The sequence below is a fragment of the Gammaproteobacteria bacterium genome (genome assembly GCA_013214945.1).
Lineage (GTDB): Bacteria > Pseudomonadota > Gammaproteobacteria > Enterobacterales > Psychrobiaceae > Psychrobium.
Genome location: JABSRT010000019.1, coordinates 57672 through 108954 on the forward strand (window position 1 = coordinate 57672; position 51283 = coordinate 108954).

46 protein-coding genes and 1 pseudogene (1 of these 47 running past the window's edge) are annotated in these 51283 nt (G+C 42.9%); 24 read left to right on the plus strand and 23 right to left on the minus strand.

Annotation, left to right across the window (positions count from 1 at the left end; all coding sequences use genetic code 11):
- The 11 genes from HRU23_14675 to HRU23_14725 form a co-directional block, all read left to right on the plus strand.
- Positions 1–456 carry the end of a MoxR family ATPase gene (locus HRU23_14675; protein NRA55385.1) on the plus strand. Its footprint begins 501 nt before the window's first position, so 456 of the gene's 957 nt are visible here — the last part of the coding sequence; its start codon lies off the left edge, out of view; its stop codon occupies positions 454–456.
- Between the two features lies 1 nt (position 457).
- The gene (locus tag HRU23_14680) at positions 458–1393 is read left to right on the plus strand and encodes a DUF58 domain-containing protein (GenBank protein ID NRA55386.1); all 936 of its coding nucleotides are present in this window, start codon (positions 458–460) and stop codon (positions 1391–1393) included.
- Positions 1390–1878, plus strand: a complete 489-nt coding sequence (locus HRU23_14685) for a DUF4381 domain-containing protein (GenBank protein ID NRA55387.1) — start codon at positions 1390–1392, stop codon at positions 1876–1878. The genes HRU23_14680 and HRU23_14685 overlap by 4 nt, the downstream gene beginning before the upstream one ends.
- Positions 1871–2938 (plus strand): VWA domain-containing protein, encoded by a 1068-nt coding sequence (locus HRU23_14690; protein NRA55388.1) that lies wholly within the window; start codon positions 1871–1873, stop codon positions 2936–2938. Before HRU23_14685 ends, HRU23_14690 begins: the two co-directional genes overlap by 8 nt.
- On the plus strand, positions 2935–4923 hold the full coding sequence (locus tag HRU23_14695) for a VWA domain-containing protein (protein ID NRA55389.1): 1989 nt from the start codon (positions 2935–2937) through the stop codon (positions 4921–4923). Before HRU23_14690 ends, HRU23_14695 begins: the two co-directional genes overlap by 4 nt.
- Positions 4917–6599 carry a protein BatD gene (locus HRU23_14700; GenBank protein ID NRA55390.1) on the plus strand — a complete coding sequence of 561 codons (1683 nt, stop codon included), beginning with the start codon at positions 4917–4919 and terminating at the stop codon, positions 6597–6599. The genes HRU23_14695 and HRU23_14700 overlap by 7 nt, the downstream gene beginning before the upstream one ends.
- A gap of 26 nt (positions 6600–6625) precedes the next feature.
- The gene (locus HRU23_14705) at positions 6626–7165 is read left to right on the plus strand and encodes a sigma-70 family RNA polymerase sigma factor (GenBank protein ID NRA55391.1); all 540 of its coding nucleotides are present in this window, start codon (positions 6626–6628) and stop codon (positions 7163–7165) included.
- The gene (locus tag HRU23_14710) at positions 7152–7910 is read left to right on the plus strand and encodes a DUF3379 family protein (GenBank protein NRA55392.1); all 759 of its coding nucleotides are present in this window, start codon (positions 7152–7154) and stop codon (positions 7908–7910) included. The genes HRU23_14705 and HRU23_14710 overlap by 14 nt, the downstream gene beginning before the upstream one ends.
- Before the next feature lie 185 nt (positions 7911–8095).
- Positions 8096–8479, plus strand: a complete 384-nt coding sequence (locus HRU23_14715; GenBank protein ID NRA55393.1) for a transporter substrate-binding domain-containing protein — start codon at positions 8096–8098, stop codon at positions 8477–8479.
- Between the two features lie 399 nt (positions 8480–8878).
- The gene (locus HRU23_14720) at positions 8879–10099 is read left to right on the plus strand and encodes a hypothetical protein (protein ID NRA55394.1); all 1221 of its coding nucleotides are present in this window, start codon (positions 8879–8881) and stop codon (positions 10097–10099) included.
- Positions 10099–10533 (plus strand): hypothetical protein, encoded by a 435-nt coding sequence (locus HRU23_14725; GenBank protein ID NRA55395.1) that lies wholly within the window; start codon positions 10099–10101, stop codon positions 10531–10533. Before HRU23_14720 ends, HRU23_14725 begins: the two co-directional genes overlap by 1 nt.
- On the opposite strand, the gene HRU23_14730 is transcribed toward HRU23_14725, so the two are convergent.
- The 7 genes from HRU23_14730 to prmB all read right to left on the minus strand — a co-directional run bounded on the left by HRU23_14730 (position 10514) and on the right by prmB (position 18142).
- Positions 10514–12616 (minus strand): EAL domain-containing protein, encoded by a 2103-nt coding sequence (locus HRU23_14730; GenBank protein ID NRA55396.1) that lies wholly within the window; start codon positions 12614–12616, stop codon positions 10514–10516. The two genes, HRU23_14725 and HRU23_14730, sit on opposite strands and share 20 nt — an antisense overlap.
- A gap of 201 nt (positions 12617–12817) precedes the next feature.
- Positions 12818–13087: a YfcL family protein gene (locus HRU23_14735; protein NRA55397.1), complete on the minus strand. Its 270-nt coding sequence runs from the start codon at positions 13085–13087 to the stop codon at positions 12818–12820.
- Positions 13087–14235, minus strand: coding sequence for an ATP-NAD kinase family protein (locus HRU23_14740; GenBank protein ID NRA55398.1), 1149 nt, complete (start codon positions 14233–14235; stop codon positions 13087–13089). Before HRU23_14740 ends, HRU23_14735 begins: the two co-directional genes overlap by 1 nt.
- Positions 14232–14789: an elongation factor P hydroxylase gene (locus HRU23_14745; protein NRA55399.1), complete on the minus strand. Its 558-nt coding sequence runs from the start codon at positions 14787–14789 to the stop codon at positions 14232–14234. Before HRU23_14745 ends, HRU23_14740 begins: the two co-directional genes overlap by 4 nt.
- Positions 14790–15971 (minus strand): MFS transporter, encoded by a 1182-nt coding sequence (locus tag HRU23_14750; protein ID NRA55400.1) that lies wholly within the window; start codon positions 15969–15971, stop codon positions 14790–14792.
- A gap of 16 nt (positions 15972–15987) precedes the next feature.
- The gene (aroC, locus tag HRU23_14755; protein NRA55401.1) at positions 15988–17088 is read right to left on the minus strand and encodes a chorismate synthase; all 1101 of its coding nucleotides are present in this window, start codon (positions 17086–17088) and stop codon (positions 15988–15990) included.
- Positions 17089–17143: 55 nt separating this feature from the next.
- Complete coding sequence (prmB, locus tag HRU23_14760; GenBank protein NRA55402.1) at positions 17144–18142, minus strand: 50S ribosomal protein L3 N(5)-glutamine methyltransferase; 999 nt, start codon at positions 18140–18142, stop codon at positions 17144–17146.
- A 258-nt stretch (positions 18143–18400) separates the two neighbouring features.
- Here prmB and smrB point away from each other — a divergent pair, with 258 nt between their 5' ends.
- On the plus strand, positions 18401–18925 hold the full coding sequence (gene smrB / locus HRU23_14765) for an endonuclease SmrB (protein NRA55403.1): 525 nt from the start codon (positions 18401–18403) through the stop codon (positions 18923–18925).
- Between the two features lie 80 nt (positions 18926–19005).
- Here the strand turns inward: smrB and sixA are convergent, their stop codons facing one another.
- On the minus strand, positions 19006–19500 hold the full coding sequence (sixA, locus tag HRU23_14770) for a phosphohistidine phosphatase SixA (GenBank protein NRA55404.1): 495 nt from the start codon (positions 19498–19500) through the stop codon (positions 19006–19008).
- A gap of 259 nt (positions 19501–19759) precedes the next feature.
- On the opposite strand from sixA, the gene HRU23_14775 reads away from it, so the two are divergent.
- Positions 19760–22534 (plus strand): insulinase family protein, encoded by a 2775-nt coding sequence (locus HRU23_14775; protein NRA55405.1) that lies wholly within the window; start codon positions 19760–19762, stop codon positions 22532–22534.
- Positions 22535–22607: 73 nt separating this feature from the next.
- Here HRU23_14775 and HRU23_14780 read toward each other — a convergent pair whose 3' ends face one another.
- The 4 genes from HRU23_14780 to HRU23_14795 form a co-directional block, all read right to left on the minus strand.
- The gene (locus HRU23_14780; GenBank protein ID NRA55406.1) at positions 22608–23186 is read right to left on the minus strand and encodes a thymidine kinase; all 579 of its coding nucleotides are present in this window, start codon (positions 23184–23186) and stop codon (positions 22608–22610) included.
- Between the two features lie 211 nt (positions 23187–23397).
- Complete coding sequence (locus HRU23_14785; GenBank protein NRA55407.1) at positions 23398–24318, minus strand: VanZ family protein; 921 nt, start codon at positions 24316–24318, stop codon at positions 23398–23400.
- Positions 24319–24361: 43 nt separating this feature from the next.
- A complete protein-coding gene (locus HRU23_14790) occupies positions 24362–25288 on the minus strand; it encodes an electron transfer flavoprotein subunit alpha/FixB family protein (protein ID NRA55408.1) in 927 nt (308 codons plus the stop codon).
- Entirely contained in the window at positions 25288–26037 is a 750-nt protein-coding gene (locus HRU23_14795) for an electron transfer flavoprotein subunit beta/FixA family protein (GenBank protein ID NRA55409.1), read from the minus strand. Before HRU23_14795 ends, HRU23_14790 begins: the two co-directional genes overlap by 1 nt.
- 385 nt (positions 26038–26422) lie before the next feature.
- Here HRU23_14795 and HRU23_14800 point away from each other — a divergent pair, with 385 nt between their 5' ends.
- Both HRU23_14800 and HRU23_14805 read left to right on the plus strand, forming a co-directional pair.
- Entirely contained in the window at positions 26423–26902 is a 480-nt protein-coding gene (locus tag HRU23_14800) for a CreA family protein (GenBank protein NRA55410.1), read from the plus strand.
- A 331-nt stretch (positions 26903–27233) separates the two neighbouring features.
- Entirely contained in the window at positions 27234–28274 is a 1041-nt protein-coding gene (locus HRU23_14805) for a Preprotein translocase subunit SecY (protein NRA55411.1), read from the plus strand.
- 416 nt (positions 28275–28690) lie between these two features.
- Here the strand turns inward: HRU23_14805 and ugpC are convergent, their stop codons facing one another.
- The 5 genes from ugpC to HRU23_14830 form a co-directional block, all read right to left on the minus strand.
- Positions 28691–29782 (minus strand): sn-glycerol-3-phosphate ABC transporter ATP-binding protein UgpC, encoded by a 1092-nt coding sequence (ugpC, locus tag HRU23_14810; GenBank protein NRA55412.1) that lies wholly within the window; start codon positions 29780–29782, stop codon positions 28691–28693.
- An 89-nt stretch (positions 29783–29871) separates the two neighbouring features.
- Positions 29872–31605, minus strand: coding sequence for an alpha-glucosidase (locus HRU23_14815; protein ID NRA55413.1), 1734 nt, complete (start codon positions 31603–31605; stop codon positions 29872–29874).
- Positions 31606–31610: 5 nt separating this feature from the next.
- The gene (locus HRU23_14820; protein NRA55414.1) at positions 31611–32747 is read right to left on the minus strand and encodes a carbohydrate ABC transporter permease; all 1137 of its coding nucleotides are present in this window, start codon (positions 32745–32747) and stop codon (positions 31611–31613) included.
- 1 nt (position 32748) lies between these two features.
- On the minus strand, positions 32749–33738 hold the full coding sequence (locus HRU23_14825) for a sugar ABC transporter permease (protein ID NRA55415.1): 990 nt from the start codon (positions 33736–33738) through the stop codon (positions 32749–32751).
- Between the two features lie 135 nt (positions 33739–33873).
- A complete protein-coding gene (locus HRU23_14830) occupies positions 33874–35229 on the minus strand; it encodes a carbohydrate ABC transporter substrate-binding protein (GenBank protein ID NRA55416.1) in 1356 nt (451 codons plus the stop codon).
- 285 nt (positions 35230–35514) lie between these two features.
- Here HRU23_14830 and HRU23_14835 point away from each other — a divergent pair, with 285 nt between their 5' ends.
- Both HRU23_14835 and HRU23_14840 read left to right on the plus strand, forming a co-directional pair.
- Positions 35515–36558, plus strand: a complete 1044-nt coding sequence (locus HRU23_14835) for a LacI family DNA-binding transcriptional regulator (GenBank protein NRA55417.1) — start codon at positions 35515–35517, stop codon at positions 36556–36558.
- Between the two features lie 335 nt (positions 36559–36893).
- Positions 36894–38264, plus strand: coding sequence for a beta-glucosidase (locus tag HRU23_14840; GenBank protein NRA55418.1), 1371 nt, complete (start codon positions 36894–36896; stop codon positions 38262–38264).
- 431 nt (positions 38265–38695) lie between these two features.
- On the opposite strand, the gene HRU23_14845 is transcribed toward HRU23_14840, so the two are convergent.
- Positions 38696–39670 carry a carbohydrate porin gene (locus tag HRU23_14845; GenBank protein NRA55419.1) on the minus strand — a complete coding sequence of 325 codons (975 nt, stop codon included), beginning with the start codon at positions 39668–39670 and terminating at the stop codon, positions 38696–38698.
- A gap of 1019 nt (positions 39671–40689) precedes the next feature.
- The gene (locus HRU23_14850) at positions 40690–41580 is read right to left on the minus strand and encodes a LysR family transcriptional regulator (GenBank protein ID NRA55420.1); all 891 of its coding nucleotides are present in this window, start codon (positions 41578–41580) and stop codon (positions 40690–40692) included.
- Between the two features lie 126 nt (positions 41581–41706).
- Between HRU23_14850 and HRU23_14855 the strand changes: the two genes are divergently transcribed.
- On the plus strand, positions 41707–42633 hold the full coding sequence (locus tag HRU23_14855; GenBank protein ID NRA55421.1) for an MBL fold metallo-hydrolase: 927 nt from the start codon (positions 41707–41709) through the stop codon (positions 42631–42633).
- On the plus strand, positions 42627–43283 hold the full coding sequence (locus HRU23_14860; GenBank protein NRA55422.1) for a DsbA family protein: 657 nt from the start codon (positions 42627–42629) through the stop codon (positions 43281–43283). Before HRU23_14855 ends, HRU23_14860 begins: the two co-directional genes overlap by 7 nt.
- Before the next feature lie 126 nt (positions 43284–43409).
- Here the strand turns inward: HRU23_14860 and HRU23_14865 are convergent, their stop codons facing one another.
- Entirely contained in the window at positions 43410–44345 is a 936-nt protein-coding gene (locus HRU23_14865) for a LysR family transcriptional regulator (protein ID NRA55423.1), read from the minus strand.
- A gap of 114 nt (positions 44346–44459) precedes the next feature.
- Here HRU23_14865 and HRU23_14870 point away from each other — a divergent pair, with 114 nt between their 5' ends.
- Both HRU23_14870 and HRU23_14875 read left to right on the plus strand, forming a co-directional pair.
- Positions 44460–45485, plus strand: a complete 1026-nt coding sequence (locus HRU23_14870) for a zinc-binding alcohol dehydrogenase family protein (GenBank protein ID NRA55424.1) — start codon at positions 44460–44462, stop codon at positions 45483–45485.
- Between the two features lie 53 nt (positions 45486–45538).
- Complete coding sequence (locus HRU23_14875; protein ID NRA55425.1) at positions 45539–45829, plus strand: antibiotic biosynthesis monooxygenase; 291 nt, start codon at positions 45539–45541, stop codon at positions 45827–45829.
- A gap of 207 nt (positions 45830–46036) precedes the next feature.
- Here HRU23_14875 and HRU23_14880 read toward each other — a convergent pair whose 3' ends face one another.
- Together HRU23_14880 and HRU23_14885 are read right to left on the minus strand one after the other, a co-directional pair.
- A complete protein-coding gene (locus HRU23_14880) occupies positions 46037–46921 on the minus strand; it encodes an amidinotransferase (GenBank protein NRA55426.1) in 885 nt (294 codons plus the stop codon).
- Between the two features lie 143 nt (positions 46922–47064).
- Positions 47065–48135 (minus strand): ornithine cyclodeaminase, encoded by a 1071-nt coding sequence (locus HRU23_14885; GenBank protein ID NRA55427.1) that lies wholly within the window; start codon positions 48133–48135, stop codon positions 47065–47067.
- A 231-nt stretch (positions 48136–48366) separates the two neighbouring features.
- On the opposite strand from HRU23_14885, the gene HRU23_14890 reads away from it, so the two are divergent.
- The 3 genes from HRU23_14890 (at position 48367) to HRU23_14900 (ending at position 50285) form a co-directional block, all read left to right on the plus strand.
- Positions 48367–48822, plus strand: coding sequence for an Lrp/AsnC family transcriptional regulator (locus HRU23_14890; GenBank protein NRA55428.1), 456 nt, complete (start codon positions 48367–48369; stop codon positions 48820–48822).
- Between the two features lie 313 nt (positions 48823–49135).
- Entirely contained in the window at positions 49136–49768 is a 633-nt protein-coding gene (locus tag HRU23_14895) for a hypothetical protein (GenBank protein ID NRA55429.1), read from the plus strand.
- Between the two features lie 118 nt (positions 49769–49886).
- Entirely contained in the window at positions 49887–50285 is a 399-nt protein-coding gene (locus HRU23_14900; GenBank protein NRA55430.1) for a DUF4238 domain-containing protein, read from the plus strand.
- Here HRU23_14900 and HRU23_14905 read toward each other — a convergent pair.
- Positions 50282–50896 (minus strand): annotated as a pseudogene (locus HRU23_14905) (IS66 family transposase). The gene HRU23_14900 and the pseudogene HRU23_14905 sit on opposite strands and share 4 nt — an antisense overlap.
- Positions 50897–51283: the final 387 nt, after the last annotated feature.

A 51283-nucleotide genomic window follows, 5' to 3' on the forward strand; every position in this document is an offset into this window, starting at 1 on the left:
ATTGCGATTGATTACCCAGACGCGGCAACCGAGCACCAAATTTTGGCCTTAAATCGCAATGAAGCGCTTGAGCAACAACCAGTGACAGCGCCTAAGTTAACCCAAAGTGAAATCGTGCAAGCGCGACAAGCGAGCCTCGCCTTATATTTAGCGCCGCAAGTTGAAGAATATATCGTGCAATTAATCATTGCGACCAGAACCCCTGAACAATATGACCCAAGTTTGGCCAATTGGTTAGAATTTGGTGCCAGCCCACGAGCGACCATCGCGCTCGAGCGCTGTTCTCGTGCTCGCGCGTGGTTACATGGCCGCGACTTTGTCAGCCCAGAAGATGTGCAAGCGATGTTACCTAATGTTTTACGTCACCGATTGTTACTAAGCTATGAAGCGGAAGCGGAGGGGATCACCCCTTCAATGGTTATTGATAAGTTATTAACCTTGGTGCCGGTGCCGTAACATGAAGCTTGAATTACCCCCCTTTAGCAACGGTGTCTCCTTGTGCCATAAAGAGCTATTAGATTATCGGGGTCGAAATGCGCTAATTGACCTGTCAAAGCGTCGCCATATCAAGTCGCACATGGCAGGTACCCTGCTGGCTAAAACCAAAGGCCGCGGCATGGAATTTGAAGAAGCCCGCCATTATCAGATTGGCGATGATATCCGTGCGATTGATTGGCGGGTCACCGCACGAACCGGTAAAGTGCATACCAAAATATACCGGGAAGAGCGCGAACGGCCAGTTTATGTGATGGTTGACCTTAACCCTAATTTGTATTTTGGCTCGCAGCTGTTGCTAAAATCGATTCAGGCCTGCCATGTTGCGGCATTAATTGGCTGGTCGGCTGTCGCCAACGGTGACCGAATTGGCGCTTTATTATGTAATAGCCTTGAACACCGCGAATTAAAACCACGCAACCGTCACCACGGCGCTTTGGCGCTGATTGATTACTTGGTCAGGATCCATAATCAAGGATTAGCACATTTTAAAACCAACCAAACTGGCGGCAACAGCTTTGAACAAAGCTGCAGTCGCTTACGCCGTGTGGTAAAACCCGGCAGTTTGGTGTTTTTAATCTCCGATTTTAACCAGATAAGTGACAAAGCCGTTAAGCAATTACAGCATTTGGGCCGCCACAACGAAATCATTGCTTGTCAAATTGATGACCCGATTGACCATCAGCTACCTAGCGATCTCAGTGGCTCATTCGCGGTAACCGACGGCGAAATTCGGCACCAGTTTATGGTTAACCCTAAACAGCGCAGTGAGTATCAACGTAACGCGCTTAATCATCAGCAACAACAAATGACCTTACTGCAAAAGCTCAACATTACGACCATTCATTTTAGTAGCCATTTACCGCTGCTGGCGCAAATCAAGAGGCCACAGCAATGACCCCGTCACCACTGGACCAACTGCAGCCGCTCATATTGCCGACCGAACCCGGTGCTTGGCCACCCGCTATTGGTTGGTGGCTATTAATGCTACTAGTCATTACGGTACTGGTCATCAGCATTAAAACCCTTGTTAGCTATTGGCGTTTTGAGGCTGTTAAACGCCATAACCTGCGTCAGGTCAAACAAACCCAGTGCCCAGACCAACTTAATCGGCTGTTAAAAATAACGGCGTTGCATTATTTCCCGCGTGACAGTGTCGCTAATTTAAGCGGCGCCAGCTGGTCACAGTTTTTAAACCGAAATTTAGCGCCAGAGCATCATCAAACCTGCAATTTTTGTTGTGAGATGCTCTATCGCCCTGCGCTTGCCAATACTGCAGATAATGCTGCAGCTATTGAGCAACAACAGAAATTTCAGGGTGTCGCCATTGCTTGGTTCACTGGGCTCTCACGTAGAAAAATAAAGGCACTTAAAGATGTTTGAATTTACATGGCCTTGGTTATTGCTTTGCTTGCCACTGCCACTTGTTATTTATTGGCTAATGCCTGCCCGCCCGGTCGTACCAAACGCCGCATTGCGGGTCGCTAATGTAGATCGCTTTCCGGGGCAAACTACCAGTGTTGTTACCAACACCCGATCTCGTTTAATGCTCGCAGCTGTTGTTTGGCTATTGTTAGTTATCGCCAGCGCGCGACCGCTCTGGTTAGGTGACCCGATGCCCTCGCCTACTCAAGCACGCGAGCTGATTTTAGCGGTCGATTTGTCGGCCTCAATGGCCGAAACAGATATGGAACTCAATGGCCGTTGGGTCGACCGCTTAACCATGGTCAAAGCGGTACTGGCCAAATTTATTGAACAACGCCAAGGGGATCGAATTGGGCTTATATTATTTGCCGATAACGCCTATGTGCAAGCACCACTAACGTTTGATTTAGCGACCGTTAAGCAATTGTTAGACGAATCTTCATTAGGCCTGGTAGGTAAGCGCACTGCTATTGGTGATGCGATTGGGCTGTCGGTTAAACGTTTTGATCGCCGAGACAAAAACGCCAGTAGTACTAATAATAAAGACGACAATACTAACACCAATAACTCTAGCACCAGCACCTCTAGCACCTCTAGCACCAACAAGAAGAATGGCAACAGCAATCGCGTGTTAGTGTTATTAACCGATGGTGAAAATACCGCGGGTAATTTGTCCCTCGAACAGGCACTGGAATTGGCTATCGCCAAACAAGTGACCATTTATACCATTGGGGTTGGCTCTAATCGCAGTCGTGGTGGTTTTTTCAATCAAGGTTCAGGCATTGATGAACGCGCATTAACCGCGATAGCACAGGCCACTCAAGGCCAATATTTTCGCGCCACCGACAGTCGCGAGCTGCAGCGTATTTATCAACATTTAGACCAATTAGAGAAAATAGAAGTGAGCCAACAAATCCTAAGACCACGTCGTGCCTTATTTTATTGGCCGCTCGCATTGGCATTGTTGTTAAGCTTTGCTGGTATAGCACTTAGATTACGCCAAGGGGGTTTAGTGTGAGTGATTTAGTCAGTCAACTAATCAGCAATTTTCATTTTATCAGACCTTGGTGGCTGCTGGCGCTAATACCCGCAGTCGCGCTGTATATACGCCTATTAAACGCCGCCCAAAAACGTGGTCAATGGCACCGAGTGATCTCGCCGCACTTGGCCAGCTTATTAATTGACAATCAAGCGCAAACAACCACCAAATTACCTTGGCATATTTTATTGCTGATCTGGTTGCTAGGTATTATTGCGCTAGCGGGCCCGACGTGGCAAAAACTACCACAGCCGCTGTTTAAGCTCAATCGCGCTCAAATTGTGGTTATCGATATGTCTCTGTCGATGTATACCACAGATATCAAGCCCAATCGATTAACCCGGGCCAAGTTTAAACTGTCTGATTTACTCAAAAATTTCAACGAAGGCGAAACAGGACTGGTTGCTTATGCTGGTGACGCATTTGTTATTAGTCCGATGACCGAGGACGTTAATAACCTACTAAACCTGCTGCCAGCATTAAGCCCTGACATTATGCCCGAATACGGTAGTGATCCGGCATCAGGCATCAAGCAGGCGATTAAATTATTTGAGCAAACCAATAAAAGCCAAGGTGACATTTATTTAGTCACCGATGGCATCACCCGTGCCGATCAGCGCAAAATCACCAAACTACTGGCTAAAACCTCGTTTAATTTGAACATATTGGCGATAGCTGGCAATGTCGACGCGCCCATAAAATTGCCTAATGGTGAGTTACTAAAAGACCAACAAGGCAATATCGTAGTACCTCGCTTAGACCCTGCCCCCTTAATTGAATTAGCGACTAAGTTTGATGGTCGTTATACCAAAATAACCGACAACAGCCGTGATATAAACTACTTACTGCCGCAAGCTGAGGCATCGTTAAACAACCAGAAGATTAAACAGTCGGAGCAACAGCGATTAGGGGACAACTGGTACGAGCAAGGGCCCTATTTGTTATTATTTATATTGCCGTTCGCCGCCTTATTTTTTCGTAAAGGCGTATTAGCGAGCTATGCCCTGTGCGGCATAACGACGCTGTTATTAATGGGCCCACCGCTGCCGGCGATTGCTGCAACTGATCCAGCTTCCGCGGCGCTACCGATAGATGACAGCGATCTCAAACAAGCCAGCGCGCCATGGCAGAAACAAATATGGAATAAGTTATGGCACAACGACAACCAACGCGCTTTAGCCCAATATAAGCAGGGTTCATACAATGAGGCCGCTGAGCAATTTAATGATAAAAGCTGGCAAGGCGCCAGTTTTTATAACAATGGTGATTATGAAGCCGCATTAACAGCCTTCAGCGACGATACCACGGTTGATTCATTATATAATCAAGCAAATAGCTTGGCGCAGCTGCAACGTTTTGACGAAGCAATTAAGCGCTACCAGCAAGTCTTGGCGCAGCAACCAGAACACAAGGCCGCTAAAGCTAACCTAGAATTGACCAAGAAACTCAACCAGCAGAAAAAACAACAAGAGGGTCAAAATGGGCAAGGTGAATCATCATCTGAGCAACAATCTAACCCTGATTCCGCTAACAAGCAGCAAGAGCCCTCAGCAGATCAAGAGCCTTCAGCAGGAGAAAAGTCATCAGCGGATGAACAATCTTCAGACGGTGACAAGTCTTCAACTGGTAATGAGCCTTCAAGTAACGAAGAACCTTCAGCAGGTGAACAGTCTTCAGCGGAGCAAGAGCCCTCAGCGGGTGAAGAGCCCTCAGCAGGAGAAGACCCTTCGATGACCGATGATAAATCTGCAGCTGATAATACCAATAACCAGCAAACAGATAATCAGTTAAACGCGCCATTATTTAATGATGAGCAACTGACTAAAGCACAGCAACAGCGGTTGAATCAACTAGTAAGCAAAGTTGTTGATGACCCTTCGTTATTATTAAAAAGCAAGCTGCTGCGAGCTTCTCAGCAACGCCACTCGCAACGCACGATCAAAAAGGATACCGTCAATTGGTAACACGCATAGCTATTTTTTTATTGTTTATCATGATCTCACCGTTTAGTCAGGCGCTTAGTACATTAACAGCCAAGGTTGACCACAACCCTGCAATGGTCGGCGAAACTGTCGTGTTAACCATTACTGCTGACGATCATGTTAATGCCAACAATCTCGACACATCAGCCTTGCTGCAGCAATTCATTGTCGGCCAAACCAATATCAGCCGCACCATGCAGGCTATCAATGGTAGGCAAAAACGCCAAACAAGTTGGAATATTCACTTAATTGCACGGACCACGGGCCAATTCACTATCCCGTCTTTTACCCTAAATAATATCAGCAGCGCGCCAATTAAACTCAATGTTGTGAAAGTGTCAACGACCCCTAATCAAACCAACCAAGATGTAATCCTTGAAGCAAAGCTTGCTAGCACGAACGTCTACGTTGGGCAACATATTACCTATCAAGTAAAATTGTCGATTGGAGTTACTTTGCAACGCGCTCAGTTGCATCCGCCTGAACTTGCCACTGCGCAAATTTCGCAGATCGGAGAAGACATTGACACCACTGAAATAATTAATGGTCGCCGCTATCGCGTATTTACCCGCACGTATGCAATCCGCCCAACCGAATCAGGCAGCTTTACCTTGCAAGGCAGTATTTTTCGTGGCGACATTCAAGTGGGGCAACGCGACTTTTTCAATAATGGGCGCTCAAAACCCGTCACTTTATTAACTGAAAATCAAACTCTCACCGTTAAGGCAATCCCCAATAATTTCCCCGGACAGTGGTTAGTCAGTGACGTGGTCGCCTTGCAGGAGCAATGGCCAACGCCTAAAAGCTTTACCGTCGGAGAACCCATCACTCGCACTCTAACCTTAACAGCAACCAATATCGCAGAAGAACAATTACCGCAGTTAAGCGCTAAACTGCCAGATTCATTTCAGGCCTACCCTGACAAACCAGTGACCCAGACAATAACCCAAGACGGCGTGGTGATTTCACAGTTGATTCAAAAAATAGCGATGATCCCAACGAAGCCGGGTCAATTTACCTTACCGGCGGTAAAAATTCCGTGGTTAAATGCGGCAACGGGTCAAATCGAATGGGCTATTGTGGCCGGACAGCAAATAACAGTTATTGCTAATCCCATTAACCAGCCACAGTTAGCTCCCCAACCGGAGCTTAGTGGTGTAGTCCAGGCTCAGGAACAAGACCATAAACCATCTTCCGCCGGTGCAAGTGCGCAACTTACACCGGGCAGACACACTCTCATCTATTGGCAGTTTACCTGTCTATTGCTAATTCTATTATGTATCATACTACTTGGACTTTATATTCGGCTACGCAGAACGGTCGCACTATCGCATTCACCAATAGTGAATCCGTTACCTAAGACCAACAACACTAAATACTGGCCCGAGTTAAAAATTGCATTGCAACATAATCAACCACAACAAGTGATCAGGCTAATGCCATTGTGGCTCAAACAGTTATCTATTGACCCACAACAGGTCACAACCGTCGCGCCGGCCTTACACCTAGCGTATCAACAATTAATGACCAACTGTTATCAACAGCAACCGATTAATTGTGACTGTAATGATTTATTAACTCACTGTTTAAAATTAATAAAAATACAAAGTTCTGCAACACAAAAATCAGATTCACTTTATCCTAGTGAGCATAAATAATAATATTTTACTCGACTTGAAATTTAATAGAAGGTCATACGGTCTTGAATAAAGAGCAGGTTTTAAAACAAAAATACCAATCATTGGTAACTACATACCAAGGTGACTTGTTTCGTTATGCCTACTGGTTAACGGGTGACAGGCAAGTCGCCGAGGATATATTACAAGAAACCTTTTTAAGAGCATGGCGAGCCATTGACCAACTTAACGAAATTAAGGCGGCTAAATCTTGGTTAATTACTATTTTACGCCGTGAAAATGCTCGACGTTTTGAACGTAAACAATTGCAATTAGTTGATATAGATACCGAAGAACTAGTAGATCATGATTCAGACAATGAAAGTAGCCAGCAACAACGCCAACTTAGACGAGCGATAATGATGTTGGCCAGCGAGTACCGCGAGCCGTTAATGCTGCAAATAATAGCCGGCTTTAGTGGTGAAGAAATTGCAGAGTTGCTCGACCTGAATAAAAACACGGTAATGACTCGTTTATTTCGGGCCAAAAACCAGCTTAAATTAATGATGAATTCAGACTCACAGGAGAAGCTAAATGACGCACAATAAGCACTATCGCATCGCGGCAGCAGATCCTAATTGTCAGGATCATGAATTTCTTGCAGCCATCGCCGCTGATCCAGCACTTGCTGGCCAGGTTGAACAAACACAGCAGCTCGATAGTGAGTTAAGTTTTCTGTTTGATATGCCACAGCCAAGTCAACAGCTTACTAATAGTTTACTAGATATCTGTAATACTAAATCTGAACAGCCGATTGAATCGGTTGAACCAACAATGACACCAGAGCTTCCTGCTAAAAAAAATAATCGATTCGGGCGTGTTTTTGCTATCGCTGCTTCGTTTGCCATTGCTGCAGTTTCATTTACTGTGTTGCAAAATCAGCAATTTCTTCATCCTGATTTATCAACTCATGCCCTAGCCCACTCCGAACATGGAGCAAGTTTTGCTGGTGTAATCAACGAGCGGCCAAGTATTGATAGTGTGAACTACCGCTTAGCATCTTTTGGCGCCAAATTTAGTGACGACCTATCTAACCTGACCTGGTTTAATGGCTGTAGCTTTGATGGTATCAGCAGTCTGCATTTAGTGTTCGCTGGCAAACAAGGTCCGATTAACGTATTTATTGTGCCAAAAAGTTCAAAGTTTGAATTACAATCACAATATAGTAACGCGACTTATCAAGGCATTGGCCACGAATATAACGACGCATACATGATGATTGTTGGCTTAAAAAATGAAAAGCTAGCACCATTCCAACAAAAAATAGACCAGGCAATCCACTGGAACATTTAAGTACTCTATTTAAGTAAACGGATTAACTTGAATAATCCATCAACGGTTGCGTGACCAAACACACCAGTGTGGTCGCGTAGCTTCGATATCTGTTAACCCTCTAATCCCCCCTGCTAATGTCCCTGCTCGCCGCCAACTTAAATGCTCGACATGGTTTTATACCCGTATTAAAACTGACCATTGTCATGAAAAATAATGCGCCTTTTGTTGCCACAGTCGACGATCTAACAGATAAGACGCTGGTGTTACCTAAAGGGTTCGCCGCCCATAGTTATATAAAATCGCTCGACCAAAATTTTAACATCATTACCACTGATACGGTGTTTGAAGCCTTAACGTTAGTCTCGCAAGGCAAAGCTGATGCGTTCATAGGTCACTTTGCCGTTGTGATCTATCAGTTAGAACGCTACTTTTCACAATTGAGCATTGTCGGCTTGGTTGAACAGGAATATTCACACCGCCTTATCCTGCATAAGTCAAACCGAGTTGATCAAAGTTCAGATGAGCGGCGCTCATTTAATGTATTAAAATATATTGACGGTATTTTGGCGGCAGTGATCTTGGTTTAAATATTATCTATAACATTGTGACCAATCGACTCAACGGCAAGATTGAATGCCACAGTACTGTCGGCATCGGCACCGGCACCGAATTTGTGATCTAATTCAAGCCGATATAAAGTCTCAATAATTAGCTTGATAAACTAAATGAATTTACCTTTATGCCACGGCCGCCACAGTCATCGTGGTGCGTTGTTAATCCAAAATACGTGGCGTGATCTAAGCTGTAAAATACAATCAACACATTAGGTTGGTTAAACAGATAATTTTATTGAAGTTACAGTTATATGGATCAATAATAAATTATTATCACTGACTCTAAAAACAACGTAGAATATTAGTTCCTTGTTATTTTTTTATTACAATCGCCACTTACTATTCTGGGCTATTTTATACTAAGGCCAAACTATGCTACGCCAATTTTTCAAATTATTACCTCTATGGGCCTTAATTGTGCCAGCCGTTAAATATACTTTTACAATCGCCACCTTAATATTAGCTTTCACTTTTACAACGCAGGCACAACAACAGTCCTCCTTACAATTTAGTGGCTTTGGCCGTTTAATCGCTGGTGTATCACAATACGATAATACTTATGTTCAAGAATATAATAGTAACGCGACGATAAAAAACAACAGCTTAATTGCACTGCAAGCCGATTGGCAAATTGCTCCCAATTTAGCGTTAACATCACAAATTGTCGGTTACCTTAACGACAACAAAGAGTCTGGACTCGAGTGGCTTTATCTAAATTATCAAGCCAGCGCCACCACCCGAATTAAACTAGGCCAATTACGGACGCCTTTTTTTAACTACAGTGATGTATTAGATGTTGGATATGCCTACCCTTGGATTGTGCCTCCATCAGAAGTTTATGCTTCTTACTTTTTCAGCCATTACGATGGCATCAATGTCATTCGAAGTTTCGATTATGACTATGCCAGCACTGTCCTTGAAGCCTATGCTGGCACATTTAATGGTCCAATCGTTCAAGACAACCGGATCAGCGATGTCGAATTAGATTATCTTGCTGGTTTTTCGGTTCAAACAACATTCGATAATTTAACCATGCGCGCGGCGATTAATATCGGCAAACTAAACCATTCTCAACCGAGGTTTCAGCCGTCTTTTAACGAGTTACGGCAGTATTTTGAGCCAGTTCAACTGGGATCGTTAATTGATGATGTTGAATTAAAAGGATCCTATACCTTTAGCCAACTGGGCTTTAGTTATGATCGGTTAGATTATTTTATCAAAGGTGAATGGACCCACTACAAACACGACTTAGTCTTAATCCCGACCTCGACTAGCTATTATCTTACGTTGGGTTATCAGTTAAATGATTTTTTATTCCACATCACCCAAGCTAATCTAAAAGACAGCCTTAAGTTGATGACAAATACAATATCTACGGCACCACAGTACGCTATGGTACGCGCGATTTATCAGGAATTAATCGATTTACGTGTTTCGGGCCAGCGCCACAGTGTCACCGTAGGAACTCGCTGGGATTTCGCCGCCAACATGGCTTTAAAAGCCGATGTAAGCCGCATTAGTTATCGAACTGAAACTCCAGTCCCGGCAACGAACGATACCGTATTGATGGTCGGTTTTGAGTGGGTATTTTAATGTTCAATAAACGAATTCTTCTGCTTACGCTGTTAATGATTGGCTGGCCCTCAATAGTCACATCTAACGACAACATAAATGTCGATATTATTGTAGTTACGAGTATCGAGTCTCCTAATTTCAGTTTGCAGCAAATAAAAAAGATTTATCTCGGCATGAATGCCTCAGGCATGCAAAATAAACATGCAGTGACTCTGCCTCATGGCAACAAAACGAGACAACTATTTCACATAAAAGTGCTTGGTTTGTCCGAAGCAAGGGTACGATCATTTTGGGCACAGATGCAATTTTCAGGTCGAGGAAAAGCGCCGGTAGTACTTGCTACATCAAAGCTGACGATGGATTACCTCATTAATAATCCATATAGCATTGGTTATTTCGCGGCAAACACGGTGCTACCCCCTACCCTTAAAGTTATTTATCCTCGACATTAACAAGTGCATCAAATTGATGTTTTTGATGAATGTTATCAATTGTCTCCAGTACTTTATCAAAAGGTACTGGCGGCGAAAAATAATATCCCTGTATTTGGTCACATCCAAGATCGGATAAGTATTGATATTGCTCGATAGTTTCGACCCCTTCTGCACAGATTTTTAATTTTAGGTTTTTCGCTAAGTTAATAATGGCATCGACGATCAGCCGCTCTCGCTCCGACTCAAACATTTTACGGACAAATTGCTGATCAATTTTTAGGATATCTGCCTTTATTTGGGTTAAATAACTTAACGAGGAATATCCGGTCCCAAAATCGTCCAGGGCAATATTACAATTTAGCTTCTCTATCTCTTCAAAAAAGGCATGCGCTGTTTCGAAGTTTTCAATATAAGATGATTCCGTCACCTCAAATTCAACCTGATTTGAGATTGATTGGTGCTGTTTCAAAAGATTACGGATAAAGTCAATAAAGCCTTTCTTGGTTATATCATGGGCTGAAATATTAAACGAACAAACTAAGTTTAAGCCGCCTTGTTGATTAATAATTTCAGTTTGAGCAAAACCGCGCGTAAGTACCCAACAGGTAATATCATGAACCTTGCCGCAGTGCTCAGCAATAGGAATAAATTCAGCAGGAGAAATGAAACCATCAAATCGGCTATTCCACCGAATCAGCGCTTCCAGTCCGACCACACCACGGTACGGACAAACCTTGGGCTGATAGTAAAGTTCAAATTCATCCCCGGCTAGCGCGCTCTCAAGCTCATTAACAATGTTAAGCCGCCGATGCTGATTACTTTGCATTTCGTCTTCGTAAATAGCATAACAACCACGCCCCGAATTTTTAGCACGATACATGGCTAAATCGGCATTACTAATCAGTGAGGTAAGATCGATCTTATCGCCATCACTAAACGCAATGCCAATACTCAAGCCTGAACCTACTTGCCATTTTTCAATGGAAAATGCCGCCTTAAACTCTTTTAAAATACGCTCAGCAACAGTAATTGCCTGAATTTCATTAACTAAACCGGTTGTAACTATGACAAATTCATCACCACCAAGTCGGGCTAAAATATCACAATCACGCAGCTGCTCTTGCAGTCTTATTGCCACTGCATGTAACAATAAGTCCCCGACTTGATGGCCTAACGTGTCATTAACCATTTTAAAATCATCAAGGTCAATAAACATCACTGCTAGCTCAGTTTTGTCACGCCGTAAACGACTAAGCTCTTGCTTGAGCAATTCCTGAAATAACTTGCGGTTTGGTAATTTAGTTAGCTGATCATAATTAGCAAGATATTCTAATGATTTTTGCTGTTTCTCTAAGGCAAGGTTGTGTGCAACCGTGAGTTTATTTTGCTGATCGATGGTACTTAACATTTCGTTAAAATTAGCACCCAGTTGCGCTATTTCATCAGAGCCTCGGTGGCCAAACCGCAGGCTGTAGTCTGACGTGTTTCGTACCCTATCGACAATTTGACTTAAGCTAAGCAGCGGCCTGATTAAATCAGATTGCAACCAATGAACCAATATAAATGTAAGCACTAAAACTATGATTACTAAGGGGATTAACTGATTGTAAAATTGTTGTTCGCTGGCGCTTAATTGTTCGGTAAAGTCGAGTACCACCACCAGATAGCCTAATTCGAACTTATCATCACCAATAAGCGTAATAGTTGTCGTTTCATTGTCATGTTGAACAATACCCGGGTTAAGCTCGGCCTTAGTCCGGGTTTTCGGTAACTTAACTAGGCCAGTGAAAGCCTGCGGATTGATAAATTGTGCAACAAGGTTAAATTTGTGATCATACACCTGAGTTGACTTGATATGACTATAACGTTCGAATTTAAGGATAGCACTGGTAATAGCTAACTCATCGGGATTTTCTAACGCGAGATACTGTAACAAATCTTCTGCGGTATTTTGGCTCAATGCCGTCAAATCGGCGGTTGAGTTTAATTTAACCAATCGAGCATGTTCGGTCATGGTCAGAGCCACGATCGCAATAGCACAAGCGCCTATTGCACAAAACGTCAGTGCAAACAGCTTATTTTTAAAGCTCAATTTTACCATTTATTCTATATTCCTAACCAATTTACTACTATAAAAACTTTTACTACAACTTTTCTACCCAACTACATTGAGTATTGATTAATTTTTCTCGATATACACCTAATCATTCTCTGCACTTGCTGTAACGACCACCACTTAGCGCTCAATATTTGGCCAAATAAACAGTCATTAACTGATCAACATCGCTGCTGGTTAATTATATTAAAACTCACTTTGCAATTGTAACCAACAGTTTTGTACTAATAACCGATCTGGTTGGGCTAATTCATTACTCAAATAAGCCTTATTTAAACTTTGCTCCATCTGGCCCAAAAACTGTTCAAAGCTCTGTTTTTGTTGTAAACAACCTTGCAATATTAAGTCAAGGTGGCCTTGTAAATAACCACTAGCAAACATTTGGTCATCGCTGCCTTGTTCGACAATCAACGAAATAAAATCATTAATGGTTATTTCAACTTGTTCTAACTGCATTAAACTACCCTCTCTGGATTTTGTATTTGATACATCACGTAATCGTTGTAGCCAGTGGTTACCTTTATATAACCAGCTAGCGCGTTATCTAATTCACTATCGCCGGTGTCCACAATCAATGGCCGGTTATTAAGTGCCTCTAGTTTGGTTTTTGTCGCGATGATAATAATGTTCTCGCGGCCAATAGCGCGAATAACCTGGGGGCTAAGCTGCTGGTTCCCACGACCAAAAATATGGCCCTGACCACCAATTAAGGTAATCACTAATTTAACTTGTGAGAAATTCGAAATTTTCGCCAGCAATTGTGCCTCGGTGACATCACTAGCAACCAACTGTTGATCATGGACTAAATCAACGCCAAGCAAGGTGTTTTCTAACCCTAACTCAGCCATCAAAAATTCAGTAGTTGAACCAGAGCCAATCACAAAGAGTTGCTCATCCATTTGATTAATGACATCAGCAGCAATATCAGCCAACACTAATTCGTCTGACTCTTTACCACCCATTTTAACGGCTTGCATATATCTTAATTCAGCAGGAACTTGCATTTCGCCGTAGCGACGCGCCTTGACTTGGCCCTGACGGAATAAGTTTTCGTCAATGTCCATCACATCAGCGTCCATTAAGGTCACTAATTGGTTGGTTATCAACAATTCAAGAACTTTACCTGCCGCTACCGGTGTCACCGCATAAACACTGGAATGAATTTTTACCCCAGCCGGAATGCCCAGCACCGGAAAATCGTCACCAACCGCACAATAAATGTTGCGCGCAGTGCCATCACCGCCAACAAAAACCAGTAAATCAACACCCTGCTCTTTTATCGCCAGCGCAGCATTAATGGTGTCTTGCTCACTGGTATTAAGTAGATCAGCGGTGACATTTTCACTGCCATCACCTGTCACCACTTGGTGCTTAAACCCTAATGATTGGCATAAACTTTGGCCCATTAAGCTAGGTGCTGTAATCACTAACAGATTATCACTGTACGGCTGTAAAATACTCAGCGCTTGAATTGCTCTTTCATTTGCTTTAGCACTGGCGCCACGTTCAAGCGCAAGCTCAGCAACATTGTCGCTGCCCTTTAGCGCAACAGAACCACCCAAACCAGCAACAGGATTAATAATCAGTCCAATGGTTAAACTCATAAACTCTCCAAAAACTCAGGCTTGCTCGGCAGATAATCAAAACTGCTCGCAGTCTGCGGACCAGTATGGTAAAAATCGGCCAAGCACTTTAGCAACATTGTTGTCCGTTGATTAAATCCTTGCGTAACTAACTCAAGGACTTTGTAATGAACAAGCTGCTGAAACTGTACTCGGTCACTTTGCCAGCCATCGAGATTATCGCTGCTGACATTAAATTTAAAACCACAGGCTGTTGCCAGCGCCCACTCAATCGCCTGCGGTTTTATTTCTACTTGTTCAAATTTCAGCTGAGTGGCTTGGTCGCGCCCGTCGGGACAATACCAATAGCCGAAATCTTCCAGTAAGCGCCGGGCGTCGCCGGCTACCAGCCAGTGTGAAATTTCATGCAATGCGCTGGCAAAATAGCCGTGTGCAAACACAATTTGATGGTGTTGCCGCTTGGCATCAGCGGGTAAATAAATTGGTTCATCATCACCTTTAACTAACTCGGTGTTGTGTGAGTCTAAAAAAGCACGGTTAAAAATAGCGATTAAATCTTGGTAACGATGTTGCATCTAGGTATTTCCGTCAGGCGCAGTAACTGAGGTCTTTATTGCGGGCAATTGTATCAGGCAAACGGCTAAAAATGCCAGCCCCGCCGCCGCCGAAGCAAACAACCACGTTTGGGTCGATCCCATGCCTTGTTGCCATAAGTATCCGGCGCCCAATGCACCAATGGTGCCACCAATGCCAAATGCAACAGACGCATACAATGCTTGACCGCGACCACGATATTTACCTTTAAACCACTGATGAACAAACACCATCGAAGCAGCATGGGCCGAACCAAAACTAGCGGCATGTAATAACTGAGTCACACTAAGCCACCAAATATTGTCGATAACCCATGGCATCAATGCCCAACGCAATACCGTAAGCAACATACTTAATAACAACAATTGCTTGGCGCCAAACCAGCGAATTAACGTGGCACAACAGCCAAAAATAACGATTTCAGCGGCAACACCAAGTGCAATTTGTAAACCAGCAGTGGTTTCGCTAAAACCATGGTCATTAAGATACAGCACAAAAAAGTTGTAATAAGGGCCATGACTAATTTGCAGCAACAGATTTGCGGCAAAAAATAACAAAATATTAGGTTGCTTTAGGAGCTGCCAAATTGAAATCTCTTGGCTTAGAGGTTCAGGCGGCTCACAATGGGTAATCGAAAAACAAGTCAGCACTAACATGGCCAATAAACCAACACCCAGTGGAATAATCCATTGCACGCCAAAGTGATCAAAAATCACGCCAGCTAATGTCACTATGACGATAAAACCAAGGCTGCCCCACATTCTGATTTTACTATAATCTTGGCTGTTTTTTCCTAAGCTAGCTAAAGTAATCACTTCGAGTTGCGGTAATATAGCGCTCCAAAACGAGGCATATAGCCCAAGAATTAGTGCCAACCACCAATATCCGCCTTGATAAAAGAAGCCTAAAAATAGCACCAACGAGCACAATGATCCGAGCCGCACAACCTGAATCCGTTCGCCAGAGCGATCAGCTAATATCGCCCACAACGTTGGCATGACAATACGTGTCGCCATAAACACCGCGAGCAATTCACCAATTTGGGCTGAATTAAAACCTTGCTTACTAAGAAATAAGCCCCAATAGGGAACTATCAGACCTAATAACGCAAAGAAGAAAAAATAACACCCAGCAAGCGCCGAACGCTGGCTAGGTGCAGGCAAGCTAACTGCCACGAACTTAGCGTGGTGCCATGCTGTACGCAGGAGTCGTTAAGGTAACATCATAATTTTGAGCCCGGTGACGCAATAAATGATCCATCAACGTAATAGCCATCATCGCTTCGGCAATTGGTACCGCTCGCAGACCAACACAGGGATCGTGACGTCCTTTAGTGACTAATTCAATTTCGGTACCATGTTTATCAACACTCGGACCGGGTTTAGTGATGCTCGACGTTGGTTTCATCGCAATATGAGCGACAATCGGCTGACCAGAAGATATGCCACCAAGTACGCCACCAGCATGGTTCGATAAAAAGCCCTCTTTAGTCATCAAATCACGATGTTCTGAGCCTTTTTGACTGACCACAGCAAAACCATCACCGATTTCAACCCCTTTAACCGCATTAATGCTCATCAAACTATGGGCTAATTCAGCATCAAGTCGGTCAAAAATAGGCTCGCCTAAACCAACTGGCACGTTATGCGCTTCAACAGTAACCTTAGCGCCAATCGAATCGCCCTCTTTTTTAAGGTTGCGGATCAATTGCTCCATCGCTTCAAGCTTGTCACTGTCTGGGCAAAAGAATGGATTGGTTTCAATTAAATCGAAATCTACTTTTTCAATCTTAATATCGCCGATTTGTGATAAGTAACCACGAATTTCAATGCCAAACTGCTGCTTTAAATATTTTTTTGCTACCGCGCCAGCGGCAACACGCATCGCGGTTTCACGCGCCGAAGAACGACCGCCGCCACGGTAATCGCGGATGCCATATTTTTGTTGGTAAGTATAGTCGGCATGACCCGGACGAAATTGGTCTTTAATGTTGCCATAGTCTTTAGAACGCTGGTCAGCATTTTCAATTAACAGCCCAATTGGCGTACCGGTAGTTTTACCTTCAAATACACCTGACAAAATTTTAACTTTGTCGTCTTCTCGTCGTGCCGTAGTAAACTTTGAGGTGCCAGGCTTGCGTCGGTCTAAATCACCCTGTAGGTCAGACTCACTTAACTCTATACCCGGTGGGCACCCATCAATGGTGCAACCCAGTGCGATCCCATGACTTTCACCAAAGGTTGTGATACTAAATAACTTACCAATACTATTACCTGACATACCTGTTCCTTATATTCTTACCAACAATTGGGCTAACCCAACTTTTATTGTCGCGTTATTTTAATGCTAATAAAGCAGCCTTAAATACATCGCGCGACTCAATTAACTGTTGTTTTGTTAAAATGAAAACACCGTGGCCACCTTGGGTAAACTCAACCCAATGAAATGGCACTTGTGGAAACTGTGCTTCAACGTGGATTTGAGAGTTACCCACTTCAACGACTAAAATTCCGCCATCGGTTAAACAATCGGTGGCATCAACCAAAATTCGCTTAACCAAATCCAAGCCATCAAAACCTGCGGCAAGTCCTAACTCTGGTTCATGAATGAACTCTTGCGGTAATCCGTCCATGTCTTCTTGATCAACATACGGTGGATTTGACACAATTAAGTCATACTTTTCACGTAAAACTTCATTCATTAAATCAGATTCAAGCGGGATAACGCGATCATCAACCCCATGATTAAAGATATTAAACGTGGCCACATCTAAAGCGTCTGCCGAAATATCAATCGCATCGACTTCTGCTTGCTCAAACTCATGAGCCATAGCAATGGCGATACAGCCACTGCCAGTACATAAATCTAATGCACGAAACACCGGTTTGCCCGCAAGAAAGGGTTCAAAGCGCTGATTAATAAGCTGTGCAATCGGTGAACGTGGTACTAACACTCGTTCATCAACATAATATTGGCGGTCTGCAAACCAAGCAACGTTGGTTAAATAGGCCACGGGCAAACGCTCGTTAACTCGGCGAGTAAAAAGCTCGATAACCGCTGCTCGCTCCGATCGCGTAACACGCGCCGACGTAATATTAACCGGACTGTCGATTGGCAGACAAAGCGCATGCATGGTTAATTGAACGGCCTCATCCCAGGCATTATCACTGCCATGGCCATAAAAAATCTCGGCCTGATTAAATTGGCTGGTACCCCAGCGTAATAAATCATTAATTGTACGTAACTCATCAACAGCCTCTACAATACTTGCTGGTTGCAAACTATTGGCTGCTAAACTATTTGCTTCTAAACTCGGGGTTTCCAAAAAATACATCTCCTACTAAATCGACCCAGCATTGTAACCTAAGCTTTAGCTTTGTGAAATGAGTTAAAACCATTTAAAATGACTAACCTGAGTACCGGATAAGCGAATTTGCCCAATAACGCTCTTTTAACAGAACTCAGGTTAACTAACTTAATGAGCTCAACGAACTAAGTGCTTGGATATTTTCCCAACATAGCCGATATACTTGTAGCCATAAACGCCTTTGATTAGCCTATATCTACCAACAGCAGGAACTCTGATACAACGATGACCAACAATAAAACTGAATCAATGGCCGATTTACTCTCACTAGACGGTGTTAAGCCAATGGTGCAAGACAAAGTTGAATTAAGACAACCAAAATCTATTCGGGTTAAGCAACATAAAAAATTACAAGAAAAACAAGCGTTGTTTTATTTTTCGGACGGATATCAACCGCACTTACCTGACTCTGGCCCAATGCGGTTTTGCGCTGATGGGGTAGAAAAATATGAACTAAAAAAATTACGACGGGGTGATTATTACCCTGAATTGATTTTAGATCTACACGGTTTAAACCAAGAAGCGGCCAAGCTAGAAATTTTAGCGTTATTTCAAGCGTGTAAAAAACAACGGGTACAATGTTGCTGTATTATCCATGGCATTGGCAGTGGCATACTAAAGTCACGTACGCCCTATTGGTTGGCACAATATCCAGATTTGTTAGCTTTTCACCAAGCACCACTCGAATGGGGCGGTCAAGGGGCGTTACTCATCTTGCTAGAACAACCTGACGAGGACATAACCGCATAACATCAGGTGTATGACATCTCTATTCATTGCGATTAATACCACGGTTTATAGTACCCAGTATTACTCGCTTTTAAACCTGATTATAAGAGTGCCTGTTTGGCACTAACATGCTGATAATCTTTATGCCAAAGTAACGTGCCGCGCCAATTTTCAAGATCAATTTCTAAGCAGGCAACAGAAGAGGTCGAAAAACTCGGTAACACAATGCCTGGACACAAATCGGATATCAACAATCCCACCAACGGCAAGTGCGAAACCACCAATGCACAGCTGGCATTATGCTCGGCGCAATAGGCGAGTAAACTATCACCACTGCTGGCAGGATCAGACTCAGGGGTTAATTCATCTAAAACATAATGAAAAGTCGGTGGTGCTAGCCATTTAATGACCTCTTGATGCGTTTGCAGCGCACGAATATATGGGCTCACAAAACTGATATCAAATTGGGTATCTTGCTGAGCAAGCCATTTGGCCACAGCCTCACTTTGATCTATCCCTGTTTGACTGAGACAACGGTCTTTATCTGATTGCGCCACCGTTTCCGCTTGACCGTGTCGCATAATATACAATTTCATTGTGCATTCCTTCCTACCTTGCCCGAGATAACATTTTTGCAGCGTTAGCTCTATATTTTATAATAGTCTCTTAATTTTATTAATTAAAAAATTGGCTAAAAGTCTTATACAAGAACTAATAAATTGTAATATTTCAGCTGGTTACTGTTCAGTAAATGACCACTCTGGTTATTTATGCTCATTAAAGCCGGCTCAACCATTGCTAATTACCAGATAAATCGATAATAATAAATATTGTTCCTTGGTTTTGAGACTTGCCTTGATTAGTTCTGCCCACGACAATAAGCAGTATCGCTTAGTAACACTAAGCAACCAATTAACTGTTTTGTTGATTTCGGATAGTACAACAGAGTCAGCTTCTGCTGCACTGGCTGTTAATGTCGGGCACTTCAACGATCCCGAAGACTCGCAAGGCTTAGCTCATTTACTTGAGCACATGTTATTTTTAGGCACCCGAAAATATCCCGACAGTAATGAGTATCAATCTTTTATTCGTACTCACGGCGGCCAGCATAATGCCTGGACCAGTAGTGAATTCACTAATTACTTTTTTTGCATTAAAAACGACCATTTTGAGTCTGCATTAGCCCGATTTAGTGAGTTTTTTATAAGCCCATCGCTTGATGGCCAGGCTATTAGCAATGAGATTAGTGCTGTCGATTCGGAATTTAGACTTAAGTTTAAAGACGAAAACCGCCGAGTATTAGCGGCTTTAAAAGAAACCGTTAACCCTGCTCACCCTTTTCATAAATTTTCAGTCGGTAATAAACAAACCTTGCTCAACGATGACCCTGGTCAACTAGAGCAATTACTGACACAATTTTATAGCCAACAATATTGCGCGTCTAAAATGAATTTGGTGTTGTGCTCACACCATTCCTTAGACCAACTAGCAGTCATTGCCAAGCAATATTTTAGCCTGGTTGAAAATCGTGGCTTAACGGCTTACTTCCCGCTGGTTGATATTACCCTGCCCGACCAAAAAAATATTGAAATTAGAATTTTACCTGATAAAGATATTAAAAAAATAACCCTCAATTTTTCGATGCCAGTGGTACAACATTGGTATAAAAGTAAACCACTTTCCTATATTGCTTATCTATTAGGGCATGAAAGTGAAGGCAGCTTACTTTCATGTCTAAAGAATAAGGGCTTAGCCAACCATTTATCCGCTGGTGCCGGCATCTCTGGTTACAACTACAAAGAGTTTGCCATTAGCTTAAGTCTTACCGAACTTGGCCTTGAACAACAAGACTTAGTTATTGGTCTGGTTTTTTCTTACTTAAAATTGATTGAAACCGAGGGCATTGACTCGTGGCGTTACAATGAGAAGCACAGTATTTTTAATGCAGCTTTTGATTTTCAAGATCCGGTCAGCCCATTAGAGTTAACCAGCCACTTAGTGATCAACATGTTTCGCTATGACGCTGCCGATATTATCTTTGGCGACTACGCGATGGAAAGCTATCAACCACGGTTGATAAAACAGTGTATAGACCTAATGACGCCACAAAATTTACGTTTAATTGTGGTCGCAAAAAATCAGCACACCGATCAAGTAGCCCCTTGGTACGAAACGCCATACCTAACCAGAGCCATCACAACACAAGATCATCAGCGCTGGCTTAACATAGGCAGAAACCCTGACATATCGCTGCCGCTTGCCAATCCCTTTATTGTCGAACGGTTAGTATTTCGGCCAACCAAACAGCATAACCCGGTGCCAGAAGTACTGATCAAAAAGCAAGGGATTAGGCTGTGGCATTATACAGAACAAGAATATGAAGTGCCCAAAGGTGACATCTATACTGCGATCGACAGTGATTTTGCGGGCAGCAGTGTTAGGGTAGCAGCCTTGTGCCAACTTTATGTTGAAATATTACATGATGATTTGGCTGAAATGACTTATCCGGCAGAAATTGCTGGGCTACATTACGACATCTACTCCCATCAGGCGGGAGTCACAATGCATGTTAGTGGTTATACCCCCAAGCTATTTTTATTCTTTGAGATGTTAATAACACAAATTCGCCAGCGTAATTTTAACCAAAATCGCTTTAACGAAATAAAACAACAGCTGATCATTTCATGGCAAAATGCTGAAATGGCCAAACCGATTAATCGGCTGTTTCGTGGCTTAAGCGTGGTATTACAACCAAAGCAGTACCCAAACAGTCAATTACTTGAAGAATTACGCAGTATTAGTTTAAGTGAGCTGTTACAGTTTATTCGCTCGTTATATCAAAATGTGCATTTAGAATGTTATGTCCATGGCGATTGGGAGCGCAGTGAAGTTGAACATTTTGGCCATAGTATTCATCAACAAATATCTGCTATTGCCAAGCCAATCGATGAAGTTCAACGTCAGCTTGTCGACATTAATAACCGTGGCACGTTGACCCGAGAATTCACCAGTCACGGCACTGACTCGGCCGTGATCATGTATTTTCAATCGGCTCAGGCTGACAGTAAGAAAATTGCGTTATTTAGCTTATTAAATCACTTTATTTCAGCCGAATTTTTTGCTGAAATAAGAACAAAACAACAATTAGGCTACCTCTGTGGTACCTCGTATATTCCGATCAACCGCCACCCTGGCATCATGTTTTACATTCAATCTAATGTCGCTGCGCCCTATCAACTGGTGGCCGCCATAGATCAAGTACTAAGTGATTTCTCTCGATTTATCAGTGAGATGTCTTCAGCACAGTGGCAACAAGGTTTAACCGGTTTGCTCACCCAAGTACAAACACCAGACACCAGTTCCAGAGCAAGGGCTCAGCGCTACTGGCTCTGTATTGGTAACCGCGATTATCAATTCGATTACCGCCAACGAATTGCCGACCAGCTTAATGAAATAAGCCAACAGGAATTAGTCGACTTTATCGACAAGAAATTCAATAAAGAGCATAAAGATCGGTTAATTTTGTGCAGTTATGGCGAAAGCCTTGATGATAAAACCCGTTTAACTTGTGGTCATGCGATCCGTGAATTACCTTTATTTAAACGCGAAGCCAAGAAGTTCATCTTATAACCGAATAGTCTCAATCGAAAAAAATCTGGCAGGAGCGCTCTTTGCTCGTGCCAATTTTAACGAAGTCAGTAGGTTACGAACCTATTAGCTGGGTGAAATGCTTGCGACACATTGACACATAACGTTCGTTACCGCCAATCTCAACTTGAGTACCACTACTAAGCGCGTTTCCTTGCTCGTCGGTTCTAACCACCATATTGGCTTTACGGCCACAATGACAAATGGTCTTTAATTCAACCAACTTATCGGCCCAACATAATAGATACAGACTGCCTTCGAATGGTTCACCGAGAAAATCAGTCCGTAAACCATAACAAAGCACGGGAATTTTAAGCTCATCCACCACTCGCGCCAGCTGTTTAACTTGCTCTTTGGTTAAAAACTGACTTTCGTCAAACAAGATACAATGAATTGGCCCTTCTTTGAGCTTATGGTCAATAATGGTGAATAAATCACAGCTACGTGAAAACACATCAGCAGGTTGGCTTAGGCCAATCCGCGAACTAACCCGACCAGCACCGTAACGATCGTCAATTGAGGCGGTAAAGATTACCGAACGCATACCGCGCTCTTGATAATTATAAGCAGATTGTAGTAACGAGGTCGACTTACCAGCGTTCATCGTTGAATAGTAAAAATAGAGCTGAGCCAAGACAGATACTCTTGAAAAAAAGAAACAATTATACCCTATTCATAAAGCAGATAGTATCAGGGTTAAATTCATTGCATGAATGATCAGACCTATCATTGCCGCAACTATCAACGCTACGACCAACGCAATTGCCAACGCAGTTAAAAAAATTACCAGCTTGTCACTGAAGTTGGAGCAGAAGTTGAAGAAAAGTTGTATCTGTTATCGCGCCCTAGTTAAAATTAACCAATCGAATGTCATCAAAATAGAGTTGCTGAGTCTGTTTCAAATCAACAAAAAAGAAACTGAGTTGGCTCATTTTGGTCAAATCCATCGACCTGCCATTAGGTGCTTCGAGGATAGCTTTTAGTGGCAGCGTCAATTTATTCCAGCCTGGTTCAATCTGTACATTACGATTAAAGCGATCGCCATAAATTCTTGCTTGGTTCTGGTGATGTATTTGATCGTGCAATCGAACGTTAAGCGACAATATTGAGTATCCGGGTACAAAAACATTGATTTCAAATGCATCATAACCAGTCCAATTTTTTAACAGCGGGCTTAGATGGATACTCGGATATTTTCCGGGCGAAAAAACTGCCTTACCTGAATATTGGCCTGATAACACATAGAGTTCAGAGGCGACAACCGCGCCTTGCCAACGCTCAACGAGCAAGCCTGATTCAAAATCTTCAATAATTGGTCCGCGATTTTGCTGCTTAATATCGCCAAAAATGGTCAAGCTTAATCCATAGATCTCAACGACAAAAACAAACGAAAACACACTAAAAATGGCTACGGGTAACAATGGTCGTGCGCGCAAAAACAAGCCAATTACACAGCCAGTCAAATTACGCAAGACATCCATCAAGCTAAAGTGACGACCTACAAAACTTTGGGTAAATTCAATCAATAAGCTGATAAGCAGCACAGCGGCTACAAAAACAATAATTTGACGGCTTGATTTAAAAGGTCTGACAATTGCATACCCTACCGACAATAGGAAGAAAAATACAATATGACCAAAATTCCAAAAAGAACGAACAGAGGGGAGTGACGCAGTATCTGGCCCCCCAACAAAAAAAAGGGAGCCCAGTGGTATTAAACATAGCAATAACCAATGCCCTAGCTTAAAACGTTTAAGCCGTTGCATTGGTTAAAACGCTCTCGAATAGAGATCCGAGAGTGCTACCAAATTATAACTTTTCGTTAAGCTCTGGAATTGCATCAAACAAGTCTGCTGCAAGGCCGTAATCGGCCACTTGGAAAATTGGAGCTTCAGGATCTTTGTTGATAGCAACAATAACTTTAGAGTCTTTCATGCCCGCTAAGTGCTGAATTGCGCCTGAAATACCAACGGCAATATAAAGGTCTGGTGCAACAATCTTACCTGTTTGGCCAACCTGCATATCGTTTGGTACAAAACCTGCGTCAACTGCGGCGCGAGAAGCACCAACACCAGCGCCTAACTTGTCAGCTAGCGTTTCAAGCATTGCAAAGTTTTCACCGTTTTGCATACCACGACCGCCAGACACAATGATCTTGGCACTGCCAAGCTCAGGGCGTTCAGATTTAGTCATTTCAGCGCTAACAAACGTTGCTAAGCCAGACTCTGTTACGATGTCTAATGCTTCAACTGACGCACTGCCAGTAGCCGCTACTGCGTCAAATACTGAAGTACGAATAGTCATCACTTTGATGCTGTCGCTACTTTTAACCGTTGCAATGGCGTTACCGGCATAAAACGGACGAGCAAAAGTATCGCTGCTATCAACACGGATAACATCAGAAATTTGAGCAACATCTAACAAAGCAGCAGTACGCGGTAAAAAGTTTTTAGCCGTTGTTGAAGCTGCTGCTAGAATGTGGCTGTAGTCTTTACCGATTTTAGCAACTAACAAGCTAACGTTTTCAGCAAGTTGGTGCTCGTAACAGGCATTATCAGCAACTAATACCTTGCTAACACCCGCTAATGACGCTGCAGCTTGTGCCGCGGCATCACAATTGGCACCAGCAACTAATACTGTAATGTCACCACCGATAGCACTTGCTGCTGCAACTACTTTAGCTGTGTCAGCTTTTATTTCATCATTACTATGTTCTGCAATTACTAAAATAGTCATTAGATCACCTTCGCTTCGTTACGTAGTTTAGCGATTAGCTCATCTACTGATTCAACCATCACACCAGCGCTGCGTGTCGCTGGGTTTTCAACTTTAACCACTTCTAAACCTGATGTTACTTCAACACCAAAGTCGCTCGGCGTTTTAACATCAATCGGCTTACGTTTAGCTTTCATGATATTAGGTAACGATGCATAACGCGGTTCGTTTAAACGTAAATCGGTAGTTATTACTGCTGGCAAGCCAAGTTCAACCGTCATAAGACCGCCATCAACTTCGCGAGTAACTAATACTTTGTCACCCTCTACTTTAACTTCTGAAGCAAAAGTACCTTGACCCATGCCCGTTAACGCCGCAAGCATCTGGCCAGTTTGGTTGTTATCACCATCGATAGTTTGCTTGCCCATAAGGACAATTGAAGGTTGTTCAATTTCAACAACTTTTTTCAATAATTTAGCAATAGTTAAAGGCTGAACTTTTTCACTAGTCTCAATTAAAATGCCACGGTCAGCACCAAGTGCCAAAGCAGTTCTTAACTGCTCTTGACAAACTTTCTCGCCTACAGTTACAACAATAATTTCAGTAGCTACGCCCTCTTCTTTTAAGCGAACTGCTTCTTCAACCGCAATTTCACAAAATGGATTTATAGCCATCTTAAGATTGCTTAAATCAACATCTGTATTATCAGATTTAACACGTACTTTGACGTTAGCATCAACAACGCGTTTAATCGGCACAAGAATTTTCATAAATACTATCCTTTACCTTCAAAAATTAGCCAAATCTTTTGGCGAAATAAAACATACGTTTAAATTAACTTAATGTTGACCATTACGTCAATAGAAAATTAACTAAATCTTGGTTTACCTTAGGGTAAGTCTGTTAAACAAATGACTTTATATTTGTATAAATAGACTTTTTTGCCCTAAATAAAAATTAGCAATTGATTTGTCATGACAAAACATCATTAAATTTAAAATATAATATGCTTCTTTACTGGCGGCTGGCCTTAACGACCACGGTTATCAAGCAATAAAACAGGCCGCATTAACTTGCTATGTCACTGGCGTTCAAACCAATTCAAACCAATATTGTGTATAATTATTTCATTTTAACAATACTAAGGTCATATCAATGAATAAAAAATACCTGCTCAGTCCCCTGCTAATAATCTTGCTACTTTTAGCCAGCGGCTGCTCGGAAGATGTCGGCAAAGTAAGCTTGGGGCTTTTCACCACTAAAGATATATTTATTGATGCCAAAAAAGATCCTAAAATCCCTGGGGTTACTTGTCACATTACTCATGTTGAAGCGAACTTTGATTTTTCTGACCCGTCAAATACCAGCATTGCTTGCCGCCAAACCGGTCCCATTTCTGCTGCAGACTTAGCAAATATTGATCTATCGAAAAATGGTGAAATTATTTTTACAGAATCTTTAAGTATCTTGTTTAAGAGCCTTAAAGTCAGACGTATTTACGACCAGAAAAACAATTCTTTACTCTACCTTTCTTATTCAACCAAAGAAATTAATGGCAGCCATCATCATTCGTTATCGACCGTTAGTCTGTTTAATACCCCGGCATCTAATACCCCTGCATCTAAAACTCTATAGTTGCAACCCAATTGAATCGCCGCCAGCGCAAATTGTCGCGGTTTAAAATTATAAATACCGGGCTTTAGTTTATTCTTGAGCCCATATCACGCCTAATTTTTTATATTTCATTGACCATTGATTTATATTTAACCACCACGAGCCAATTCCGTATAAAATTCCGCCAATAGACACTCAAATCTGTGCTTTTTTAAGGTTTAACGACCGTTATAGGGTATGATTATCTTTTATTTCGCCGACATTGGCGGATCACATTTATCCCGCTTATTGAGTTGTTCAAACAACCAACAGAACACTATCTCAAAGCCAAGTTTTAAGACGCAGACCCTTTATGCTTTACAACGAAAATATCCCTGTTAGACACCCTAAATCAACTTTTGCCATGTCAACCGTGTACGCCTTTACAACGGCGTCAGTATTGACCTCCATTTTCTTTTCTTTGTTGTTGTTTCTCTCAATTGATGACGACCCGTTAATGATGGTGCTATTTGGTAGCCTAGCGATTATTTTTGAGCTGGGTAAGTTTTTTGCTTGGTTTGAAGTGGGTGAGCGAACAGCCCGCCGTAACTATTATGGCGCGTTTTCGGCGTTTGTTTTCTACACCATTTTAGCCGCTATTTCGATTGGCGGCTCGATTGGCGGCATCAATAGCGCGACCAACAAAGCGCAGAATCATGTCAATATTGGGCAAAGCAAAGTCAATAGCTATAACCGCCAAATTGCGGCGATTGACCAGCAAATCATGCTCAATAACCAAGCCGCGCAAAAATATATCGAATTAGAATTAATTGCGACCGGCTTAAAACGGATCCAGCTTGAAAATGATGCCTTGCGCCAACAGCAACTGCAACTGGCCACAGACCGAGACAGTTTACCCGTTGTTAGCCAAGGTTCAGTGCTTGGTCTAATTGACAGTATCGCGGGTTCACTAGGGGTCGACGCTAAAACAGCACAACTGGCTTTGGTGGTATTTTTGTCGGTATTGCTCGATTTCTTTGCCGCGTTTTTTATCAGCCTAATCGGCGAAGAACAACGTTTTTGCCATCAGTATCGCCGTCGCAAGCCCATCACGATTGATGATACCAGCGCCGTGCCAGAACTTATTGGTGTTCCTTATTCATTAAGCAATCACCAAATTGAGTCTCAAGTAGTCAACGACAGACCGGTTACCGAAACGTTAAGTCTTTATCAACAGACGATTTTGGCGCTTGAGTCTAAGCATGCTAGTTGCACCAAAAAAGCAATTGGCGCTTATTTAGCAATTACCCCTGAACAGGCCGACGAAATTTTCAAGCAATTGTTAAGCGATGGTTTAGTAACTAAAAAAGCCAACAACCACTATCGTTGGCAAGGTCTCAATGCTTCTGCTTAAGTAAGCTTTAAGTTAGCTTTAAGTTAGCTTTAAGTTAAATAAGCTGTCTAAAAAAAGCCAATGGCAAGGTCATTGGCTTTTTTATTGAGGCTATTTTTCCTACCGACCCAATCAAGTCAATATCAAGCCACCAGCGTAACCATCAACGTTATCGTCAAAAAAGTCTGTTACTTGCTGAGCGACGTCTTCGATAACACAAAAATCCATGCCTAAACCACTGGTAACGCCGAAAAAAAGACAAGTCATTGCTCTAATAGAAAAGAAGCTATTATGCCCTTGCTAGTGGCATCAGTGTAACAACGTGACAGCTTGAAGGTGAATATCTATATGGCTGGGCTAGTGGTGGCTTTGTGGCAGATTCGAACAGTGCATTATAAATAGCTATTGCCGTATCATCGCACGGCAATAGCATCATATTAACGATATTTACAAGATAGATCGTTCTGATCAAACAATTGCAGCTTGTCAGGCTCAACACTAAATTTCAATTCCTGACCGCGCGCTAGCTGCTGGATCCCAGGAATTTTCACAATCACCGGATCAGCGTCTTTAGTGACGTTAAAGTAAAGTAGCGTCACTTCTCCCAACGCTTCAATGAAGCTTATCTTACCTTTAAAGATGTAGTTATCGCTGTCAGTAATCACCATGTCTTCAGGGCGGGCACCGACTGCAAACGCTAAGTTAACATCGCTGTCATTAGTGGCAATAGGCACTTGCGCTTGCGCTCCGTTTTCAAGTGCTAACTGGGTTAGTTCGCCGCTACTTTTTACCGTCGCTGGCAAGATATTCATCGCGGGAGAACCGATGAAGGTTGCTACAAACTTATTAACTGGCTTTTGATAAAGCTCTAGTGGCGTGCCTACTTGCTCAATACCGCGGTTGTTAAGCACCACAATACGAGTCGCCAGTGTCATTGCCTCGACCTGATCATGCGTTACATAGATCATCGTGCTGTCAGGCATTTTTTCTTTCAGTTGAGCAATTTCAATCCGGGTGGCTACCCGTAATGCCGCATCTAAATTAGACAAAGGCTCGTCAAACAAAAAAATCTTAGGATCGCGTACAATCGCACGGCCAATAGCCACACGCTGACGCTGGCCACCAGAAAGTGCTTTAGGCAAACGATCGAGATAGTCTGTTAACTGTAACGACGCAGCCGCTTTATTCACCGCAATCTCAATTTCAGCGGCCGGAATTTTCGCTATTTTGAGGGCGAAACTCATGTTGTCACGTACCGTTAGGTGCGGATATAAAGCATATGATTGAAACACCATTGCAATACCACGCTTGGCCGGCGGCACTTCATTCATCACCTCGCCATCAATTTCCAATGTACCGCTGCTGATGCGCTCAAGACCGGCAATCATCCGTAATAATGTCGACTTACCACAACCTGAAGGGCCTACAAAAACAATGAGCTCACCTTGTTTGATATCAAGATTAATATCGGTAAGTACGGGAACATTGCTATAAACTTTGGTTGCATTTGTCAATTTTAAATTTGCCATATCGCCACTCTTTATTTTATTTATTATATAGTGCACAGCCTTCATCCGATCGCGCCAGCGAGGCTGTGCTAACTGTTTATATTTCTCTGTTACTTATCGTTATGCTTGGCATAAAAAGCTTGCCATGGGGCCAACGTTAACTGGCTATCATTTAACTGATACTCGAAATCTAAACCTGTGATTTCTACCAGGCTCGCTGCATTGCTAAGGTTGATCACTTGCGTTGAATCAGACAAATTAAAGGCACACAGCACTTGTTCGTCCTCTGTCACACGAACAAAACTCAAGACTTCGCCGCTGACCTTTAGATCCCTCATATCGCCTTTCACTAAGGCAGGTAGAGTTTTACGAAATGCTAACAGCTTGCGATAACGAGCAAGACTAGAATTTTCGTCAGCCTCTTGAATCGACACTGCAATTGCTTGTTGCTCCCCATCAACCGGCAGCCAAGGCTTCGCGGTTGAGAACCCAGCATTCTTTTCAGTGTCGGTCCAAACCATTGGTGTTCTACAACCATCGCGACCTTTAAACTTCGGCCAAAATTCCTTACCGTACGGATCTTGTAAATCGTCAAAACCGACATCAGCTTCGCCAAGTCCTAGCTCTTCACCTTGGTACAAGCACACCGAACCTTGCAACGATAATAGGACAGCCGTCATCACTTTTTGGGCGTCAGCGTTAAGCTGCCAACGGCTGGCGTGACGAACTACATCATGGTTTGAGTAAGCCCAGCAAGACCAACTGTCTTGTGAGTGCTCAGAGAAACGTCCGATCACATCGGCAAAGCGCGTTGCGTTAAGTGTTTCTGGTGACAGAAAATCGAAGGCGTAACACATCTGCATCAAATCATCACCGGCCGTGTACTGTGTCATCAGTTCCATGCCGCGCTGATCGTCCCCGACTTCACCGACTGCGGCGATATTTGGATATAGATCCATGGTCGCGCGTAGACGTTTTAAGAACGCAATGTTCTCAGGCTGATTTTTATCAAAGATATGCTCTTGGTGATTATACGGATTAACCTCTGGCGCAATGGTTGCGTTACGCAGTTCAGGCGGTAAAAACGGGTTATCACGCAGTTGCTGATCATGGAAATAGAAATTGATGGTATCCAGTCTAAAGCCATCTACTTTTCGGTCTAACCAAAATTTAGCCACATTTAATAACGCGTCCTGAACATCCTTATTGTGGAAGTTCAAATCAGGCTGAGTGGTTAAAAAATTGTGCAAATAATACTGTTGACGTGTTTCGTCCCACTGCCAAGCATTACCACCAAAAATCGACAACCAATTGCTCGGCAGTTGCTGCTCAGCAGTCAGGTTGTCACCTTTTTTAGCGTCAGCCCAAACATACCAATCGCTTTTAGGGTTGGTTTTATCTTGGCGCGACTCAACAAACCAAGCGTGCTGATCCGACGTATGCGACAACACTAAATCAATCATTACCTTGATGCCAAGGCGATGGGCTTCGCTCATCAGATCGTCAAAATCGGTTAAATTACCGAACATTGGGTCGACGTCGCAGTAATCACTAACGTCATAGCCAAAATCTAACATTGGCGAGGTAAAAAACGGCGACAACCAAATAGCATCAACTCCGAGCGATGCAACATAAGGCAGGCGCTTGATGATCCCTTTAATATCGCCAATGCCATCACCGTTACTGTCCTGATACGATCTTGGGTATATCTGATAGATAACCGCTCCACGCCACCAATCTTTTTCACTATTTGCTACGATATTGTTTGCTACAGCGCTATTTTCTACAGCTTTGTTTTCTATAGTGTTGTTCGATGATTGGTGAATATTTTTATTTAAAGTCATTTGCATCAGCCCCCTTTGACTGAACCAGATAATAAGCCGCGTACTAAGTATTTTTGTAGCGAGAAAAACACGATTAAAGGTACAATTATTGAAACGAACGCAGACGCTGTTAACAATTCCCAGTTACCGCCGCGTGAACCCAGCATTTCTCTCAAACGTCCGGTCATCACTAACTGCTCTTCGTTATTCCCTAAGAAAACCGTGGCAATTAATAAATCATTCCATACCCACAAGAACTGGAAAATCGCAAAACTTGCCAATGCTGGGAACGACAGCGGTAAAATTATTTTGACGAAAATATTGAACTCATTAGCACCGTCAACACGGGCACTTTCAATAATTTCACGTGGTAAACCCGCAATATAATTTCGGAGTAAATAAATAGCCAAGGGCAAGCCAAAGCCGGTATGGGCGAGCCAAATGCCTAAGTATCCCTTGCCAATTCCGACATCGGTGTAAAGTTTAAGCAATGGAATAAGCGACATCTGGAGCGGTACTACCAGTAAACCGACGACCATTGCCAACAATAATGCACGCCCAGGAAATTCCATCCAAGCCAGCGCGTAGGCGGCAAATGCGGCGATTAAAATTGGTATAATCGTTGCGGGAATGGTCACGGTCATCGTGTTTAAGAACGACTTGCCAATTCCCTCAGCAAACAGCACCTCGGAGTAGTTGTCTAACGTAAAGATGGGCGCTTCAACCGATGTTACAAAAATACGCGTGCCCCGCGTACTTGTGTGAGGTATCGGTGAGCTCAATTGATAGCTACCATCAGCATTGACCGTTAGTAACTTTCCTTTACGCATTTGCGCAGTATCACCAGGGGTGAACTCAGTCGGCGATTTTGAGTTCCAGCCAAACGCTGTGACCTCGCCGGCTTTGTCACCAAATACATTGCCTTTTAATACATAGAGATTATCGACATGCTTTTGCTCGTCGGCCGGTGCCGAACGTTTGATCAAATTACTTTCAAGACTTGAAAAGGAGGTCCACCAACCCGTTGCCACTAATTGATCTTTATCTCTGACCGATGACACTAACAGGCCAAAGGACGGAATGGTCCACAGTAATACTAAAACGATTACCGAGATATTAACGGCCCAAGTTAAGGCTGAGTTTTTACCGACTATAGAATTCATATTAGTTCTCGTTCTTTAAGTTGCGCACGTTCCAAACCATTACCGGCAGAACCAAGACCATAATCACTAAGGCAATCGTCGCTGACCGACCAAAGTCGTGACCACGGAACATCCAGTCGAACATATAGTTTGCTAGCACTTGCGATCCCCATTGGCCGTTGGTCATCGCCATGACAATATCAAAGACCTTAAGCACTAAAATGGTTATGGTGGTCCAAACAACCGCGACGGTATTCCACATTTGCGGCATTTTAATTTTCATAAACACCTGAAAAGGGTTGGCACCATCCAAGATAGCTGCCTCAACCGTCTCTTCTGGAATGCCGCGCAGCGCCGCAGATAAGAGCACCATCGCAAAACCCGTCTGGATCCAGATAAGAATGACCATTAAGAAAAATGAATTCCAAAACGGCATCGCGATCCAAGCTTGTGGTTCACCGCCAAAATGCACAATCAACGCGTTTAATACGCCAATTTGATCAGCGGTATCGCCACGATAGTCGTATACAAATTTCCAGATAATACTCGCACCAATAAAAGAAATAGCCATCGGCATAAATATCAGAGACTTAGCGAAATTTCCCCAGCGAATTCTATCGGTCAAAGTTGCTGCGATTAAGCCGAAAAAAGTCGATGCAGCAGGCACGACAATTAACCACAGCATGTTGTTTTTTAGCGACTCAAAAAACTTCTCATCACCGACCAGCCAAATATAGTTATCTAGGCCAACAAACTTGTCACCTGAGGGGCCGTGAAACGAAAGATAAATACTGTTTATTACCGGGTAGACCAAGTAGACAACCAACAAAACAATTGCAGGCCCCATGAACAACCAAGGGCGAATTGCAGATGATTTTTGAATATTGTGGTTTGAATTTTTACCGGTGGCTGGATAGATTAGATCCAGCAAGTAGTTACTGCCCACAAAGTAGGCAATACAGCCTAGAACACCAACAACCACGGTAAACAGTGCTAATAGCATCTGTTCCATCATTTATCCTTTTCTTATAATTTAACGGTTGGTATGCCTTAAAAGACACGCCGTGAATAATTTATATCAATAGAATTGTTATTTGATCTAACAGAAAAGAAAACGCTCGGTATTGCACCGAGCGCTAATAGGGAGTTACTTAATCGTATCCCAAGTTTTCTGGATTTGAGCACCGACTTCTTTAGCGCTTTTACCACCAGAATAGTCAACCATGCCGGTCCAGAAAGCGCCAGCGCCGACGGCACCAGGCATCAGATCTGACGCATCAAAACGGAACGTTGTCGCATTAAGTAAGATATCGCCCATGCCTTTCAAGCTTGCGTTGGCATAAGTGTCTGTATTAACACCTTTGTGCGGTGTTAAGAAACCTTCTTGAGCCATCCACAGCTCATGCGCAATCGGGGTCTTCAAAAATTCAATAAATGCGTGGGCACCTTTTGATTCTTTAGTGATTGCAAACACAGTACCACCACCTAACACTGGCTTACCAAGATCCTTTGCCGCGTATGCAGGGAAGTAGAAGAAGTCAGCATCTTCGCCCACTATCGTTCCCTCGGGGAAAAAGGCTGGGATAAATGAAGCTTGACGATGCATGTAGCACTTAGGTGGAGACGAAAACAAGCCTTTAGGACTGTCACGGAAATCGGTAGTGGCCACGGTGCCAGCACCACCCGAAACATACTTATCATTACGTACAAACGAGCCGTAAGCCTCGATAGCCGCTAACACTTTAGGATCATCGAACTTAATTTTGTTAGTAACCCACTCGTCGTAAACCGTTGGCGATTGCGTGCGCAACATCATGTCTTCAACCCAATCAGTAGCAACCCAACCAGTCGCCCCGCCCGAACCCAGACCAATACACCAAGGAGTGCCGCCGTCTGCAACAATTTTGTCACTCAAGATCATAAGCTCTTCCATCGAAGTGGGAATGTTATAACCCGCATCTTCGAAGTTTTCAGGTGAATACCACACCAGAGATTTCACATCAGCCTTATAGAAGAAACCATAGAGATCTTCTTTGCCTTGACGATTTTTGTAAGTACCAAGATCGACCCAAGATTGACCAGCAGCATAGTTGTCACGAACCCATTGTGCTGTGCCTGCACTTAATGGCGTCAACTTACCTTTAGCGGCTAAATCAGCAGCAAGACCTGGCTGGGGGAAAACAGCGACGTTTGGCGGTGAGCCCGCTTCAGTATCAATAACAATTTGTGCTTCAAAGCTATCTGATCCTGAATATTTAACGGTAGCGCCTGTGGCTTTTTCGAAATACACAATAACATTCTCAAGCAACGCTTTATCGGCACCTAACCAGGGGCCAAATACAGAAATAGTTTCACCTTTTAAATCAATGTCTTTTAATGCTTCATAGCTCGCCCAGTGAAAGCGTGCATCTTCACCCGGTGTAAATTTTAGATCCGACTCTGCCAGCACTACATTTGAAGTCAAACCAATAGTAGCAGCGGTTAAATAAGTAATAAGTTTCATGAAATCTCCCTCTTATTCGAGCCAATTTATAAATAATTTAGCTTCTTTATAATTGTTCGAATGGTAAATTTGAATTATTATTTTAGTTTTCCAAAGCGCTTTGGATTTTCGACTATCTCGCATTTCTACCACCAAGTCAAACAATTTAGCCCCGAGAAATCTTACGAAAAATTTTCTTATGTCGATTTTAAAAAATTAATTGAAAGCGCTTTGGAAAACAGGCATTATTCTGCTCTATTTGTTATTTATTACTGCCATGTTTTACGCGTTAGCTTAGGAGGCTTCATGAATCTAAAACAGTTTTCTGAGATTTTAAAGTTGTCTCAGACCACCGTTTCCAGAGCACTTAACGGCTTTCCTGAGGTGAGTGAGAAAACCCGTAATCGTGTGTTAAGCGCGGCCGCTCAATACAATTATCATCCGAACACCCAAGCTAAAAGCCTTGCTACAGGTAGATCGATGGCGATTGGCCACGTGCTTCCGATTAACAAACAAGAAATTATTAATCCTATATTCGCCGACTTTATCGCCGGCACTGGCGAGATATTGTCGCGCAGTGGTTATCACATGGCTGTCACCGTGGTGGAAGACGAAGGCGAAGAAGCCGCCTACCGGAACATGGCGTCTAATAAATCAGTCGACGGTGTTATTCTGCACGGCCCTAAAGAAAACGACAGTCGTATCACGCTGTTGCAAGAACTCGGCATCCCTTTTTTAGTCCATGGCCGGGCGCAAAACACTGAACAAGCTTACTCTTGGTTTGACATCAACAACCGACGCGCATTTAAAAATGCGACCGAGCTGTTGCTCAAGCTCGGACACCAGCGAATAGCCCTGCTTAACGGCTTAGAATACATGGACTTTGCCGTGCGCCGTCGCCAAGGTTACGAGCAAGCGCTTAACTTGGCAGGCATCCCGACAGACACTACCATCATGCGTAGCGAACAAATGATGGAACCTTACGGTTACCATGCAACATTAGAGATCATGCAACAGCCAAATCCGCCAACTGCTTTTCTCGTGTCATCCGTCATTACTGCAATGGGGGTGCAACGCGCACTGTTAAAGCTCGGATTACGGCTCGCCGAAGATGTATCTATTGTTATTCACGACGATCAGCTGTCGTTCCTGCCAGCCGATGAGGTCAATCCGCTTTTTACCGCTTCACGTTCTTCGATCAAAGAGGCAGGAAAACGTTGCGCGCAAATGTTACTCGAACAAATAAACAACCCCAATTCCCCGCCTTTAACAGAGCTATGGGAAGCCGAACTTGTCATTGGTGAATCGACCGGCCCAGCGCCACAAACCAATAGCAACAACTTGGATTAATACCAATGACATTGGCTCTGTTCACTTTTAATGTAGCTAGCTTCGCAATACATTGAAAGTGTTGGTGTTTGATAAAGCAAGCTTGTGCAGCATGGATGCTGCGCCAGAGCCTCGAACGTAGGTAGAACCCTCATGCCTGTGGCATGAGGAAGTCCGCCGTAGTAGTGAAGGATTTACGGCGACTTGCTGTTCAAATGGCAACTCTTTAGTACAACAGAGCCAATGACATTAAATTTATGCGCTTGTTATCAGTAGGGTAAATTAAATAAGATCAACGCTGGGTTAGTGTGCTTTCTCAGCACCGGTGATCACTTAATTATGGGATTGGAATAAACATGACTTTTAAGCTAGACAAACACTCAGCACTGATGCAACCCGATTTTACCTTTGGCGTGGCAACGGCTGCCTTTCAAATAGAAGGCGCTAACACCGCCGATAATCGCTGCCCTTCTATCTGGGACACTTTTTGTCAGCAACCGGGCAAAGTACTCAATGCTGATGATGGTGCTATTGCCTGTGATCATTACCACCTGTGGCAACAAGATCTCCAATTAATCGATTCTTTAGGCGTAGATGCCTACCGATTATCAATTGCCTGGCCTAGAATAATTAGCGACATCGACGGTACTATCAATACCAAAGGCCTCGCGTTTTACGACAATATTATTAATGAATTAAATCGTCGTAATATCAAAGTTTTTGTCACGCTATACCACTGGGATCTGCCACAGTACCTTGAAGATCGAGGCGGATGGCTTAGTCGAGATACCGTCACAGCCTTCGTGAGTTATGCCGGGGTTATCGCCGAGCACTTTAAAGACAGAATTTATTCCTACGCCACGTTCAATGAACCTTGGTGCAGTGCCTATTTAGGCTATCAGTACGGTGTACATGCACCGGGACACACCTCGCGTAAAGAAGGCCTCCAGGCCGCGCACCATTTATTGCTCGCCCACGGCCTTGGCATTAAGGCTATTCGTCAACACACCCAAACCGCACAAGCGGGCATTGTTCTAAACTTTACCCCTGGTTACAGTAATAGCGACAAACCAGCAGATCTCCGAGCCACTGATATTTACAACGACTACAACAGCCACTGGTTTATTCAGCCGCTCATGCAAGGCTGCTATCCTGAGTCTATTGAAGCGCTCTACCCAGATGAATTACCCACGGCAGCCCCTGGTGATCTGCAAGCGATTAGCGTAGCCATTGATTTTTTAGGGATAAATTTTTATACCCGCCATGTGATAGAGGCGAGCACGCCTGGCAGCGCCGAAGACTTCCAACAAGTAGACCAAAAACACACTGGGGCTGAGCACACCCATATCGGTTGGGAAATTCACGCTCCTGCGCTTTATGAACTGTTAATCGGGCTACACACGCGCTACAAATTACCGCCAATATTCATTACTGAAAACGGCGCCGCTTGCGACGATCATCTAATCGACGGTACGGTCAACGATGATCAACGCTGCCGCTATCTGCAACAACATTTACAAATGGTCGACCAAGCAAGCCGCGAAGGCGTTGTCGTGAAAGGCTATTTCGCCTGGAGCTTAATGGACAATTTTGAATGGGCGCAAGGTTATTCACAACGTTTTGGCTTAGTGCACGTAGACTACCAGACTCAAGTTCGCACGCTAAAGAAAAGTGCCCATTGTTATAAAGCGCTACTTAATAGCAGAGCGCATATCTTAAACGATTAGCATTGGTTCGCTGGTGATCAAACGAGCTACAACTTCACTTATCACTAGCGCTATCGTGTGCCAAACTACAGACCTTGCACCTATTGATAACGCATTAACTATCAATAGGCACTGCTCTTTGCTCAAATCCTGTCAATTCAGCGCCCCTCCCCCCCAAACGACTTGTGAACCGCGAGGCATTAAACGTTTGGGCATAAGCGGTCGAACAAACCCCCATCAGCTTTAGTATCAGCAAGAGTGTTAGCAAAAGTATTAACAAGAGTGTTAACAAGAGTATTGCTGCTCGTTCCACTTCTTAACGCATAAAAAAATCCATAACCAAGTGAATTGATTATGGATTAATACACGATCCGTTAACTGGTCGGTATTGTAGCCAAATAGGCTTTAAAAATTTAAACTAACTACCATACAAAGTCGATAATAAACTCAAATTAGAAAACGTATTTAAGGCGAACACGTGCGCCAACAACGTCATCTTGAGTTACATCATTAAGTTTAGCTTCCGACCAACCTGCAGCTACGTAGATATCAAAGTTTTTGATATCTAAAATCATCGGGATTTTGTAAGAAGCATAAACCTGTAGTTCTTCAGTTTCGCTAGCAGCTGAATCAGCATCTGTTTGACCGTATAACGCGGCGATAAAGAAGTTTTTGTACTGTGCATTAATACCTGCAGTCAATGAGTCCATTGAATTAGCTGCATCGGTGTCGTCAGCTAAGTAAGCTGTACGTGCTGTTAGGGTTAAGTCGTCACTTGCTGCAAAACTTACATAACCACCAAGACCAAGCCAATCAGCATCGTCACCCTTACCGGCCACTGGTACTTCAAGACCAAAGGCCATTGATACGTTGTCTACAGCATAATTAACAGCAGGACGAACAACGACAGCATCACCCTCATCGGCACTCATGGCTGTTACTTCAAACCCTGCAGCAGCGCCAATATTTTTAGTAAAAGTAGCTTGAACTTGAGATTCACCATCTGCTGAGGTACGGCCACGAGCATAGTTTGCACGGTACATAGTAGTGCCTGACGACGCAATATAAGTATCTTGACCGGCAGGAGAAAGATCTGCTGCTTCAAAATGACCAGTTTGAATAGCCCAGTCGTTCTTTACACCAAATTTAATCCAAACGTCATCAGCGCCTCTTGAACCGTCTTGTCCCCAAACTGGGTTAAGTTTAAATCCAGCAAAGTTACCGTTTGCTAGTACTTTCTCACCATTAATATCAAGTAATAAACGTCCACCTGATTTTAAGTTTGAGTCAGTTTCACTTGTGTAATCAAACTCAACGTCGGCGCCTAAGTTTAAAGTGCCAGCTGGAGTATCAAAAGTTGCCCCGGCGTGCGCAGCAGATGCTACGAATAATGCTAAAAGGCTTGGAACTAAAATTTGCTTTTTCATCGTTTTACTTTCCTTGAATGTTCTTTATAGAGCCTGAAATCAGACGAATTATATTATTTTGTTTTTTTTCTATTGAACTATCTAGCCTGAGGATGTTTTCTCAGTCATAAGATGACTTAGGGTTTATCGATGAAAAACGAAGCAAGCAACGGCTTGAATACTGAAACACTAATTAATGTAATAGTGCCGACCATAGATGCAATTATTGTTTTTTTCATCTTGTTCCCACATTTGTTTAGCTATTTTTTTAAACGTCCATTGGCACGGTCAATTGAGATCATTGCGCGATAGAAAGTGACTAGCTGTCTAAAATTTCGCGAATGTCGAATGCCTTAACTCGCTAATTAAATTACCCTCCCAAAAGTGTGATGTCAATTGCTAATTAAAGTTGATTTACCTGGTATGACGTGTTATTACGACAAGTATCGCTTTTGAAGTCCAACAAATCAACAACTTGATCGATTTAACTCCATTTACGTAAAAATGATCGCTGAAATGTAGTTTAATTACAACATCCAAAATTCAGCATTCTGATATCTGAATTCCTTCGGCTGTGATTTAAAACGCCATATCAAAATGAGCAGAGCAGTGAAACGAAAAGTCAGGCGAAATGTGAGGTGAAAAATTAAATAGATAATTAGCGGTTTGAGCGAACAAAATATGGGAGAAATAAGACGGGAGAAATCAGCGATTTTTTGTTGATATTTTTAATTCAAAAAGGTGCTTGGAAAATTATTGATTTAACCAAACGCCGTTTTGATGTTGCAACGGCTAATCTAGTGGTCATTGCGACCTAAAATAATCAAGCTTGATGCCAGTAAATTAACAAGTGTTCATCGGATTATTGCTGCCTCATTCCAATGTATTACCCTATGGCAATGCGTCATAAAGCCGTGCCTAGGCCTGCTAATTGCTAGCTGATTAAGTTAAAAAACCAATAATTTCCATTAGTTACAAACACACCAACAGTATAAACGAACGTTACTAACTGCATTGCTCGCCCATTACTCATTCTATGACTAGTCCCATTGATGATTCTTAAAATAGTCGGACAAAAAATCAATTAACGCCCGCACTGTTGGCGACAAAAATTTACGCGAAGAATACAGCGCGTAAATGGTCATATCGTTAGCTTGCCACTGAGGTAAAACTTCCACTAATTGGCCTTGTTTTATCGCTTTATTGGCTAAATAAGTCGGTAACAACGAAATGCCGACCCCACATAATGCCGCCTCAAGTAATACGGTTGCTTCATTGGCTGTTAGTCGGGTTGTTAAGCTCACTGAACGATGCTCGCCATCTCGCGATAAATGCCACAGTTGGCGTTCAAAACTGGTGTGGTTCAAGCATTGATGACTGATTAAATCGTCAGGGGTACTTATTAGTGGCATTTTGTCGAGATAAGCCTGACTTGCCACCATCACTGATCGGCACTTAGCGATAGGTTTGCCAATAAGCGATGGATCTGGATCAGCCGCAATACGAATAGCTAAATCAATCCGGTTGCTGACTAAGTCTGCAGCACTGTCTTGTAAATCGACATCAATGGTGACTTTAGGGTGTAATGCCATAAATTCACTAACAGCGGCCATCAGTTGCGCGTGACCAAAAGACATGCTTGTTGCGATCCGAATAGCATCGGTTAATTGATCTGAAGGTTTCACCCGACTAACCAATAGCTGCGTTGCAGCCAACCACGCTTCAATCTCGTTAATGCACTGCTCGCCAGACGAAGTCAGTGTTACTTTGCGAGTAGTGCGGTGTAACAACCGCACACCAAACCAACGTTCCATCGCTTCAACATAACGGGTTACCATCGGGCGTGACATTGCTAACCTTTCGGCGGTTGCGGTAAAGCTGCCTGAGCGGGCGACATCAACAAAAACTTCAGCGGCGGTGATCCTGTCCATTTACTTGTTCGATTTAAGAAATAATGATGCTTATTATTAGCCGTATATCCGAGCAAGTCAATTCACTACACTGGCATCATCTTAAGCAACTTCACTTTAGATCACCCACTGAATATGGAATCGCAGATGAAAAAATCAAACTTACTTGTTGCCTCACTAATTATTGCCACCTCGACTTATGCAACCGCTGTTATAGCCGCTGTGCCAAGCGATAAAATATCTCAAGGCGCTATCACATACAGTATCGACCAATCACCACTGTCATTAAAGGTCTACAATGCTGACAGCGGCAGCTTTAACGTTAGCTCAACCTTAGTTTACGGTGCGACCGAAGCTGTGCTTATTGACACTGGCTTTACTAAAGCAGATGCGCTGCGTATTGCAGCTAATGTGCTCGACAGCAACAAAAAATTGACCACTATTTTTATTAGCCAAGCCGATCCCGATTTCTATTTTGGTACTGAAACACTCAAAAAGCTATTTCCTAACGCCAAGATCATTACAACCCCTGCGGTACGCCATGAAATTGCTGAAAAAATGGCACATAAAGTCGAGTTTTGGGGCCCCAAAATGGGACAAAACGCCCCCGTAACACCAATATTGCCAAGCGAATACAGCGCCACCAGCTTTAGTGTTGATGGTTACACCGTTGAAATAAAAAATAGTAAAGGCGAATCAGCCAATCGACCATATTTATGGATCCCTGAAACTAAAACCATTTTAGGCAATGTTAGTGTCTACAGTGGCGTTCACGTGTGGATGGCTGACAGTCCGTCCACCCAAGATATTAATGCTTGGCAGACCCAACTTAACCAAATGCAGCAATTACAACCTGAGTTAGTCGTACCGGGCCACATGGTGCTTGGCGGCGACTTAACGAGTAATAGCATTGGTTATACCGCGCGTTATATTGAGCAATTTGTGCAAACTAAAGCGAAAAGTGACAACGCAACAGCGGTTATCGAGAAAATGAACAAAAACTTTCCACAGGCTAAGTTCCCGTTGGCATTAGACTTTAGCGCCAAAGTTCACATGGGTGAAATGAAGTGGTAAATGCAACAACTAAGGTCCATTACTTTTTCGATCCGTTGTGTGGTTGGTGCTACGGCGCTACTACTTTGGCCAACGTGCTTAATCAAGCGCCCAATGTGCAGTTGATTCTACAACCAGCAGGCATGCTAAAGCGCCAAGCAATGAGCACGCCGTTTCGCGAGATGGTCAAGGTTCACGATCAAAGAATTGAAACCATTACCGGGCAAGTTTTTGGTCCGCAGTATCAAAATAGGCTCTTGAGCAGTGAGCCAATTTGGTTAGACTCATACATAACAGCGCAAGCAATATTATTGGTCGAGCAGCTCACTGGGCAAGGGTTTAGCATGTTGCAGGCTGTTCAGCAGGCACATTATCAACGGGGCTTAGATGTCAGCAAGCAAGAAACTTTAACCAAGCTGGCGCTTTCCTTGGGGATATCCGCTGAGCCATGGTTTGCATTGCTTGATAACAACCTGAACCAATCAAGTCAGCTAGCGCAACTGCGGTCAATCAAACAGGCTGTTGCACACAGCAACGAGTTAATGGCGCGTTGCCAAGTACAAGGGCTGCCAAGTTTTGTGATAGAGCATCAAGGGCAATTCACCACCCTTGAACATAACCGTTATTATGCCAATATTACGCAGTGGCAGCAGTTAATCCAACAGCTATAATCTTTTGACAGTGACTAATTGACCGCAACAATCTGTCAGTGAGTCACTACTTTTAGTTTCGCTTTCTTAGCTACATATGCTTAGTTACATATGCTTAATCATCGTCAATTAAAATCAGGCCGGTAATTATTTGAGCACATCGTCGGTTAACATGTCTTTTTCGATCAATTGCATTAAGATGTCGCGACACTTGTTTTGCAACATATCTCTAAGCAAACGTACTGCTGGGGTAATAGATTGGCGACTAGGACAAATAAGCCATAGCTGAGTGGGTGTTGGCTCAAATTCGGGTAACAAGATGGTCAGTTTATTGGCCAATAAATCTTGTGCCAAATCAAGGCAAGACTTGGCGCAAATGCCTTTGCCCGCCACACACCAACGCCGCACCAGTTCGGCATCGTTTGACGCGCGATTACCAACCATTTTCACTTTAAACGATTGCCCTTCTTCAGCAAACTCCCATTGGTCGTAAATAATGTCATGCAGCTGGTAAAATAAACCGTTGTGTGAGGTTAAATCACTAGGATGATTAGGCACCCCATATTGCGCAAGATAATCTGGCGCCGCGCACAATATTCGCGGCACTTCACAAATCTTAAAGCCATAAAGGTTAGCATCGTTAGGCGAGCCATAACGCAGTGCGATATCAACCGGATCGCGATAAAAATCAATTTTACTATCACTAATATGTAATTTTAAACGCACCCCAGGGTGCTGCGCCATAAAGTCGTCTAACCACGGCAAAATTAAATGGCGCCCTAGATCAGACGGCACCGAAATTCTTAACTCACCATCAACCGTCGACAAATCGTCTTTGACGTTTTGCTGCGCTAATTCCAGCATTTGCATCGCTTGTTGACAGTTAGGCAGGTAGCGCTCACCCGCGGTCGACAACCTTAAACTGCGGGTGGTTCTAATAAAAAGCTCTACGCCAAGCGAGCGCTCTACCCGCTTAAGCGCTGCACTAGCAGTGGCTGTGCGCATGTCTAAGCTTTCTGCCGCCGCCGTAATACTACGAAATTCTGCCACTTTAATTACGACATTCAGGTCTTCTAATAACATTTATTGTCAAATTTAATTTGATAATGATTCAAACATTATGCTGTTTTTCTTGAGGTATTCAAGCGCTATCATAGCCGCAAGTTAAACGACCCCCTTATTTACTGGAGATCCACCATGAAAGCGATTGGCTATACGCAATCTTTACCTATTACCGACCCAGCAGCGTTAATTGACGTTGAATTGCTACAACCAACGGCCACCGGCCAAGACTTGTTAGTTGAAGTGTTATCAATTGCGGTGAACCCGGTTGATTGTAAAATTCGCAAAAATGTCGCGCCACAGCCCGATATAGTCAAAGTACTAGGTTGGGACGCCGTGGGTAAAGTTGTAGCAACCGGTGAATTAGTTAACCAATTTAAAGCCGGTGACTTAGTGTATTACGCCGGTGATTTAACTCGCCAAGGCAGCAATGCACAATTTCAATTAGTTGACCAACGCATTGTTGCCCTAAAACCAACCAGCCTTTCAAACAGCGAAGCCGCTGCGTTACCATTAACGGCGATCACCGCGTGGGAATTATTATTTGAACGTTTGGCGATAAAGAAACAGCAGCCACAAGCAATTGAAAAATCAACCGAGATCATGCTGGTTGTCGGCGCTGCAGGTGGTGTTGGCTCTATATTAGTGCAGTTAGCTAAAGCGCTGACTGGTGTTACTGTTATCGGCACCGCTTCACGAGCAGAGTCAGCACAGTGGGTTAAAGATCTTGGCGCAGACTTTGTCATTGATCACAGCAAACCGCTACCCGCTCAAATTGAAGCATTAGGCATTGGCCAAGTAACCCACGTTGCTAGTTTAACCCATACCGATTCATACCTAGACAGTTACATTGAGGTGATGGCGCCGATGGGGAAAATAGCCTTAATAGACGATCCAAAGTCAGTTGATATCACTAAGCTAAAACCTAAATGTTTGTCACTACATTGGGAGTTTATGTTCACTCGCTCTATGTTCCAAACTGATGATATGATAAAACAAAGTGAGTTGCTCAGTGAAGTTGCTCAATTAATTGACCAAGGCTTAATCAAAACCACACTTGGTAAAGACTTAGGCACTATTAATGCGCAAAACTTACGCGCGGCACATCAAGAAATTGAAGCTGGCAGCACCATCGGAAAAATCGTATTAAGCGGTTTTTAAGCCAAGCACCATTAATTACCACTGGTAGAACGCCACAACCAAAGAGACTATTTATGACCCAACTTACGATTGTTGCCAACATTAAGGCCAATGCAGACAAAATTGACTTAGTAAAAGCTGAGCTAATTAAACTCATTGCCATTACCCGCACGGAAGAAGGCTGCATTAATTACGACTTGCATCAAGACAATGACAACCCAGCACACTTCATGTTTTATGAAAACTGGCAAACACGCGAGTTATGGCAAGCACATTCGGATATGCCACACATAGTCGCTTACAGAGCTGCAACCGATGGTGCTATTGCTGAGTTCACACTCAACGAAATGACTATTACCGACTAGCGCCCTGTTCACTTAACTAACTGGTTCTCTTTAGAAACCACTGTATCGGTTAGCTAAGTAAATGAAGCAAAGCGAAAAGCCGCGCTCAACGAACTAAATCGTTGAGCGCGGCTTTTTTTATCTGTTTATCGTTGAGCTTTTACTTTTCGTTTATTTATCGTTTCTGTTCTTATTTCGGTTGTGGCTTCGTGCTTATTTGAGTTGCGCTTAACGCTTAGACAAATGAATGCCTGCAAGCATGCAACGCACCGAACCACCAGCTAGTTCAATTGCTGAAACATCTAACGGCACCAACTTAACACTATGCTGCAACGCATTAATTTGCTGCGCGGTTAACGCCGCATAAGCAGTGGTTGAAAGCGCCAAAATCCGCCCCGCCGTGCCTGTTAATTCTAATGCATTACCGCAAAACGCATTAATTTGCGACTCACTTAAACGAATAACGGCCTTGCCTGCTGCTTCAAATCGGCTAATTATTTCATTACGGCGCTTAATATCAGTCATCATGTCAAAACCCGCCATCACAAAGTCTCGCCCTATACACATGATCACATTAGTATGATAAACCGCAGTGCCTGCGCTGTCGGCCGCATCAAACAACATTGGTTCGTAATTAAAATGGCTGCAAAAACGCTCTAACGCATGCGAGTCGGTGCGTTTAGAACGCGCGGCATAAGCAACCCGCTCAATATGATCTAATACCATTGCGCCCGTACCTTCGAGGTAAATCTCGTCGTACTCTAGCCCTGAGTAATCAACGACATCTTGCACCCGGTATTTCTGCTTTAGCAATTCGATAATATCGGTTCGGCGCTCCTTCCGGCGGTTAGGCGCGTACATTGGGTAAATCGCAATATGACCACCGCTATGGGTTGAAAACCAATTGTTAGGAAATACTGAATCTGGGGTTGCTAGTGTTTCGTCGTCGAACGTGTGCACGACAATGCCTTCATTTGCTAGCACCTTCGCGGCTGCAGTCACCTGCTCAAAGGCTTGTCTTTTTAAGGCTTGTCGATCATAAGGTTGACCACCTTGAAAACTGTTGTCATTTTTCGTTTGTTCATTAGGACAAAAATGGTGCGGTCGGATCATGACAACAGCATTAGGGGCTTGTGGGCATACAAACATTAATTGCCTCTCCTGCGTGTGCGCTTTAGCTAACAAGCTAAAGCGGTAAAATAGAATGTAATAACTAAAACCTAGACCTAGAAGCTAGAAGCTAGAAGCTAGAAGAATTATGGCTGGCTAATATCACAGGCTAAACCAAATAAATTACGCGGGTTGTCAGGGCTTGCCACTAACTCAATTTGATTCGGATTTTGCTGCTTAATTAAGTCGTGCACATAACGCAGCGCCGAGTAATCTTCAATCGCAAAACCAACACCATCAAAAATAGTGAGCTGATCGGCTGTGATGCGCCCCACCTGTTCACCGTTAATCACTTGATACATTTCGGTCACTGGTGAGTTTGCTGGTAACTGCTGAATGTCACCTTCAATACGTGTTTGCGGCTCGTATTCAACAAACACATCGCCACGGATCAGTAACTGCGCTTCTAACTCAGTTTTACCCGGACAATCACCACCAATCGCGTTGATGTGTACACCTGCAGGCACCATATCACTGGTTAAAATGGTCGCGTTTCTCTTGTCGGCGGTGCAGGTAGTAATAATGTCGGCACCTTGAACCGCTTCGCCCGCCGATTGGCAAACAATAATTTCTAGATTTGTGTGGGCAAGATTGTTGCGACATTTTTCAATAGCCTGGGCATCAATGTCGTATAAACGAATAGTGTTAATGCCCAATATTTTACTAAAGGCAGTAATTTGAAACTCCGATTGCGCGCCACAACCAATCATCGCCATAGTTGACGCATTTTTTGGCGCCAAATATTTCGCCATCATCGCCGAAGTAGCTGCGGTTCGTAATGCTGTAAGAATGGTCATTTCAGACAATAACAACGGATAACCTGTCGCAACATCTGACAATACCCCAAAGGCTGTCACGGTTTGCAAACCAGACTTGGTATTTTTAGGGTGGCCATTGACATACTTAAAGCTAAACTGACTGTCATCGCCAATTGGCATCAGTTCAATTACGCCGTCGGTTGAGTGCGCCGCGAAACGGGGTGACTTATCAAAACACTGCCAGCGTAGGTAATCTTGCTCAAGATAATCGACTAAACCAACAATGAAATTTTCCGTACCAACCTGCTGCAACAGCTTAATCATGTCGCTAACACCAACAAACGAAACATTCGACGTTTTAGTGCTTAAGCCAGTGCTTTTCATATCAGTATTTTTCATATCAACGCTATTTACTAGTGTATTCATTGTGTATTCCATTTTTAGTTATGCAGCAGCTAGTAACTTATTAAGCGATTAGCTGGTGTAATTGTTAAGCCATATAATATCGGCTGACATAAACATTAAAAATGGCAAAAACTTGCAACTTTTGCACAAATAATTATCATAATGCTAGATATGATTATCAAAATGACAATCAGGTGTCTCATAAGTCAAAACTAAGGTGGCAACATGGCCGTAACTTCTTCAAATAACAAACGGGTTTACCTTTACGACTCGGTCGACAAACAACTGATCTCTATTTTGCGCACCGACGCCCGCGCCTCTATTTCAACACTGGCCAAATTACTCAACGTATCGCGAGGCACGGTCCAAAACAGACTTGATCGCTTAATTAGCTCTGGCGCTATTTTAGGCTTTACCATCCGCGCCCACGACGAGCTTGAAACCGATGTCATTAAATCAATAATGATGATTGAGGTAGTAGGCAAATCCACCAGCCAAGTCATTAGTAAATTGCGTGGCATTGCCCAGCTAGAAAAACTGCACACCACCAATGGCGCATGGGATTTAGTGGCCGAAATTAGAACCTCAAACTTATTAGAGTTTGATCAAGTACTGCGCGAAGTAAGAACCATCGATGGCGTGCTAAACAGTGAAACCAGTATTTTGTTAAGTTCGGTGTGAGGTGTTGTTTTAAAGTCTGCTGATTATGCTTTATCAAACGCATCATTTGATGTGCTTTATAAAGACATTTGGTTAGGTCATTTCAATCAATATTAAGTTTAAAGATTAATAAGGCTAATTTGTAACTACTTCGCACGATTAGCATTAATGTTCTGTTTTTTAGTTCGACATTTCAAAAAGTTACCAAGATAATTGTTGTAAATCGTGCATGCACGCTTTACTTTGGTCGTATTTCGCACTTATTGCTAGTAATTCGTTGTTTTTGAACATAGTATTGGTTTAAGTTTTATTAAGGGTGCTTTAGGAATTGAGCATGCTTGGTATAGAAATGTTAGGCTACAAGGAAATATCAATTACTATGTATAAATCTTTAACATTGGTTTCAATCTTTTTATTGTCAGGATGTGCGAACTTTGGACCTAAATCAATAGAGGAAAAGGCTGTCTACATTTGTGGTCTTGGTATTAGTGATTTAGCAAAAGATTCATTGGTTGCATCTCTCGAAAAAGCGTCTACAAACCCTAATGGAGTTTTTAGTTATGAAGCTAAAGAGTACACAGAAACCCAAGTAACATTATTCTTCAAACAAGCTCAAATTAATAATAACGAAGCTTTAAAAATAGCCGCAGAAGAAATAAAAGCCACTAGAGACTGCGCTATAGAATATGTTGATCTTCGCCGGCCAATTTTAACGTCAAATTCTGAGCTACAGGAAATGTGTAGATTAGATGTTGAAAGAAAATTAACACCTAAAGGAAATAAAGGCACTCTTGCACAATGGAATTTACCAAATGGGGAGTTCATGAAAGACAAAGAAGTTGTGATCATGAGGGGAGTCTTTAGTAATGGAGGTTGTAGATCTCAATTAATTGAAGCTAAGTGTCGCTTTGAAGGAAAGAATTTCTCTGAGTCCGTAATTACACAATCGAAGAAAGGGGGTTGTTAGCCTAACAAGGGTTTTCAAGTCGGACAAATTACAGTTGGCTTTTTGTTCGTGCCTCACTTATTTTAGCCAACTGCTATTTGCCGCTTAAAACGGCGTTATATGCTCAAGGATGATTCCTTTGAACTTTCCAAAAAAACAACATTATGTACCTCAGTTTCTTCTTAGATATTTCGCACAAAATAAAAATAGGGTTTATGTTTTTGATAAAAAAATGAACCGCACCTTCCCATCAAATGTTAAGGATGTCGGGCACGAAAATAATTTTTATGATGATCAGATACTTGGATATGGGAATGAAACAGAGATAAAGCTGTCTGAACTTGAAACCGTTGTGGCACCTGTTATTGAAAAGATAATATCCCAAGGAACTATTAAAAACTTAGAAGATTGGGAACATAAATTTCTATGCTTATTTGCTACCGTGCAAATGATAAGAACAAATGATACACGGGAGTTTCTAGAAGAGTTTAACCAAATACTGAGCAAAGTAAGCGCACAACTAACCAGTTGCGCTTAGCCTGACGTGTAATCGAGCTGCACATTCCACGGCATCAGTGCCGTTAAATCGGTTTGTTCATCTAAATTTGGTAGTGTTTTGAACAAGTGCTGGAAGTAGAAATATGGATTGATGTCATTGGCACGGCAAGTCATCACGATACTATAAAGTGTCGCGCTCGCCTCAGCTCCTTTAACCGATTGTGAGAACATCCAATTTTTCCTGCCTGTGGTGAACGGCCTGATATCTCTTTCTGTAATATTATTATCGATGCCTAATTCACCATCATCGATATAACGAATGAGCTTTTCCCACTGATTCAATGTGTAGTTTATCGCGATAGCGATATAGCTTTTAGCGGTCAGATTTTCTTTGGTTTCATCAAGCCATTGTTTGAATGCATCGAGTATCGGTTTCGATTTTTCTTGTCGCAGTTGATACCGCTCCGCAACGGATAACTTCTTGGCTTTTATTTTGTTTTCAATTTGGTAAAGCTTACCGATAAAACTAATCGCTTTATGCGCTCGACCTTTACTCTTTTTTTCCGATCTTAAGGCTTCGTCATATTTACGACGCGTATGTGCCCAGCAGCCTACGGCTAAAACACCGTCGACATTATCATAAACGATAAAAAGGGACACCCAAGTTTTTTAGATGTCTAAATCAATTTTTGTACTATGCTTGTGGCCTGCTACTTGTCGGAGTAAATACAATGACCCGAGCCCGTGATAGTTTAATTGATTTAGCCACAACCCCTTATTACCACGTTATTTCACGCTGCGTTCGCCGTGCTTATTTGTGTGGGATAATAAGGGACATCCATAACAAAATTAGCGATTAATCATTTAACTTGATGGCACTATATCTCTTTTTATGAATCGAAATTGGCTATATTTTGTGGGGGTCCCGAATTACGTCCTTTGGTCGTATTACACACTTACTGCTAGTAATTCATTATTTTTGAACATAGTATTGGGTTTACTTTTATTAAGTGTGCTTTTGTAATTGACCATGGTTGA

What these genes read in the sequence shown, in the direction of transcription:
- HRU23_14680 (NRA55386.1), top strand. Translation starts at nt 458, where the DNA reads ATGAAGCTTGAATTACCCCCCTTTAGCAACGGTGTCTCCTTGTGCCAT.
- HRU23_14685 (NRA55387.1), top strand. Translation starts at nt 1,390, where the DNA reads ATGACCCCGTCACCACTGGACCAACTGCAGCCGCTCATATTGCCGACC.
- HRU23_14690 (NRA55388.1), top strand. Translation starts at nt 1,871, where the DNA reads ATGTTTGAATTTACATGGCCTTGGTTATTGCTTTGCTTGCCACTGCCA.
- HRU23_14710 (NRA55392.1), top strand. Translation starts at nt 7,152, where the DNA reads ATGACGCACAATAAGCACTATCGCATCGCGGCAGCAGATCCTAATTGT.
- HRU23_14715 (NRA55393.1), top strand. Translation starts at nt 8,096, where the DNA reads ATGAAAAATAATGCGCCTTTTGTTGCCACAGTCGACGATCTAACAGAT.
- HRU23_14720 (NRA55394.1), top strand. Translation starts at nt 8,879, where the DNA reads ATGCTACGCCAATTTTTCAAATTATTACCTCTATGGGCCTTAATTGTG.
- HRU23_14725 (NRA55395.1), top strand. Translation starts at nt 10,099, where the DNA reads ATGTTCAATAAACGAATTCTTCTGCTTACGCTGTTAATGATTGGCTGG.
- HRU23_14730 (NRA55396.1), bottom strand. Translation starts at nt 12,616, where the DNA reads ATGGTAAAATTGAGCTTTAAAAATAAGCTGTTTGCACTGACGTTTTGT.
- HRU23_14735 (NRA55397.1), bottom strand. Translation starts at nt 13,087, where the DNA reads ATGCAGTTAGAACAAGTTGAAATAACCATTAATGATTTTATTTCGTTG.
- HRU23_14740 (NRA55398.1), bottom strand. Translation starts at nt 14,235, where the DNA reads ATGAGTTTAACCATTGGACTGATTATTAATCCTGTTGCTGGTTTGGGT.
- HRU23_14745 (NRA55399.1), bottom strand. Translation starts at nt 14,789, where the DNA reads ATGCAACATCGTTACCAAGATTTAATCGCTATTTTTAACCGTGCTTTT.
- aroC (NRA55401.1), bottom strand. Translation starts at nt 17,088, where the DNA reads ATGTCAGGTAATAGTATTGGTAAGTTATTTAGTATCACAACCTTTGGT.
- prmB (NRA55402.1), bottom strand. Translation starts at nt 18,142, where the DNA reads ATGTATTTTTTGGAAACCCCGAGTTTAGAAGCAAATAGTTTAGCAGCC.
- smrB (NRA55403.1), top strand. Translation starts at nt 18,401, where the DNA reads ATGACCAACAATAAAACTGAATCAATGGCCGATTTACTCTCACTAGAC.
- sixA (NRA55404.1), bottom strand. Translation starts at nt 19,500, where the DNA reads ATGAAATTGTATATTATGCGACACGGTCAAGCGGAAACGGTGGCGCAA.
- HRU23_14785 (NRA55407.1), bottom strand. Translation starts at nt 24,318, where the DNA reads ATGCAACGGCTTAAACGTTTTAAGCTAGGGCATTGGTTATTGCTATGT.
- HRU23_14790 (NRA55408.1), bottom strand. Translation starts at nt 25,288, where the DNA reads ATGACTATTTTAGTAATTGCAGAACATAGTAATGATGAAATAAAAGCT.
- HRU23_14795 (NRA55409.1), bottom strand. Translation starts at nt 26,037, where the DNA reads ATGAAAATTCTTGTGCCGATTAAACGCGTTGTTGATGCTAACGTCAAA.
- HRU23_14800 (NRA55410.1), top strand. Translation starts at nt 26,423, where the DNA reads ATGAATAAAAAATACCTGCTCAGTCCCCTGCTAATAATCTTGCTACTT.
- HRU23_14805 (NRA55411.1), top strand. Translation starts at nt 27,234, where the DNA reads ATGCTTTACAACGAAAATATCCCTGTTAGACACCCTAAATCAACTTTT.
- ugpC (NRA55412.1), bottom strand. Translation starts at nt 29,782, where the DNA reads ATGGCAAATTTAAAATTGACAAATGCAACCAAAGTTTATAGCAATGTT.
- HRU23_14815 (NRA55413.1), bottom strand. Translation starts at nt 31,605, where the DNA reads ATGACTTTAAATAAAAATATTCACCAATCATCGAACAACACTATAGAA.
- HRU23_14820 (NRA55414.1), bottom strand. Translation starts at nt 32,747, where the DNA reads ATGAATTCTATAGTCGGTAAAAACTCAGCCTTAACTTGGGCCGTTAAT.
- HRU23_14825 (NRA55415.1), bottom strand. Translation starts at nt 33,738, where the DNA reads ATGGAACAGATGCTATTAGCACTGTTTACCGTGGTTGTTGGTGTTCTA.
- HRU23_14830 (NRA55416.1), bottom strand. Translation starts at nt 35,229, where the DNA reads ATGAAACTTATTACTTATTTAACCGCTGCTACTATTGGTTTGACTTCA.
- HRU23_14835 (NRA55417.1), top strand. Translation starts at nt 35,515, where the DNA reads ATGAATCTAAAACAGTTTTCTGAGATTTTAAAGTTGTCTCAGACCACC.
- HRU23_14840 (NRA55418.1), top strand. Translation starts at nt 36,894, where the DNA reads ATGACTTTTAAGCTAGACAAACACTCAGCACTGATGCAACCCGATTTT.
- HRU23_14845 (NRA55419.1), bottom strand. Translation starts at nt 39,670, where the DNA reads ATGAAAAAGCAAATTTTAGTTCCAAGCCTTTTAGCATTATTCGTAGCA.
- HRU23_14850 (NRA55420.1), bottom strand. Translation starts at nt 41,580, where the DNA reads ATGGACAGGATCACCGCCGCTGAAGTTTTTGTTGATGTCGCCCGCTCA.
- HRU23_14855 (NRA55421.1), top strand. Translation starts at nt 41,707, where the DNA reads ATGAAAAAATCAAACTTACTTGTTGCCTCACTAATTATTGCCACCTCG.
- HRU23_14865 (NRA55423.1), bottom strand. Translation starts at nt 44,345, where the DNA reads ATGTTATTAGAAGACCTGAATGTCGTAATTAAAGTGGCAGAATTTCGT.
- HRU23_14870 (NRA55424.1), top strand. Translation starts at nt 44,460, where the DNA reads ATGAAAGCGATTGGCTATACGCAATCTTTACCTATTACCGACCCAGCA.
- HRU23_14875 (NRA55425.1), top strand. Translation starts at nt 45,539, where the DNA reads ATGACCCAACTTACGATTGTTGCCAACATTAAGGCCAATGCAGACAAA.
- HRU23_14880 (NRA55426.1), bottom strand. Translation starts at nt 46,921, where the DNA reads ATGATCCGACCGCACCATTTTTGTCCTAATGAACAAACGAAAAATGAC.
- HRU23_14885 (NRA55427.1), bottom strand. Translation starts at nt 48,135, where the DNA reads ATGAAAAATACTGATATGAAAAGCACTGGCTTAAGCACTAAAACGTCG.
- HRU23_14890 (NRA55428.1), top strand. Translation starts at nt 48,367, where the DNA reads ATGGCCGTAACTTCTTCAAATAACAAACGGGTTTACCTTTACGACTCG.
- HRU23_14895 (NRA55429.1), top strand. Translation starts at nt 49,136, where the DNA reads ATGCTTGGTATAGAAATGTTAGGCTACAAGGAAATATCAATTACTATG.